The organism is Lactobacillus kimbladii, from assembly GCF_000970755.1.
In the GTDB taxonomy this organism is placed as follows: Bacteria; Bacillota; Bacilli; order Lactobacillales; family Lactobacillaceae; genus Lactobacillus; species Lactobacillus kimbladii.
In genome coordinates this window covers 567,911-625,581 of the sequence record NZ_KQ034007.1, presented here as the reverse complement: position 1 = coordinate 625,581, position 57,671 = coordinate 567,911, and the positions used below count along the sequence as shown (strand labels likewise).

Below are 57,671 nucleotides of genomic sequence, written 5' to 3'. Positions count from 1 at the left end.
TTTATAAAAAAGAAATAAACAAAAAAGGCTGAATTTTTAAAATTCAACCTTATACTTTATTTTGCAATTGTTACAGCACGCTTTTCACGAATAACTGTTATTTTAATATTACCCGGGTAATCAAGTTCTTTTTCAATTTGGTTACGAATGTCTCGTGCCAATACTGTAATCCGATCATCTGAAATCTTATCAGGCTCAACCATTACGCGGACTTCACGTCCAGCCTGAATAGCATATGCCTGCTTAACCCCCTCATACCTGTTAGCTATTTCTTCCAGGTCAGTAAGTCTTCTAATGTAGTTTTCCAAACTCTCGCTTCTAGCACCAGGTCTTGCAGAAGAAATTGTATCTGCTGCAACTACCAGTTCAGCAATAAATGATAGCTTCGGCACATCCCCATGGTGTGCTGCAATTGCATTAACAACCACATCCGGCTCATGATATTTCCTGGTCAATTCCACGCCTATTTCAACGTGTGAACCTTCAATATCATGGTCGACTGCTTTTCCAATATCGTGTAATAATCCCGCGCGAACCGCTAATTTCTCATTTAATCCAAGCTCCGCAGCCATTGTTCCAGCTAGTTTTGCAACTTCAATCGAATGACCCAAAACGTTTTGACCATATGATGTCCGGTACTTGAGTCTACCCAATATTTTGACCAACTCCGGATTCATTTTGTGAATCCCCAGTTCCATTAGAGCGCTTTCGCCAGCTTCGTAAATATCATCATTAACTTCTTTACGAGCTTTATCAACTGTCTCTTCAATTCTAGCTGGGTGAATTCTTCCGTCTTTAATTAAACGTTCCATTGCCCTTTTTGCAATTTCACGTCTAATGGCATCAAAACCACTTAGTGTCACAACTTTAGGAGTATCATCAATAATTAGATCCACTCCCGTTAGCGCTTCAAAAGATCTGATATTGCGCCCTTCACGACCGATAATTCGGCCTTTCATTTCCTCATTAGGCAAATCAACTACTGATACCGTAGTTTCAGCTACCGTATCAGCAGAACTGCTTTGGATAGCATCAATAATTATTTTACGTGCATAATGGTCAGCTTTAGCTTTCACTTCTTGATTGCTATTACTAATCATTTCTGCTCGTTCTTTAACTAATTGGTCTGACAATTGATTTAAAACAAGCTTTTGTGCCTGCTCCTTGTCCAAGTGAGCAACTTCATATAGCTTTTGTGTAGTCTGTTCGACTAATTCATCTGCCTTTTGCAACTTAGTGGTTAATTCAGTTTGCTTATTTTCTAGCTGTTGGTCTTTTTTAGCTAAATCATCCTCTTTTTCTTTTAGCAAAGAGTTTTTATGATCAAGAGTATCCTCTCGTTGCGTTAAGCGATTTTGATCACGTGCTATTGTATCACGTTTGTCGTTTAATTCATCTTCAACTTTTTGTCGATAATCTTGAATTTGTTCTTGAGCTTCAAGAATTTTTTCTTTTTTGGTGTTTTGCGCACTTTGTTTGATAGCGTCAGCTGCCTGCTTTTGTGCATTGACTTCTGCCTTAGCAGCATCGACTCGTGCTTTTGCTTCGGTTAAAATATGATCGGCATCGTTTTGAGCATTTTGGGCTTTCTTTTCCCAAATGTTTTTACGTATAGCGTATCCTACAACTATGCCTACTATAATTGAAATAATAGCAATCGCGACGGGAATCAAAAATTTACTCATCATGATTTCTATCGCCTTTTTTTATTTTTTTAGATTATTCACACAATATTAATGATAAAGAACCACAGGGATTATGTCAAACGACAAGAAAAAAACCTCAACCAGTTTTCACAGGTCAAGGTCTATTTCCTCATAATTAGCTACTTTTGCTGTCAGCTTCTTTTTTAGCAGAAGCTTCCTTTTCTTTGCTTGCAACTTCTTTAGCTTTTTTCTCTTTTATTTTTTCTGGATCTTCTCTTTCAGCTACGGATTCTTCATCAATGCCGAAAGCCTGACGAACTTGTTTTTGAACATCATCATAAACATCAGGATGATCTTCAAGATACTTTTTGGCATTTTCTCGTCCTTGCCCAATTCGTTCATCATGATATGAATACCAAGAACCAGCTTTAGCAATAATGTCCTTGTCAGCAGCCATGTCTAGAAGTTCACCACTTTGCGAGATACCTTTGCCGTACATCATATCAACTTCGGCAACTTTAAAAGGTGGAGCAACTTTATTCTTAACAACTTTGATTTTTACGCGGTTACCAGTGATTTCACCACCAGTTTGTTTAATTTTTTCTGCTCTCCTAATTTCTAGCCGAATAGTAGCATAAAACTTAAGTGCACGACCACCTGGTGTAGTTTCAGGATTACCAAACATGATCCCAACTTTTTCACGGATTTGATTAATAAAAATTGCTATGGTTTTGGTCTTATTAATATTACCTGAAAGTTTACGCAATGCTTGACTCATTAAACGGGCTTGCAGTCCGACATGACTGTCACCCATCTCGCCATCAATTTCAGCTTGTGGCACAAGTGCAGCAACTGAATCAACTACTAAAATGTCAATCGCACCACTCGTAATCAATGTATCCGCAATCTGTAATCCTTCTTCACCAGTGTTAGGCTGGGATAAAATTAACGAATCAACATCAACACCTAGTGCTTCTGCATAAGCAGGATCCATGGCATTTTCAGCGTCAATATAAGCAGCGGTGCCACCTCTTTTTTGCACTTCAGCGACCGCATGTAAAGCAACTGTCGTTTTACCAGAAGACTCTGGTCCATAAATCTCTACAATCCTACCACGGGGATAGCCGCCAACTCCCAAGGCCGCATCAAGAGCAAGCGAACCTGAAGGAACAGTCGAAATTTTGGTGTCGGCCTTATCGCCCATTCGCATGACGGCGCCTTTACCAAAATTCTTTTCAATTTTCTTAAGTGCATTTTCCAATGCAGCTTGTTTTTCATCTTTGGCCAAGACTCTTGTCCTCCTATAAATAGTTTTATCATTTTAATACGTAATAATTATACTTTGCTTTAGTGTATATTTGCAAGAAAAAAGGCGAACAAATGTTTATTAATTTTATTCACAATAATAATTACGTAAAAATTGCCAAAAACTTTTTTAGTTTGCCTTTTTTAATCCCTTTGGTTGTAATATTTTCTGCAAAAAATTCAAAATGACATCTGCCAAAATCGCCATTAATGCTGTAGGAAGGGCACCAGCCAGTATAATTGCACTGCCGTTAGTAGCATTAGTGCCGCGAATAATAATGTCCCCTAAGCCACCTGCTCCAACGAACGAACCAATTGAAGTGATACCAATAGCTATGACCAAAGCATTTTTTAAACCAGCTATAATAACTGACATTGATAAGGGCAAACGGACCATGTAAAGCAGCTGCAACTTTGTCATACCCATTCCTTTTCCGGAATCAATAACGTTTTTATTAACATTACTCATACCAGTATATGTGTTTTTAATAATAGGCAAAAGTGAATAAAGCGTAACAGTTACGATAACAGTCATAACGCCCAAGCCTAAGCCAATCATTACGATGGATAAAAGAGCCAAAGATGGGATTGTTTGGATAAAGTTAGCAATTTCAACAACAAAATCACCTAAATGGCCATTGCGAGAAATAAAAATTCCCACTGGAATACCTATAATTGCAGCAAATAGGACCCCATAGATTGAAATGAGGAAAGTACGATTAAATTGTTCTAATACATAACTGCCATTATGGACATAATAATAAATAAATTGCTGCCACAATGATAAATGAGACATTATTTCTCCCCCCTAAAGTAATTATGTTTTACTAAAAATTGATGTGCAACAATAGACGGCTCAAGCAACTTGTCATCAACTTGAAAATTCATTTTACGAATATCATGCACACTCACATTGCCAACTAGTCTAGTCAGTATTGGTTTTAATTCAGGATGCTCACGCAATAAATAATTATTGATTAACATCCCACAATTATATGGTGGAAAGAAATGCTTATCATCTTTTAGGAGATGTAAATTATAGCTGTCAATTCGACCATCTGTTGAATAGCCCAAAATAACATCCATTTTCCCACTATTCAAAGCAGAATAAACTAAACCAATGTTCATAGGATGGGCTTTAGCAAAAGTCATTCCGTAAGCTGTTTGGAAAGCTGGATAACCCACTCCTGGAGCATTTACCCACTCGGATGCTACACCAAAAGAAAATTTGTCTTTAACTTTCTTTAAATCTGAAATTTTATAAAGATGATATTTCTTTTGATCTTTTGCTCTAACCATAAAGGCATAATTATTAGCAAAACCATAGGTATGCAAATAGGTTTGGTCCCATCTCTTTTTTACTTCTTTGCGAACTGTATCATTTGCCTTTTTGGAATCTTTAATCGCAGGTAACAGCAAATTAGCTGTTAACTCGCCACCATCATACGCAGCTGCTTGAATATCAGCATCATGACGATACAAAGCCTGGTGCTGCATCGGTGCAGACCCCAAATTATTAACAATAGAAGTCTTATATGAAGTCTCGTGCTCAATTAATTGGGCAACAATATTAGCCATAATTTGCGACTCAGTGGTTGTCAGGGCCGTAATTCTAATATTTTTTTCACTGCCCTGACTATCAGAAAGTCCGGGTAAACCACAAGCACTAGCAGTAAGCATTATGAGCAAGGCGGTTATCATCAACAATATTTTTTGCAAATACTTTTTCACGATGAACACCTCCTTATATTCCTTTTGGAGTCAGCTTACGTTCCAGCTTACCCAATAGGTAATCCGTAAGAAGTGCCAAAATAATTACTGGAATCGTTCCTCCAAAAATCAAATCCGTTTGATAGAGGCTGAGTCCATTAAAAATAAAGTCTCCTAATCCGCCAGCACCAATATATGAAGCAAGCGTTGCCCAGGCAATTACATAAATTGCAGAAAGTCTGATTCCTGCCATAATTACGGGCATTGCTAAAGGAATATCAACTTTTAAAATAAGCTGCATATTAGTCATGCCTAAACCTCTAGCAGAGTCAATTGTATCTTGATTAACATCAGTTAGTCCTACGTAAGTGTTACGTAAAATGGGCATTAAACTATAAAGAAAAAGAGCAATGATTGCTGGTACTTTGCCAACACCAAAAAACGGTATCATTATCGCCAGCAAAGCCAAAGCGGGTATAGTTTGCAGCATACTGGCTATTGCTATCACCACTTTAGCAACTCGCTTAAATTTCATTAATACAACGCTTAATGGAATTGCAACTATTATTCCTAACCCTAAAGAAATAGCAGAAATATATATTTGTTGCCAGGTTTTTACTAATAATTCTGAACCATGTTGTGCAAAAAAGGCTGACATTATTATTTCGCCTCTTTTTCTGAAGAATTTTGCAGGTGACTTTTATCGCCCCATATTTTTTCATAAACAACATTTACCAAACTAGCACGAGTGACTATACCTACTAATTTTTTATCTGAATCTGTAACTGGTATGTAACTCTTATTCCGGCTCATAATTCGACTAAAATTATCACGCAGATATTCCTCAGGACCGACAGTACCCAGTTTAGTAATCAAAATATCACTGACACTACTTACTTTAGGGTAATTGCGTTGCAAATCATCAATTGAAATGTAGCCTTTTAGATGGTCTCCATTATCAACGACTAAAAGAGTGTCGACGCGATGCTCTTTCATCATGGTTAAAGCGTCAGTGAGCGAAGCTCCTAAATCTATTTTAGTTGGGTTAGTCAACATCACATTTTTAACTTTTACAGTTTCATATTTTGCTTCTGACAAGCGCTCTTCACCGATCAAGCTTTTAACGTAGTCATTTGCAGGATGATGTAGAATCTGGTCGGGTGTTCCTACTTGGATCAACTGCCCATCATGCAAAACAACTACTTTAGTTGCAAGCTTTAATGCCTCATCCATGTCATGAGTGACAAAAACAATTGTTTTGCCTAATCGCACTTGTAAATTTTGAATTAAATTCTGCAAACTTTCACGAGTTATTGGATCCAGTGCACCAAAGGGCTCATCCATTAATATCAAATTTTGATTTGCCGCTAATGCACGCACAACTCCAATTCTTTGTTGCTGACCGCCCGATAACTCTGAAGGATACCTGTCTAAATACGACTCAGGTAATTCGGCCATTTTAATAAGCTTTTGCGCCTCACCAGAAAGCTTGTCCTTAGGCCACTTTAGTAATTTGGGTACTAAAATAATATTTTCCCTGATGGTCATATGAGGCATTAAACCATTATTCTGAATAACATAACCTATATGTCGCCGTAAATTAACTGGGTTAAAACTTTTAACGTTCTTGCCGTCAACAAGCACCTCACCCTTAGTTACACTATTCATGCGATTTATCATACGCATTAAAGTAGTTTTTCCTGAACCGGAGGTACCAATCAGGCAGCAAAAATCACCTTTTTCTATTTTGAAACTGATATTTTTTACAGCTGCATTTTTCATCTTAGGATATATTTTTGATACATCCCTAAATTCAACTGCTGGTACTTTTTCTACCATAAAATTTCCTCCTTTTCCAATATTCCCTTAATCTAATCCTAACAAGTAAATGTAACTTAATCAACAATCAGCATTTTTTACAGACTTTTATATTAAAATTCATGCACAAAAAAGCACCACTTATAGTAGTGCTTTTTCCTAATTTAACCTGTCATTAAATTTACATTGAACCTTCAAAAACATCCCATGAGTTGTGGAAATAGTCCCAACCTGAGTAAATAGTAAAGATTAGTGCAATGTATAGTAAAATAGTTCCTATATGATAGAAATCTCCAACTAATAAAAAGATAATTGATAGCATTTGACAAGTAGTTTTAATCTTACCGGGCATGGCTGCAGCCATAACCTGGCCCTTATTTTCTGCCAGTATTAAACGCAAACCTGTTACTGCCAATTCACGACAAACTATAATAGCGATAACCCAAGCCGGAGCCAGATTTAACGAAATTAACATTATGAAAGCAGTCATAGTCAGCATTTTATCTGCGAGCGGGTCTGCAAATTTACCAAAATTGGTAACTAAATTACGTGATCTCGCTATATGCCCATCAAACCAATCGGTTGCAGATGCAACTGCGAAAACAACAGCAGCAATGACTAATTTCCAATAAACAGTTGTTCCTGCTACTTTAACGCTGGCATCGCCACCAAAAATGACAATTAACATAAAAACTGGTATTAATAATATTCTAAAAACAGTTAACTTATTAGGTAAATTCATTCTTAACTTTTCCTCCAAAATAGTTATCTTTCATTATTTTCATTCCCACTGGAAGAATTACTTCCAGAATGACCAGATTCACTACTGTGATCATTATTATTTGACTGACTGCCGTCATGACTTGACTGACCATTCTGATTACTCTGGTTATTATTTTGATTATTTTCTTGGCTATTGGTCGAACTAGAATGATTATTGTCATTAGTATTATTGTTATTGCTATTGCTATGACCGCCAGTTTGATTATGACTCTGATTTTGATGATTTGAGTTACTATGTTCGGAATTATAATTAGTGGTTCCAGAATTATTCTGGCCGTTTTGAGTTTGATTACTCTGACTGCTATGACGCTTACCGATATAGAAGGTCAAAGTGAGATTCGAATTCTGAGAATTATAAGGAACTTTCTTACCACCAATTGTAACTGAAGTTCCAATAGCATTACTGAATGTAACAACAACTGTTTGAGCGGTTTCAGGAATCCTTAGTGTATGCTTTTGACCCGCAGTTAATGTCTGACCACTTTGGTTTACCCCATTCATTGCAATAGAAACGGTAGTAGCTTGATCACCAGCCCGCACGACTAAGTTACGATTATTTTTTAGACCAGTAATCTGAAATTGATTTATGGCCAATTCTTTAATTTTAACGCTTTTCTTTTTAGGTTTCTTTACCTTTTGCTTACGTTTACCATTATCTGAAGAAACAGAAACATCCCCAGCTGTATTGTTATTTTGATTGCGACTAGAAGAAAAATGGGCATAAACAACATAACATACCAAAATAACGACTATTATTCCTAAGCCAACAATAATTCGTGGCAGGTAATCCTGCCATATTTTTTTCTTGTTACTAGTAGTTTTACGGACTTCTTCACTTTTGTTGTCAATCGAATCTTCGACAAATTCATCAGGCTCAGCCTTAGGAATATCTTCATGATATTCACTCAAAAGCTTTTTACCATCCAAACCGACTATTTGGGCATACTGTCTGATAAATGCTCTTACATAAAAATCTCCAGGAAGTTTATCAAAATCGTTTTGCTCGATCGCCGTCAGATATCTGCCTTGAATTTTGGTTGCTTTTTCAATATCTTCAATTGAAAGTCCCTTAGCCTCTCTGGCACTGCGTAATTTATCTCCGATATCTGCCATAGTTACCTCTTTAAATTCTAAATTTACTCTTTGAGTATAACATATACTACATATTATTTTTACATTTATATGAGCCAGCCACCACTAACGTAAATGGTTTGTCCAGTTAAATATCCTGAATGAACATCAAGTAGTGTCCTAACCCAATAGGAAATATCATTGCCTTCTGCTAAACGTCCAACAGGTATTTCGCCTCTAACTTCTTCCATTGCTTCAGGTGCTAATACTGAATTCATTGCTGTATTAACAGCACCAGGTGCTACAACATTTACCGTAAGATTGGCCGAAGCAACCTCACGAGAATATGCTTGTGCGAAACGTTCAAGACCTGATTTAGAAGAACTGTAGACAGCTTCCATAGCACTGCCTGAACCACCGTAAACTGAACCTAAATAAACGATACGACTATAATCATTTTTTATCAAATGGGGTTCTAATAATCCTGTTAGTTTAATTGGTGTAAGCAAATTGATGTGCAAAATATCATCAATTTTTGCCATATTTTGACTACTAACAAAATTATAATCTGTAATTCCCTGAGCAAACACAACAGCATTTACTGGCAAAAGATTATTCACAAATTTTTTTAACTCATCATTTTTAGCCAAAAAATCCAATTTTATCGGAATAAAGTCCTGATCAGGATATTTCTGACTCATTCCTTCAGCCATAGTATAAGCTTTCTGCCAATTTTGACTGCAATGAACATAAAGAGACCAACCAGCTTGGGCTAAGTCAGCACAAATAGCTTGACCAATGCCACCTGTTGCACCAAATACAAGCGCTCGCTGCAATTAAAACATTCCTTTTATTTTAAAATTGTATGAAGATGACCATATAGCTAAACTATTTTTTAAAAATAAATTCAGTTATGCATTCATATTCGATTATATTTTAACATTATTTTTTGGCAAGTTTGAACTAATAAAGCGACATGATAAACTTTCTTAAAAATTAGCTTTTGTCTTCATCTTTTTTGGGTGGTAATAATACCTGACGAGGTTTTGAACCTTCAGACGGTCCTACAATGCCTTTTTCTTCCATCGCATCAACAATTCGGGCAGCACGATTATAACCTATGCGAAACCTTCTTTGTAAGAGTGACACACTAGCTGTTTGTTGCTGTCTGACCAGTTCAACAGCCTGATCATAATATTCATCCTCTGGTTCCTCATCTTGTTTCTCAGAATTTTCTTGACCTTTTTGCGGAATCATACCTTGGTCATATTCAGGTTTTTGTTGTTTCTTTACCCAAGAAATTATTTTCTCAACTTCACTAGAAGAAACATAAGCTCCCTGAATACGCTCAGGCTTAGACGCTCCAACCGGCATATATAACATGTCCCCTCTGCCGAGCAGTTTCTCAGCTCCAGTTTGGTCTAAAATTGTTCTTGAATCAATGCCACTTGAGACAGCAAAGGAAATTCTAGATGGCACGTTTGCCTTAATTAAACCGGTAATAACATCAACACTTGGTCTTTGAGTAGCAAGGATCATGTGAATTCCTGCAGCACGAGCCATTTGCCCTAAACGGACAATAGCACCTTCAACATCGCGCCCGCCAACCATCATCAGATCACTAAGCTCATCAACTACGACCAAAATATATGGTAATGGTTTCATTGCTGGCTTGGATTTATCCTGGTTATTAAGTCGAACCTTATCATTAAATTCACCAATGTTACGGGCACCACTTGCGGCAAATAATTTATAGCGACGTTCCATTTCCTTAACAGCTTTACTTAAAGCATTTGCGGCCAGCTTGGCATCTGTTACTACCGGTATCAACAAATGTGGCACGCCATTATAAACTGAAAGTTCAACCATTTTAGGATCAATTAAAATCAACTTAACTTGATCCGGCAGTGCTTTCATTAAGATACTCGTTAAAATCGTATTGATGGCAACAGACTTCCCAGAACCTGTTGAACCAGCAATGAGAAGGTGCGGCATCTTCGTTAAGTTTGCTGAGATAGTTTGACCACTAACGTCTTTTCCCAAAGGTACTTGCATAGGGTCTTTCTTAGCCTTATTATCTTGGCTTTGCATTACATCTTTAAAAGCAACAACTGAAGTATTTTTGTTAGGCACCTCTATACCAATATATGGCTTACCTGGAATAGGTGCTTCTATTCTGATATCTTTTGCAGCCAAGGCCAGAGCCAAGTCATCTGCTAGATTTACAATCCTGCTAACTTTAACCCCAACAGCAGGCTGAACTTCATACCGTGTAATTGTAGGTCCTAAAATTGCTTTTTTAATGATAACTTTGACGCCAAAGCTTTTAAAAGTAGACTGTAAAGTTTGCGTATTTTTGCGAATGAGAGCCTTATCAGTACTTTGATCAGTGTTCTTAATGCTATCAAGTAAGGCTAAAGGTGGCTTTTGGTAATTGGGACTAACTTTTTGGTCCTGTTTAAGTTCGCCATGATCAACAGAACCTAATTCTTGTTTAATTTTTCTATCTTCTGCAGCAAAAGAATGTGATTTGGATAAACTACTACTAGAACTAGTTACCCTCCTCTCTTTTTGACTATCATTTTGACTGGCCACCTGAATTTGCGGCTCAACCGGAGCATGCTCTGGCATATCGCCAAATTCAGATTCATTAGCAACTGCATCGTCTATATCCTGAGTATCTGCAAATTCTTCAGAAGATTGGTCATTAACAGTAAAATCATCAACATCAGGAAAAACCATATTTTTAGATACCGCTGTCTCCTGTGAATTCTGAGATTGTTCCTCCGAGATTTTCTGTTGCTTTTTCTCTTTGAAAGAACCGTATTTATTTTTTATTTTCGTTCCGGCTGCCTTATTTTTATTAATAAAAAGCTGACTAACCTGCTGGAATTTTTGGATTATCGTGGCAAACTTTACATCAAAGAACATCAAAATACCGCATGGAATCAGTAAGATTGCAACTACACGCAAACCTATATGACCTAAAAGAGGATAAAATATTTGGTAGCATAATGCACCAATGACTCCTCCCCCAACATGTTTAGTAACGGCCATGCGACCAAATTCAGCAGAAATTTCATGCCAAAAAGCATTCATAAATGCATTATTTACAAATTGCCTTTCAAAATAAATGCTGCTTTGGATCAATAAAAATCCCAGTATTGCAAAAAACAGGCCACAGCTGCGTTTAAATTTAAAGTGCATGGGCTTGTTGTAAATTAGCATGACCAGACCAAAAATAATGCAAATTCCAGCTGCTAACAAATAGGAATCTCCGAAGAAGAAACGAAACATATTAGCAACTTGTTTACCTAAAATTCCATATTTAACAAATGCCAAAACTGAAATAATAATTTGTATCAGTCCAATAATTGCCCAGGTAATCCCAGTATTTTGATTTTTCTGATGAACCTTGGTGGTTTTTCTCCTTTTCTTTTTAGGCATAATGCTACCTAATCAACAATTAAAAATTTGCTTGGAAGTTCAAATTAACTGGCTCATCCAAAGTAATTTGAGTAACTTCATAAGTAAGGGTTTCAATATATTCGACTAATGGCCGACTAAGCAATTTATAATCTGTTTTTTCCAGGTCACTGCCATCACCAAAATAATCTTTAATTTTAACGATTTGACTAATCATTCCGCTTACTGAAAAATCTCCTGGCGCAGGTGCCACGTCAAAAACAACGGTTACATCAAAATAATTGCCGTCAGTACCAGCATCAGTTGTGCCATCATCATTTTGTTTTTCAACCTTTTTCAAGCCAAAATTAACCTGATCTTTAGTTTCCGGCTCTTCATTAATATCATAATGAAAGTTTTTGACTATAACAGGAGTTTCTTTTTCAAAATCCATCTTAGTTTCCTCCTAAATTTCTTTCATACCGCTCAGGGCGATTGTAGCTATCTTTTAATTTATCATTTTCATAATGATGTGCAGTTTCTAAGTTAGGAAAACCCTGCTGCCGCAATGCTTCAAGTAAAACTATTGCTACCGAATTGGCTAAATTATAGCAACGAATATTATTAGACATTGGTATTCTTAAATTGCGTTCGTAATATTCCCGCATAAATGTTTCAGGTAAACCAGTTGTTTCTTTACCAAATACAAAGTAGTAATTTTTTGCAAAATCTGTGTAATCTACTTCCGCATAATTTTTGGAAGAAAACTTAGAAATAAGATACATTTCATCTTGTGGCCCAAGTTGTCTCAAGAATGCATTAAGATCTTCATGTACATGAACATCAACTTTATCCCAATAATCTAAACCCGCTCGTTTCATTTTTTTATTATCAATTTGAAAACCTAATGGCTCAATTAAATCAAGAACTGTATTAGTTCCAGCACAAGTCCGAGCAATGTTACCAGTATTGGCCGGCATCAGTGGTTCATATAACACTACGTGATTTGTCAATCTGTTTCTCCTTCACTAAATTTTTAACAAATAAGAATTATTTTTTTGGCGGTTTTTCTTCTGATTCCGTGCTCAAAATTTTTTGGCTTTCAGCGGCATTTTGGAAGTTTTCATCTTCTTCATCTTCCCTGAATACCTGGGAAACCTTTCGGTAATAATTATAAACACGTAAAATGATGATTTTTAAAATAGCATAAATTGGAATACCAAAAATGACGCCCCAAAGTCCCCAAACAGAACTTGAGCCAATCAATAATAAAATAGTAGTAACAGGATGCATTTCCATCTTGTTTCCCATTACCAAAGGACTAATAACTCGAGATTCAATGGTCTGTTCGATTGCAAAAACAACCAAAACTTTAATTACCATTGGCACGGAAAGCATAATAGCAATCACGATTACAGGTATAAAGGAAATAAAAGTACCAAAATATGGAATAAGGTTAAGAATACCGCTTAAAACGGCCAGGGCAATGCCATACGGAAGGCCAATGATACTGTAACCAATGGCAAACATAATTCCGACCCAAAAGGCAACAGTAAGTTGTCCCCTAATATAAGATGCTAGTGCAGTATTAATATCGTAAAGAAGCTCACCAAAACTTTTTTGCCAGCGCTTCGGTGCAAATTGTGTTAAATATGGTCTCAGATTATGAGCATCTTTTAACATAAAGAAAAGAATAAAGGGTGCAGTAAGCAGAGTCATAACAATAATGGTTACAACACTTATTGCCGAAGAAATATTGCTCAAAGTCGCATTGATAGCTTCATGCCCTGATTTAAAGAGCATATCTTGAGCACGATTGATAGCATCATTAATATTGCCCTTTACACTGTGAAGTTGTGGATTACTGAGCCAATTCTGTACGGCATTGGTAGCGTCTTTCCAGATGTGAGGCCAATGCGCAATTAACGAGTTAATTTGACTTTGAACAATCGGCAATAAAGTATTAACTATCCAAACGAGCAAAACTGCTACCAAAACAAATAACCCAAGAATAGTAATAATCCTTGGTACTTTAAACTTCCTCTCTAAAATATCTACCAGTGGATTCATAATATAAAACTGAATCAAAGCCAGCATCAATGGGGGAAGAATCGCACTTACAAAGACCTTAGCGGGATTTAAAACAAATGATATTTTGTTGAACAACCAAATCACAAGGAAGAACAACAAAATGTTTAGTAGTGCAATACTAAACCGATTATTCAAAAACCATTTTTGAAAGATGGTTCTTTTTTTATGTTTCTTCTCGTAGTCCATCAAATCATCCTAATCAAATATGCTCATATATTATGTCATCACCGATATTAAATTCGGGCATTGTCTGTTTATCTTCTAAAGTGAAATATACACCGTTAGCCAGTGGATTTTTTGACTTTTTCTGATTAAAAAATAAGGTAACATGACCTAAAGCTCTCATATCACTGGCAACCATGGAGCCAACAAAGTCAGCAACATAGGTCTGGCCATCGATTGTAACTGTATCGCCCTTTTTCATAATAAAACCAGTAAGCGGAGTTTGGGGATCAAATTTTTGAATAACCGAAACATCGACTAATTCTGGAGTGACATTTTCACCAAATAAAATTACCATATTGCCCTTAGGTTCAATAGCTTGTTTACCAATTTTTGTAATAGTTGCTGTCCATTTCATAATTTGTTCTCCTTAAGCTTTAATTTTAGCATAACAAAAACCGCTTAACTAATATATAGGCGGTTTTTTTGTTACTTCTTTATTTTTTATGGTAAAGCAGCCATTTCTTAATTTCATCAATAATAACTAACGGTATTGGCAAACAGAATAAGAATAACCAGTCAACCGGTAATAACCTAGTCGTATTGAATAACTGCTGCAAGCCAGGAGTAACCGTTAAAGCTAAAAACAGCAGTATTTCGAATATAATGCCATACCAAATGTTCCGGTTACTAAATATGCCTTTCTTAAATAGTGAAACTTTATTTGTTCTGCAATTTAAGACATTTGCAATCTGTGTAAAAATAATTGCTCCCAAAACCATTGTCGTTGCGCGCATATAAACTGGACCATCAGCAGCTAATGGCACATGCGGCCAGCCATTTTGGAGATTCACAAAGAAATATGCACCAATCGAGATAGCACTGGAAATCAAACCATACCACAAAAATGCTTTAATAATGACGCTTCTGTTAAGCAGGTGCTCATTATGCTTCCTCGGTGCTTGTTTCATAACATCCGGATCAACAGCTTCCCCACCAAGTCCTAATGCTGGCAACATATCCGTTCCCAAATCGACTGTCAGGATTTGCATTACTGTCATCGGTAAAGGAATTAAGCCTCCAGAAAACAAGAATAAAATTGATGGAAAGGCCTCTGGCACATTAGAAGTCAAAATATAGGTTAAAAACTTACGGATATTGCTGTAAACGGCACGGCCTTCTTCAATTGCGGCCACAATAGACGCAAAATTATCATCAGTTAAAATAATATTAGCAGCATCTTTAGCTACATCTGTACCAGTCAAGCCCATTGCTATACCAATATCTGCCTGCTTCAAAGCAGGTGCATCGTTAACTCCGTCACCAGTAGAAGCTACAATTTCACCATTTTCCTGTAAAGTTTTAACGACCTTATATTTTTGTTCAGGAGCTACTCTAGCAAAAATCACTTCTCCTTTCAATGCTTCTCGTAAATCTTCATTGCTCATGGTTTCTAGTTCATCACCAGATATGACTCGTGCCTTGTCAGAGGTCAAACCAATTTGAACTGCAACAGATTTTGCTGTCAACTTGGAATCCCCAGTAACCATGATAATTTTAATTTTTGCCTGGTGACAACGTCTAACAGCGTTATATATTTCTGGCCGAGGTGGATCACTCATTGTGGTCAAGCCTACAAATACTAAATGCTGCTCAGCTGTTTCAATAGTTAGCTTGGTAACATCAGCATTTTCTTTTTCTACAATGCGATAAGCCATAGCCATACTGCGAAGACCCTTAGCAGCATAGTCGGCGTTGTGTTTTTCAGCGCGTTTCTTATCATCATCAGTCAGAGCGCGAACTTTACCATCGACCTGAATTTGGTCACACTGCTTAATCACATCACTGAATGAACCTTTAGTAAAAATGATATATTGGTGATCATTCCAGCGGTGAATCGTTGACATACGCTTTCTATTAGAGTCAAAAGGCAGTTCTCTTAATCGAGGATATTTGACCAAAACTTTTTGCCGATCAAAGCCTGCTTTTTCAGCCATAATAATTAAACAGGCTTCAGTTGGGGTGCCCAAAATTTTGGGCTTACCTCCTTTGACCTTGCTGGGTTGAACAGCAGTATCGTTGTCCAAAGATGCTATTTGAACCAACTTATGCAAGTCGGGATTTTCTTCATACCACAACTGCTTATTGTTTAATTCAATCTGGCCATTATTGACATAGCCATTGCCAGTAACTTTATATTCATTTTGAGGAGTCCAAATGTAATGAATAGTCATTTGATTCTGGGTTAAAGTACCCGTTTTGTCTGAACAAATAACTGTAGTTTCTCCTAGTGTTTCAACAGAATTTAATTCCTTAACCAGTGCATGTTTTTTGGCCATGCGTTTAACACCCTGAGCTAAGCTAAGAGTTACAGTAGGCAATAATCCCTCTGGGATAAAAGCTACAATCATCCCTAAAGCAAAAATAAATGCTTTAGCAAACGGATATTTAACAAAGAAAATTGCTGCAATCAAGAATAAAACGCCTATCGAAACAGCAATAATTGATAATTGCTTTGTCAGACGGTTTAATTCCTGGGTTAGTGGACTATCGACTTTATTTTGCTTTTGGGTTAACTGCGCTATTTTACCAAATTCAGTATTCATTCCCGTCGCAAATGCTATTGCACGAGCTGTGCCTGAGCCAACGGTTGTTCCTGAATAAACCAAGTTAGCTTCAGCGTAACTGCCTTCGCCCGGTGCGTAATCCGTTGTTTTTGATTCAGGTACGGATTCACCGTTTAAGGCACTTTGGTCAACCTGCATCGAGCTGGCAGTAATTAGTCTGGCGTCTGCTGGAATAGCATTACCTGCTTGAAGAATAAAAACATCTCCAGGAACCAGTTCTTTAGCATCAATCTGTGCTTTTTTACCGTCACGAATTGCCTGAACGTAGGTTGGCAACATATTATTCAAAGCATCTGTGGCTCTTTTAGCAGCTCTTTCTTGCCAAAAACTAAACAAACCGTTAATAATATTAACCATCCAAATGGCAATTCCCAATTCAATGGTACCGCTGAACATCGCTACAGCTCCGGAAATCCACAACAAGATTGCCATCATACTAATAAAGTTCTTAAAAAAAGTCTTCCATTCAGACTCTTCTTGAGACTTTTTTATTTCATTACGACCATATTTAGCCAATCTTGCGGTTGCTTCTGCAGAAGTTAAGCCTGCAGAAGATGAGTGAAGATTAGTATAAACTTCAGAAATATCATTCTTAGCATAAAGCTCTCGAATTTTATTTTCTTCCATTCCCAACATACCTCTTATTTCAAAACTTTCAATTTTAAACTAATAAATAAAGCCGACACCATACTTTAACACTTTTTAAAATGTTAAAGTCACTCAATATTTTTACAATTGCGTGTCATGCTATACTAATTATTGAGACAATTATAAATGAAATTGGAGGCTTTTCAAGCATGAAATTATTAATCGGCGGATACACTAAAAAAAAGTCAACGGGAATTTATGAATTACCACTCACACTTGCTGAAAACGGACTAGAAATGCAGATGGGACCAGCTAAAGAAGTAATAAAAGTTGGAGGTCCAACATACTTTGTCCAAGATGGTAAGCTTATTTTTACTATTAATAACGCTGGCGCTAAGGGTGGCATCAGTTCATTTGAACTAGTTAATGGTAAGTATCAGGAAAAAGATTCTTACTTAACTCCCGGTTCGTCACCAGCTTATATTGGCATTAACCAGAAAAAGAAATTGCTCTATACTGCCAATTACCATACAGCAGTATTAGCCGTATTCTCATTTGATGATGAGGGCAAGTTAACTTTTTTGGATTCAGTGACTCACACTGCAGATAGCTTAGGACCTTGTCCTGAGCAAGCTGATGGCCCCCACCCGCATTTTTTTGATCAAACACCACAAGGAAATCTTGTAAGTTGTGATTTAGGTAATGACTGTGTTGATTTTTACAGTTTTAAAAATAATAAGCTGCATCATTTAGCAAAATATCAAAACGAACCCGGTTTCGGCAGTCGCCACATTGTTTACAGCCCTGACGGTAATTATTTTTATGTTGTCGGTGAGCTTTCAAGCAAAATTAATTTAGTCAAGTTTGATGAGACAAATTGGCAATTTAAGAGTATTGCCACTTATTCAACCATCCCTGATGATTATTCCGATCACAATGGCGCAGCGGCCATAAAAATTAGCCATGATGGTAAATTTATTTACACTTCTAATCGTGGCCATGATACTATCACTGTTTTTGCAGTTAATGATGATCATACCCTGCAGTTACGTCAGAGAATTTCAACTTTTGGTGAATTTCCGCGAGATTTTAACTGGGACAGAGATGAAAAATATGTGGTGGCAACCAACCAAAATTCAGATAATGCTACTTTATATACCAGGGACGCGGAAAATGGCTGTTTGACTCCTGTGCAAAAAAATATTTTTGTTCCCGAAGGTACTCGCGTACTTTTTAGTGAATAATTTTCCTATAACAAATAAAGAGTTGTCTAATATAATGACAACTCTTTTTTATTACATTTACTAAAACTATTTTGGAATATTATGCCATAATTCCTGCATATCATGTGGATCGGGCACTTCAATACTAACTTGCCTCTCTTTCTTGAAGGGATCAGGAAATTCTAAGTGAAAGCAATTTAATGCTTGCCTTTTGAAATTATCTTTTTGCCCATATAATGGATCTCCATATAAGAGGTGACCAAGATATTGCATATGCAAACGAATCTGGTGAGTTCGACCGGTATATAGGCGCAGTTCTACTAAACTGGCTCCGCTTTTTTGAGCAATCACTTTATAAGCAGTTTTAGCATTCTTGCCAGTGGAATCAATGCTGCGCACAATTGAGGTTCCTTTGCGACCAATAGGCTGATCTATCACTCCTGTCAATTCTTCCGGCGCAAAATTGCCATGAACTATTGCATGATATTTTTTAATAAATTGAGTTTTATCGATCTGACTAAAACGAGCATGAGCAATAGCATTTTTCCCAACTAAAACCAAACCAGAAGTATCGCGATCGAGTCGCGTTACAATATGTGGCTTGATATTCACACTTTTTTTGCGCTCAAAATAACCTAAAATTTGGTTAACGAGTGCGTTATCATCGTAGCGAGAAGGAATCGATAAAATCCCTGCAGGCTTATTAACAACCAGATAGTTTTCAGTTTCTTTAACAACTTCAATAGGTTTTTGCGAAGGTATGAGCCATGGATTATGCTTTTCCTGACCCGGAATGAAAATCACTTCATCGCCAACATGTAAAATGAAGTTTGTATAGCGCCTTTTATGATTAACAAGAATCATTCCACCCGCATTTTTAGCATTATTCACTGCTCTTTTTGAAAAACCGTTTTTCAGTAAAAAAGCTCCTAATTTCTTGGGAACTTTGTCTTGTACAATAACTTTAAATGGTGTCATCTTTATCTCCAATAAAGGCGCTCTGAACACGGGACCAAAAATGAGTATGCCCAAAACGATCAAAATGAATTTCCTTACTAGAAATACGATATTCAATTTGTTTAGCGTTGCGGACATTAATGCGACGGCCATCAACAGTCATAACGCAGTGGTCAGCATCAGGTATGACAGTAATCCACTGCTCTGGTGCCAACACTATTGGCGAAGATAATGATCTGAAAATTCGGTTATTAATTGAAGCTATTTCTGCCATTTGCAAGGCTTTAAGTCTTGGGTGAATCACAGCACCACCAAGTGACTTATTATAACCAGTTGAACCGGTAGGAGTTGATATACATAAGCCATCTCCCCGGAAATTTTCAAATAACTGATCATCAATGTAAACTTTAGCTTCAAGCGTATGTGAAATGCGCTTTACTGCTGACTCATTTAAAGCTAAAAAGTGTTTCTTTTCATTAGCTTCAGTTAGAAGTTCCACCTCTAACAGCGGATAGCTGGCAGACTCAGGTTCCCTTAAAAACAATGCATCTACCATTTTATCGACTTCAGGACCACGCCAATCAGTATAAAAGCCCAAATGTCCAGTGTGGATGCCAATAAAGCGAATTGAACTAATTTGATTTTCATATCGGTGAAAGGCATTTATCAAAGTTCCATCACCGCCGACAGTAATAACTACATCTGGATATTTGGCATCAAAGACAACGCCCTCTTTAGTTTCTAACAATTTTCGCAAGTGCGCTACCACCCTTAAAGTTTCTTGATTGGTGTTATGGGCAATTGTAATTCTCATTATTTTTCCTTACCCTTGTTTTTAGTAAAAACCTTCTGCGCTTCTTGTACTTCATCTTTTATCAAAGACATTTCTTCATCAAGTTTATATGCCGTTTCTGCAGTAGATTTTAGTCTTTCAGAAATATCTTTTGGATAAGAACCCTGATATTTATAATTAAGAGTATGCTCAACAGTAGCCCAAAAATTCATTGCTAGAGTCCTAATTTGAATTTCGGCTAATAATTTTTTGGATCCGGTTGGCAGGTAAACCGTATAAGAAATAACCATATGATAAGAGCGATAGCCTGAAGGCTTAGCATTTTTAACATAATCACGTTCTTCAATGACTTCCATATCATCACGTGCATGTATTAAGTCTACCACCTTGTAAATATCATCGACAAATTGACAGACTATCCTAATTCCTGCTATGTCTTGCATATCAGTCTCAATCACATCCGGACTGATAACACGCCTTTGCATTTTTTCCTTAATTGAATCAACAGTTTTAACTCTGCCGACTACAAATTCTATTGGTGAATGTTCTCCTTTGGTTAAGAAACTTTGTCTTAAAGAACGAAACTTCACCTTTAATTCTCGCACGGCCTCTTCATATGGCCATAAAAAATTATCCCAATCATAATTCATAGAAATAACCCTTTCTCAAACAGCATATTCATTTTAACATAAATTATATGATAGCAATTTCATATGATGATTTGCCTTAATAAAATGGCAATTTCCTATACAAAACCAGGAGGTTATTATAAAGTCTTATTTCTTGCACATTAAACCTTTTAATAATATTATAAATTTATTAATTTCAATTAGGCTATACTATCATAGCTTTAGCCCTTTTTTCACTAATTTAGGGAATTTTAAAAATTAAATGCAGTCGCTTTTCACTTTTAGAAGCTAAATTTTAAAATAAATATAGACTTTGACACAAAATGTTAAAGGGAATTCTTTGATAGCCACAATATTAAATGGAGTATTATAAAATGTCACAAAACAATGAAATTGAAGCTAAAATCATTTTACCTAAGGCAATATATCTAAAACTTTGTCATGATTTTCCATTTAAGCACAGCTTTAACCAGGAAAATTATTATTTTGACACTAGCGACGGTTTGCTAAAGCAGTCTAATATAAGCTGCCGCATTAGACTTTTTGCTGACCACGCAGAGCAAACTCTCAAGGTTCCAAATAAGAATCCCATACAAAAAGATTTTCATGAAGCAATAGAAATTAACGATTCCTTAAAATTAAATGAAGCAAAAGCATTTATTAAGCGGGGGGCCGCTGGATCGCCTATAATTTTTAAGTATAGTGCAGGAAAATATTTGAATCAGAAATTTTCACAGAAATTAAACCTTCATTTGCAAACTTATTGCAAAACTCATCGCATATTAGCGAATGGACCAAAAAATTGTGAATTAACTTTTGATGATAACACTTATCCAGACAACTACGAAGATTTTGAACTTGAGATTGAAAATTGTAACCCAGACTTGATAGCAGAAACTCTGGCAAAATTAAAGAAAGAATATCAGTTTACACAAAATTATGCTAACACTAACCAAGCGAAAATTGCACGCGCTTACATACATCGTGTTAAAATATAATTGAAGGATAGTTTTCAAAGGATAGATATTTAATAATTTTATACTTGATAATCAGTATTGGAGGAGCCTGATCATGTTCGAGATTTTTCTTTTTGTTAATCCCGTTGGTATATATTGCTATAATACGGAAGTTTTAATCAAAGACGCAATTGATGAACTTAATATCAACTCTTCATTTCATTTTGTTCCAATTATAAATGCAAAAGTAATCAAAGAGGACATTATTAGAAGAAAAAATGATGGACAGAAAATAAAAGATATACCACAATACACAATTGTCTCTTTTCAGGTCTTACGACATTACAATGCTATTAAGATAGAATATGGCAACAAAAAGGCACGTGCTTATTTAGTCGCTTTGCAACGAGTTATTAGCAACGATTTTAATAAATATACAGAAAGTTTGCCTAAACAAATTGCAGAAAGTTTAGACTTGGATTTTAATCGGATCAATGATCGCAAAATTGCCCACTATGTTGATGAATCTATCCAACAAGACAAGGATCTTGCACGTAAATTCAATGTTCGTAATTTCCCTACTACAGTTATTTTTAATGAAAGTGGCAATTATAATGGGGTAATGCTAGAAGGCATTCTTGCACATGACAAACTAATAAAGCTTCTTAAGGATAATGGTTGTATCGCAAGTGACCCAAAGGGCTACTACCCAGTGAGACACTTACGACTGATTTAAATATTTACTTACATTATCTGGTGAATTTATTTTTCGAAAATTGGTAAAAACCCAGGGCGGCAAATCTTCTATGGTTTGGCGCTTTTTATATAGCAAGTTTGCAATTTGCATGCCTTTCAAACTCATATGTTTTAGTTGCATTTGCAGATATTGCTTTTGCTGTGTGGAATTAACATGATATTTTTGCAATAAAGGGTGAAAATGCCACAACTGTTTTAAGCCTATTGCATTGATATCAAATTTTTTCTCTTGGAAATGAAGCTTATTTGTTAATGGCTCAAGCAAAACGTTATATTTTAGTCGAATAATTTTTTTAAACGGATCAATCTCTAAATAATAATCTTGCCAAAAATAGTTTCTGCGAAAGAAAATAAGCTGCGATTTTTTTATGTTTTGTCCTAAAAAATGTCTCTGGCCAACTATCCATATATCTTTAACGCCTATTTGCTTATACAAAAAATGGCGGTGGCGAAATTCTGACTTATTTAAAGGAGCGCACTGAATTTCGAAAGCTAAATTTGAAGCTGCTAATATATCAGCTCGCAGTTGTCCATTAGCAAGATTAACTTCTGTTTCTGCATTAAAATGTACTTCTCTGAGTGCTTTTGTCAGTATACTTTTACTCTGTGCATGTTCTTTATTTTCCCCAGATAAGTTTACTTTGGAAGGTATATGTTTAAAATAGGACTGCTTATCTTTACATACTAATTGCATTTCTCGTTCACAATGTGGGCAAAAATAATGTTTCTTAACTTTTTTGTTACTTTTGGTCGATTTAGCTTCCTCAACAGCTAAAACCAAAGTATTATTTAACAGTGCTGCGTACATATTTATCACCTAAAAATAAGTACGCAAAAAGGCAGGATTTAACCTGCCCTTTTTATTCAGCTATATTTGTTAATTTATTTAATACCGCTAAAATAATGCCGCAGTTGATCTAATGCATCATTAGTTAACAAACATTTACCATTAGTACGAACACGAGCCATTTCACTTGTTTTTACTTTAATACCATATTCATTTGCAATTGCCCATGCATCAGCGGGCTTTATTTCCGAATAGTCTTGACTAGTAAAAATCAGCTCTAAGTAAAATTTTCCCCGTTCAAAATAAAGACTGGAAGACAAATCATTTGCTTTAAGACTTTCCGCCAATTCAGTCACCTGATCAAGGTCAGTAAAACTATATGCCTGCTTTTTCTGCAATTTCCAAAACTGCTTCTTAACTTTAGGTTGAGAAGAATCTGCTGGTTCATTTGACTCGTCCTTATCTGTTTCTTCATCCTCAGGTTCAAGGTCAAGAAAAGATTTACGAGCATCATTATTCTTTTTATTGTTGTCAGTAAAATCATTATCAAATAACTGGGCAAGATTATTACGATCTTTCTCTGTCACTTTTGTGATTAATAAATCAAGTCCACCATTATTAGGCATTACTTGAAAAGTTACCGGTGCATCCTGACTAAATGAATGATCAGTATCAATTTCATCCAAAATTGAATAAAAGAAATGCTGGATTTTATTTTTATCACCTAGTAAATCTAAAACTTTGAGACCACGATTAGCTAATTCTTGTTTACCTATTCTCACGCGAATCGTATTATTGTTTATATGATCTACTTGCATGAGTTCTCACCTCCATCAGATTCTTTGTTCTATTGTAGCGTACTTTGCTCATAAAATAAAAGCGTTAGTTTAAAAACTAACGCTTTTATTTTAAACTTACCTGAATTTTATAAATCAGCTATCTTTTGCATTTCTTCAAGCTCAAGACGACGCACTTTTCTTGGCAAAAAGCGCCGAATTTCATCTTCATTATACCCAACTTGCAAACGCCGATCATCCATAATAATTGGACGTCTTAATAAACTAGGATTTTTTTCAACTAAGTCAAGTAGTTGGTCTATTGACAGATCATCAAGATTAACTTTAAGTTGTTGAAAGGCTCTTGAACGCGTAGAAATAATTTCTTCCGTACCGTTTTCAGTCATTCGCAAAATTTGCATAAGCTCGTCTTTTGTCAAGGGCTCTGAAAAAATATTCCTTTCCTTAAAGGGAATGTCATGTTTCTTTAACCAAGCCTTTGCCTTGCGACATGATGTACAGCTCGGAGATATATATAAGTTGACCATATATTTCACGCTCCTTTAAATTGTATTCTAAATTATTATAACATACTACTTCTTTTTTGTAAGTAATGTTTTTCATAACTGACTATATTATTATGTTAAGTTCAAAAAATGAATATTCTGTGAACTTTTTACCAAGAAAGATTAAAGAAACTAAAAAAGGATACACAAATTTATGAAATTGTACCCTTTTTAAAAATATATTTAATTGCTTACTTTTTTCATTAAATCACTAACCAATTTTTCGTTTTCTTCAGCAGTTTCTGAAACATAACAAGCTTTATTAGCTAATTCCTTGATGTCATTAGTATTAAGCTTCTTCATCAAACTTCTGATGCGTAAAATTGAAGTAGCGCTCATTGAATACTCATCTAAGCCCATTGATAAGAGAATTGGGAACATGGTACTGTCTCCAGCAGCTTCACCACACATGCCACACCAAATACCATTTTCATGAGCTGCATCAATTGTATGCTTTATTAAACGTAAAACTGATGGGTTCGCTGGTTGATACAGGTAAGAAACATTGTCATTACCACGGTCAGCAGCCATTGTATATTGGATCAAATCATTAGTACCAATTGAGAAGAAGTCAACTTCTTTTGCTAATTGGTCAGCTAAAACGGCAGCAGCTGGAACTTCAATCATCATTCCTACTTCTAAGTCTGAACCGATTTTAACGCCCTTTGCCACTAGCTTATCTTTTTCTTCACCTAAAATTGCTTTAGCCTTGCGTAATTCGTTTAAGGTACCAATCATTGGGAACATTATGCCCAACTTACCATAAGAAGACGCACGTAATAAAGCACGAAGCTGAGTACGGAAAATATCCTCATTTTGCAGTGAAAGTCTAATTGCACGTACACCTAAAAATGGGTTCATTTCTTCCGGTAAGTCCCAGTAATCAAGATGCTTATCGCCACCAATGTCCATGGTTCTGATAATAACCTGCTTGCCATGCATGCCTTCGATAACTTTCTTATAGGCTTCAAATTGTTCATCCTCTGTTGGGAAATCCTTTGAGTCCATATACAAGAATTCAGTTCTATAAAGACCTACAGCCTCGGCGCCATTATCATTTACCCCTGGCATATCATTTGGCGTACCAATATTAGCTGCAATTGTGAATTTCTTACCATCTGCAGTTACTGATGGTTCATTCTTTAATTTTTCCCATTCAGCTTTCTGCTTCAAGAAGTCAGCACTTTTTTGCTTATATTCCTCAATCTCGCTATCAGTTGGCTTAACGATAACATCACCATTCAGGCCATCAACAGCAACTGTATCACCATTTTGGACATCCTTTGTGATTGATTCAGTACCTACAACAGCAGGTAATTCCAAAGAACGTGCCATAATTGCTGAGTGCGCAGTCCGTCCACCAATGTCAGTAACAAAGCCCTTAACAAACTTCTTATTTAATTGAGCAGTGTCACTTGGTGTCAAGTCATGAGCTACCACAATTACTTCGTGATCAATTGATGCCGGGTTGGGCAATTCTTTGCCCAGCAAATGAGCCATAATTCTCTTAGAAACATCTCGTACATCAGCTGCACGTTGCTGCATGTAAGTATTATCAGTCATCCCTTCAAAAATGCTGATAAATTTTTGTGCAGTTTCATCTAGCGCAGCTTCACTATTAACTTTTTGTTCCTTAATTTCATTTTCAATGGCACCAGTAAATTCAGGATCATTTAAGATCATCAGGTGAGCTTCAAAAACTTGAGCTTCATCTTCACCTAAACTCTTTTTTGCGCTATCACGGATTTTTTCAACTTCAGCAGTTGATACTGAAATTGCCTTCTTATAGCGTGCTAACTCACTTTCAACATCGCTAACCGTAGTTTTTGAAAATGAAAGATCAGGTTCAACCAAGAGATAGGCTGGTGCTACAGCAATACCATCACTTGCAGCAATTCCTTTTAAAGTCTTGGTCATTATTCAGCTAAACCCTCTTTTTTCATTGTTTCAGAAATAGCGTTGATGGCGTCTTTTTCATCATCACCATCAGCACTGATTGTGACATCAGCATTTTTACCAACTCCGAGTGACATAACACCCATGATTGATTTCAAGTTAACTGATTTACCATTGTATTCCAAGTTGATATCTGAACCAAACTTAGAAGCTGCTTGTACTAGCAAAGTAGCTGGACGAGCATGAATACCTGTTTCTGCAACAACATGAAAATCGCGTTTTTCCATTATATATATCTCCTTTTAATTCAAAAAATCAAAACGGTAGTAAATACCTATTCGCTTACTTAGACTATCATTTTTTTGTGAATTAGACAACATAAATGTAACAGTTTACATCATTAAACTCCAGTTTTGGACTGCGAATAAATTATCTTACCACCCCGCAAGGCCTTTCCCGTTATGTTTTGCCTTTTACCAAAAGACCTTAATGCAGATTGAAATTCAAAAGCATCTTTAGGATCAACCTCATAATGATCTAGTTCACCATCTGCCAACTGCTCAAGAATTTTCTGATAATCCAAATTTACCACCGCTTTTAATCTATATTATTTCAGCAACATTTTTGATTTTGCCTACATGTATTTTAGCATATTTAGCATACTTACAAATAATAAGATCCAAGTTTTAGCACTTGATTATTCCGAGTGCTAATTATATAATTTAGTAAACTGATATGAAAGGCGGTAATACAATGCTTTGTCAAAACTGTCAAAAACGACCAGCTTCCATTCACTTATTTGCAAAGGTTAATGGACAAAGTCGCGAAATTAATTTGTGCGGACAATGTTATCAACAACTTAAACAACAAGGAAATATTAATATGAATAATGACAATAATGGCTTTTTTGGCGATTTCAGCGACCTGTTTAATTACAATGGCAACGTTGGAAATCCAGGAGATCCCAGAATGAGTAATGGCGGACCCGGCAATACCAATGGAAATAATGGTGCAGGCGGTGGTCGTTCACTTTTAGATCAATATGGAACAGATCTAACTGCACTGGCAAGAAAGGGCAAGATTGACCCAGTCATCGGGCGCGATAAAGAAATCGCACGTGTGATCGAAATTTTAAATCGCAGAACAAAAAACAACCCAGTTTTAATTGGTGAAGCCGGTGTCGGTAAAACTGCTGTAGTTGAAGGCTTAGCTCAACAAATTGTCGATGGCTCAGTTCCTGCCAAACTGCAAGACAAAAGAATAATATCATTAAATGTAGTTTCTTTAGTACAAGGTACAGGCATTCGCGGTCAATTTGAACAGCGTATGCAACAACTGCTCAAAGAAGTAGAAAATCATGACGATATCATTCTCTTTATTGATGAGATTCACGAAATAGTTGGTGCAGGCAATGCTGAAGGCGGAATGGATGCAGGCAATATTATTAAACCTGCTCTTGCCCGCGGTGATTTACAACTAGTTGGTGCGACAACCTTAAAGGAATATCGTGAAATTGAAAAAGATTCTGCTCTGGCAAGACGTTTCCAGCCCGTTGACGTTAAAGAGCCTTCGGTTCAAGAAACTATCCGTATTTTAAAGGGTATTCAAAAGCGCTATGAAGATTATCATCACGTTCACTACACTGATGATGCCATTAAAGCTGCTGCTGAACTATCTGAGCGTTATATTCAAGATCGTTTCTTACCGGATAAAGCCATCGATTTGCTTGATGAAGCAGGTTCACGCATGAATCTGACGATTCCATATGTTGATAAAGATAAAATGAAAGAGCGAATTGATGCAGCCCAAAAACTAAAGCAGGAATCCTTAAAGAACGAAGATTACGAAAAAGCTGCCTACTACCGCGATCAAATTGAGAAATATAATAAGATGAAAGATCAAAAGGTTGATCCAGATAAATCGCCAGTGATCACTAGTAAAATTATGAATAAGATCGTGGAAGAAAAAACTGGCATTCCCGTTGGGGACTTGCAAAAGCAAGAAGAAAACCAGTTGCAAAATTTAGCGCCAAATTTGAAAGCACATGTTATTGGGCAAGATAAGGCAGTCGATAAGCTGGCACGAGCAATACGGCGTAATCGGATAGGCTTTAATAAATCAGGTCGTCCAATTGGCTCCTTCCTCTTTGTTGGACCAACCGGTGTCGGTAAAACGGAACTGGCTAAGCAGTTGGCCAAGCAAATGTTTGGTTCAGAAAATGCTCTAATTCGTTTTGACATGTCAGAATATATGGAATCATATTCAGTTTCCAAATTGATTGGTTCGGCACCTGGTTATGTCGGCTATGAAGAAGCTGGTCAATTAACTGAACGTGTACGTCGTCATCCATATAGTTTGATCTTGCTGGACGAAATTGAAAAAGCTGATCCAGCAGTTATGAATCTTTTCCTGCAGATATTAGATGATGGTCGTTTGACCGATTCTCAAGGCAGAACTGTATCATTCAAAGATACAATTATTATCATGACTTCTAATGCTGGTCAGGGTATTAAAAATGCCAGTGTAGGTTTCGCTGCTGAAAATGCTAAAGATAAACCTGATACTGCCAGAAATTCAATGAGTCAGTTCTTTAAGCCTGAATTCTTAAACCGTTTAGACGACGTGATCGAATTCAACGAATTAACCAAGGACGACTTAGTGAAAATTGTCAACTTAATGCTCACCGATGTTAACAACATGGTTAAGAACCAAGGCTTACAAATCACTGTTAGTGATGATGCTAAGAAGAAATTGGTTGATGAAGGCTACAATCCTGCTATGGGTGCAAGACCATTACGTAGAACTATTCAGGAGGAAATTGAAGACAAGGTTGCCGACTACAAACTTGATCATTCCACTGCCAAGAATTTAATTGCCAGTGTTTCTGATAATCAAATTATCATTAGTGAAGATAATAATGAAAACAGTGCTACTGAGTCCGTTGATCAAACTACAAATAATTAGTTAAAGTAACTCTTCATTAAGCATGATTATTACAGATAATAATAATCATGCTTTTTACTAAAGAAAAAAGTTTTAATAAGTTGTATACTAAAATAAAAAGAACTACTAGAAGAAACGGGTGAAATCCATGCATTTAATAGATGTAACCAATAGCTACAGGGACCTAGTTCACAGTCAATTAAATTCGACCAATGTAAATTATGTTAAGGTTTACTCTTTGGGTAATACCTCTGTTATCTACACCGAAAGTGATAAGGCGATCGGAATTGTTTTGGAAAATCACAATCGACGAGTGCGTAAAGAGGAAACAGATTTTGTGATTGAACGCTTAATTAAAGAAAAAGACCCTTCATATATATTGACCTTTGATAAAAGTCAACATGTCATTGAAATCCATATTGATAAATAAAAAAGCTGGCTTAAAAGCCAGTTTTTTTATTACAACTTTTCAGTTAATTTAACATCAGGATATTTATCTTTAAAAAAGCGCTCCGCAAATTGATTTTCAAACAAAAATAGTGGTTGACCATAACGATCTTTAACTAGCAGATTTCGGCTATTTGCCATAGCTGGATCAAGTTGTTCAGGATCAATCCAGCGCGCTACGCGATGACCAATATTAGTCATCTCAACGTCTGAATTATACTCATTTTTCATTCTGAATTTAAAGACTTCAAATTGCAATTGACCAACAGCACCCAAGATATATTCATCAGTTTGATAATTTTGGTACAACTGAATTGCACCCTCTTGAACCAGTTGGACCATTCCCTTATGAAATGATTTCTGCTTCATCACATTTTTTGCAGTGACTCTTACAAATAATTCTGGAGTAAATTCTGGCAGCGGTGGATAAACCACTTTGTTTTTGCCAGCATAAATACTGTCGCCAATTTGAAAATTACCGGTATCATATAAACCAACTATATCCCCAGCAACTGCATCTGAAACCTGCATCCTTTCACTCGACATAAACTCGGTAGCATTATTAAGTCTAATCGCTTTACCAGTCCGAGCCAAAGTTACATCCAAGCCTTTTTTAAATTCGCCACTGCCAATTCGGACAAAAGCAATGCGATCACGGTGATGAGGATTCATATTAGCCTGAATTTTAAATACAAAGCCAGTAAATTCTTGATTATCAGGAGCCAGGACTTCAGTTTCATTAACTATATGACTTGCAGGTGCAGGAGCCATTTTGACAAAGCTTTGCAGGAAAGTTTCAACACCAAAGTTTGTCAAGGCAGAACCAAAGAAGACTGGAGTCTGATCACCTTTAGCAATCTTTTGCAAATCAAACTGATTGCCGGCCTCTTTAATTAATTCAATTTCTCCTAGGGTATCTTGAAATTGTGGATTTTGACTAAAAGGTTCACTGTCGGGCAATTTACCATCTTTATCTAGTGATAAAAAGCGGTCAGGTCCATCTTTATGATACATTTCAATTTTGTTATTAGCGATATCATATAGTCCTTGTAAGGTTTGACCCGACCCAATTGGCCAATTCATAGCCACTCCTTCAATGCCCAGCAAGTCTTCAAGTTCAGCAATCAAATCCAAAGGAGGTCTGCCGTCACGATCCAACTTGTTCATGAAAGTAAAAATCGGAATTCCCCTTTGTTTCACGACCTTAAATAATTTTTTGGTTTGCGGTTCAATACCTTTAGCTGAATCAATCACCATGACTGCTGAGTCAACTGCCATTAAAGTGCGATAAGTATCTTCGGAAAAGTCTTCGTGCCCTGGAGTATCAAGAATATTGATTCTCTTTCCCTGATACTCAAATTGCATGACGGAGCTGGTAACTGAAATGCCACGTTGCTTTTCAATTTCCATCCAATCACTGGTAGCATAATGGCCGCTTTTACGCGCCTTGACCGTCCCGGCACTGCGAATCACACCACCAAAAAGAAGCATTTGCTCCGTGATCGTAGTCTTCCCTGCATCTGGGTGCGATATGATAGCAAATGTTCTTCTTTTATTTACCTTATCTAACAGTTCATTACTCATTAAGTATTTTGTTCTTCTTTCTTCTTAGGTTTTGCTTCAGGTATAGTTAATAAAACAGTCATCAATCTTGAACGCATCATTCTTCTGGTAGTTAACACCATGCCGTTATCTAATTTAACCGACAATTTTTCGCCTTTGGCAGGAATTATGCCTAATTTAGTGATCATGTAGCCGGCAATGGTATCAACGTCTTCCATTTCCAAATCCGTACCGAATTGTTCGTTAAAATCATCAAGAGGCATTTTACCATAAATGACATACTTATTAGGGGCAAGCTGGTGCACTAAAACCTCAGTTTGATCAACTTCATCATCAATATTACCAACTATCTCTTCGATAATATCCTCAATGGTTGCTATTCCGACTACTCCACCATATTCATCGGTTAAAATAGCTAATTGCTGCTGTGTCTGCTGCATCTCAACGAGTAACTCTCTAAGTTCGGTTGTTTCTGGCGCAAAAAGTGGCGGATTCATGACATCATCGTAGGTAATATTATCAAAACCCTTCTCCCAAGCTTTACGCAAAACGGTGCGAATATGAATAATACCAACTATTTTATCCTTATCATGTTGATAAACCGGTATTCTGGAATATGGTTCACGCAGTATTTCTTTGAGATGATCCTGCAAACTTTCCTGGCAATCAACCATGAAAGCATCAATTCTGGGTACCATCACTTCACGTACCATTCGTCCCTGAAAATCCAAAACTGCATTTAACATTGAAAATTCATTGTCACTAATCTTCTTATTTTTGTGTAAATCTTCAATTTCTGTAATTAAGCGCTCTCTTGTTTCTTCATCGTTTGTAGGGGAAAATTTATTTTTGAAACGCTCAAATAAATTCCCCTTGTCGGGGTCGCTAGCCATTTTATTGCTCTCTTTCTTAAAATAACGTATTAAATACCAACATTATATCATGTACGCACACAATATGTTAGAATAGCACGTAAGAAATGAGGTCAAACTATGAAAAAAAGTCATGTCATACTTGTTTTCACATTCTTACTGTTAATTCCCTATCTATGCAGTCTTACCATTATTGGTATTGGTTATGACGCTCTGGTTTTACATTCCGCTGATCTTTTTCGCACTAGTATTGGTGCAACAGTCGGTGCCTTAATTATGTTTGCAATTAAGGCAACGATTCAAAGACCGGTCGATTTGCTGGCAGTCGAAATAAACGATGGCTTTTTAAAGCAATTGTTACGTTTTTTCAGTATCAGAAGACGCTATCTTTTGCAAATTGCTAACGTAATTTTGGATTTCATTCTCTGCTTTGCTGCCACTTTTGTGGTTAGAGAATTTTTAACACTTGATCAGATTGTGGGTAAATCTGCCGGCATCGTGATGCTGATCATGCTTTTGTCAACTTGTCTTGGTGCATATGTGGAGTATGACAACCTGTCAATTGATCCCAAACAACACTAATTCTTAAGACTGTCTTCAAGATATAATTCTTGGGTCAGTTTTTTTGTGTCTAAATTCAAGTTTTGCAAAATATAGGGAGTCAAACTATCTCCCGGATTTTGGTAAATTTTAATGCCTTCATCTGCAACAGCAGCTAAAAACTGTGAAATTACCATATTTAAAGGTTGACTAAAAAAGGAAATGTTTTGATCGGTTTTTTCTTCAATTGCAACTTGGGTTTCAGGTAAAACAAATTTCATTAAGCCTTGAGAAACTTTGATATTGCTTGGTGCAACAACACCATACCAATACATGAAATTTTCAGGACCAAAAACCACCATACTGCTCCTAGTATTTTTCAAATTGTTTTTGCTAATAAAATCTTGGAAATCTTGATTTTGTTCCATTTCCATGTTTGCCTGATTAAAAGTTTTTTGTTCATCCATCACCTGATCTGGAAAAGGACGACCAACAAATGTTACTTTTTTTTGCAGTTTTTTCATAAATTCTCCTAATATTCAGCTAGTTCATCTAAAGGAATAATTTCACCGGCCAGAAAGGCATCAATTTCATTGCTGGCAAAACCATGTGTAAACAGGTAATTGCGTATTTTATTCTGTCTTTGGCTTTCAGGTAAGCGGCGAAAACGTTTATAAGCTTTGATTCCTTGCTTTTTTAACGCTGCGATTTGATCTTCCTCATTTTGAGCAAAATCCATTTGCCCCATTATTGCACTGGCAAGAGCACCGGAAAAGCCGTGGTTTAACAACTTAGTTGTCATTTTTCGTTCCAATTCTCGCTGCGACAACTTACCTACCTTGCTTTTCATTGATTTGAGCACTCTTTTGCCAGCATCGAGCCACTTATCGTCAGCTATTTCGGCTAAAGTATTGTCGATTATTTCAGGATCAATCCCCTTTTGCTTTAGTTTATTGCTGATACTAAGTGGGCCATCGGTACCCATGCGTAAATTTTGCCTGACTAATAGTTGGGCGTACTTGGCATCGTCTAAAAAGCCCATTTCTGTCATCTGACTAACCGCAGCCTGGGCAGATTCATTATCAATACCATGTTTATTAAGATATTGCAAAACTTCAAAAACAGTCCGAGGCTCGTAACTCAAATAATTAGCCGCAATATTTGTTGCCTTGGCGTCAGCATCAAATTGCTTAATGGCCACAATTTGTTCTTCAGACAGTTCCTGCCCTTTTAAGAGCACGAATTCAGCTACAGTCTGTTCAGCAGCCGAAAAAGAATATTTACCGTCTAAAAAGATATTAAATCGGCCAGGTCTTTTTTGACTACTAACTTTAGTAATAATTGGCATTAAAGATCACCTTTCTATCGCTTAATTCCATGCTAGCAAATTTTGCTCTTTCTTGCTAAATACTTTTTACTGGGAGTACAATTAATTATTAACATTTAATATTTTATTGTAGAAAGAAAATTATGTACAAGAAATTTAATCAAAACAATCCCAAAGATAAAGACATTATTATTACAATTAAAAGACTAGGAATCAATGGTGAAGGCATCGGCTATTACCGCAAAAAAATAATTTTTATTCCCGGTGCCCTGCCTAATGAAGTAGTTGTTGCCAAAATTATTACAGAATACCCCCGTTATATTGATGCAGAACTGGTCCGTATTAAAGAAAAAAGTCCTGACAGAGTACCTTTCCCCACTAATGTCAATCCAGAAATTGGTGGACTCGAACTTGCTCATTTAGCTTATTCTAAGCAGCTAGAATTTAAACGGGACAATGTTCTTGAGGCCCTTAAAAAATATCATCCCCGTGGTTACAGCAAGTATAAAGTCAAAAAGACAATTCCGGCTCCAGAAGAATGGCATTATCGTAATAAGGCTCAATATCAAATTGAACTGTCTCATGGCCAAATTAACTTAGGACTTTTTGCACCTAATTCGCACGAACTTTTTGATCTTCCCGAAATGCCAACGCAAAGTCTGGCAACTCAAGACACTGAACGCAAAATTAAAATTTTGGTTGAAAAGCTGCACATTAGAATTGCGGATCCTTACCGTCATTTTGACGGGCTCAAAACTATAGTAGTTCGTCAGGCTTATGCCACTCACGAAATTCAAGTAACCTTAATTACAGTGGGCCACAGTCTTAAAAATCTGGAGCAACTTGCAAAAGAGATTATGAGGCTTCCTAATGTAGTCAGTGTTTTTCAAAATGAAACTGATTGGCGTAACCCCCAAGTCTGGGGCAATAAAACCACTAAATTAACAGGTAAAAACCAAATCACTGATGAAATTTTAGGTAAAAAGTTTGCACTTTCACCGCGAGCATTCTTCCAGTTAAATCCAGTGCAAACTATTACCCTTTATTCACGGGCACTAAAATTTTTGGATTTAAAAGCAGATGAAACCCTGATTGATGCATACAGTGGTGTGGGAACGCTGGGAATTTTAGCAGCAGATCAAGTCAAACAGGTTATTGGTATTGAAACTATTCCTGAAGCAATTGCTGACGCCAATCATAACGTTGAACTCAATCATATTAAAAATGCTAATTATATTCAGGGAAGTGTAGAAAAAGTTTTACCTGAACTAGCTCAAAATGGAATTCCAATTGATGCGCTGATTGTGGACCCACCACGAACTGGTCTGGCCAAAAGCTTGATCAAAACCCTGTTGAGGGTAAAACCCAAAACCTTTGTTTACATTTCCTGTAACCCATCTACCCTCGCTCAAGATTTAGTCCTTTTGAGTGAAGCGTACAATGTCAGACTGATTGAAAACGTCGACATGTTGCCACAGACTCCAAGGTGTGAATGTGTCGTTAAACTAACTTTAAGATAAATAAAAAGCAAAATAGTTGTCGCAATTAGCGACAACTATTTTTGTGGATCGGGTGTCAATTGAGAATATTTTCTTTTGAGATAAAATCATCATATACAAATATATAAAACTATAAAAATTTCGCGATAAAATTGTTATTTCAAAAGTAGATAACAAACATATTATGGAGATAGAAATCTTGTTAACCTTACCCACACTTTTATAATAGCAAATTAATGTAAGCGCTAGCAAACAAAATGCATGGCTTATTTTACATATTTGGCTAAAAATGTTGCAACTCGTCTTTTATATTCTTTTGGATGCTTTGAAAATGACTTGGCATGTTTGGCTCCAGGAGCCACCCATATTTCCTTTGGACCTCTGGTAGCCTTATAATTAGGATAGACCATTCTAGTAGGCACAAAATTATCACGGCTGCCATGAATAAACAGCATTGGTCGGTGATTTTTATGCAATTGATTAACACTAGAGGCATTACCCATGAAATAGCCAACTTTTAGCTTATTAATGCCACTTAGTATTTCAACTAAGGGAAAACGTGGAAAAGCAGGCATATTGTACAAGACTCCTGCTTCATGCTCAATTTCATCCTTGACGCTGGTATAACCACAGTCTTCTACAAACGCTTTAACTTGATGAGGAAGTTTAAGCCCACTTGTCATCATGGCAGTTGCCGCACCCATACTTAAGCCATAAATTACTACCTGTTGGTTCTGACCATATTTTTGCAATAAATACGAGACCCATTTTTTGACATCATCTTTTTCCGGCCAACCATACCCAATGTATTTTCCTTCGCTCTTTCCCTGAGCTCTCGGATCTGGAGTTAAAGTATTATAGCCTAATTGATGAAACAAGGCATCATATTCTCCCATATCTTCTTTCGTGTCCATATATCCAGGTAAAACAATAGCTGTCTTGTTGGAAGTTTTGTAAGGAATAAAATTTGCGTCTAATTTGAATTTTTCATCAGCTGATTCAATATACCACTTTTGTTTAGCAGTTTTTTTAAACCAAATTTTTTCACGATAAAGAGGATCTGACTTCTTGATCACATCACTGGAAGAACTTAAAAAACTTTTTTTACCTGGTACACATGCCACCCTAAAGAAATAGAAACCTGCTCCTGTAAATAATACACATACTAGTAAGATAATAATAATTGATGAAAGCCATAGCTTTTTATGTTTTAATTTTTTCAATTAGTTTTGCCACCCTCACTAAAATAATATCTTATAGTATAACATGTTAAATTTGTATAGGAATAATAAAAATGAGATTAACAGATTTATTACAATTAACCAATGATTTAAGCAACCAAACTAGCTTGTATTTATCTATTGGCCAAAAAAATATTCCTTTGGCAAAAGTGAAAATTTCAAGCAATGAATGCCTCCTTTTTCCCGGAAAAAAGCCACTAACAAAAGGCAAACTGGTTAATTTGGTTAAAAATATCCACGGTCGCAGTATTCCAATATTTATTTATAACCAAAAAGAGAGAATTGCTGTTTATGGTATTCAAATTTTACCTGATCAAAATGGAGTTAGACTAACCTAAAAAGCTGCCGTTTGGCAGCCTTTTTATCTATTTTTGGAAATATTGACGAATGCGGTTTTTGGTTCCGGCAAAATACCAGGTGCCGGTTTGTTCGTCACTTTGAAGCTCTAAATTATCTTGTGGAGATTCTAAAGCCTGATTAAAAATTTTTTCGTATTCAGGAATAGTTAATTTTTGACGGCGAGCAATCATTTTTTGATCTGCATTTGTATGTAGGTTCTTTTCATACCCTTTAACTATTTGTCCTGAATAAAACTCACCCATTGCCCCCGAACCATAAGAAAATAAACCGATTTTTGCATTTGCTGGCAATTTAGCATTTTCCAGTAAACTCAAAAGGCTTAAATATAAAGAAGCAGTGTAAATATTACCGACTTCCTTGCCATAACGAGCAGCAGCAGTAAAATTCTCTGTCAAATGTTTTTTAGTCTTTTCATCTTGAGCGGTAATAGCCCACTCATTTGCCTTAAATCCCATTTTTACAAAAGGCAAATGATAAAGTAATGCTGTGAAATCGCTAGTTTTTATTCCAGTTTGTTTTCGATAAGCCGTAAATGTTTGTTTAAAAAAGTCTAAATACACGTTTTTAGAATATTTACCATCAACTACGGCGACTGCTGAATCATTAGGGCGCCAGAAGTCATTAATATCCTCACTGTGTGAGCTGTGTCCATTATTGATAGCCAAAATTTGGGGATCAGCCTTAATTAGCATGCTAATACTGCCAGCCCCTTGCGTTACCTCACCGCCAGTATTAACACCATAGCGAGCAATATCAGAGCCAATTACAATTGCGCTATGGTGGGGATGAAGCCGGACATAATCCCGAGCAATCATGATGCCTGCAGTCATGCCAAAGCATGCTTCTTTTACTTCAAATGTTCTGACATTTGCCGGTAATGCCAAAGCTGATTTGATGAAAAGCGAGGCCGATTTAGATTGGTCAACGCTACTTTCTGTTCCAACGATTAATAAACCAACTCTTTCGCGTGCAATTTGATCTAAATATCTAAGCGTTGCATTAATTCCCATTGAAACTGCATCTTGCGTCTGATCAGCAACGCTCATTTTATTTTGACCTATACCAATCAAAAATTTATTAGGATCTTCATTTCGCGCGTGCGCCAAATCTACCATATCGACATATTTGTTTGGTGTATAAAAACCAATTTGATCAATTCCGACTTGCATTATTTTCCTCTCTAATTTCTCTTAAAAATTCCTGGCCTGCAGATTGACTGTATTTTTTGTTATTTATGATTTTTTGGAATACTACTTTTTTCTCGGCAGCAGTAGCATCTAAACTTGTCACAATATTTCTGGCCTGTAGTTTCATGTGTCCTGCCTGTATTCCCTTGGTAGAAATTGCCAGTAATGCTGCTAAATTATTAGCTAAACCAATGGCAGCAATAATATTAGCTAATTGTTCTGCAGCAATTTTTTCGCCTAAAATACGGTAGTTTTGCCTAACATCTTTTCTGGAATTGATTGAGCCACCAACAGTTCCAATTGGCAAGGGAATGCTAAGCTTGCCAACAAGCTTTTCATTTTCAAGCCGCCATTCACTGAGACTGGTGTAGGTGCCTGTTTTACTTGCAAAAACACCGCAAGCTGCCTCCACTGCGCGAGTATCATTTCCCGTTGCCAGTAAAACAGCATCAACTCCGTTCATAATCCCTTTGTTATTGGTAACGGCTCTCATTGGATCATCTTGACCAATTCGACTTAATAAAACAATTTTCCTTGCAGTTTCTATTCCACCAATTAAATCAATGGGAACAGCTGCTCTGACCGTTGTGACTTGGCTGGGATAATTTGACAAAATGGCAAATAATTTTTGTTTAATGCCAGAAAAATTCTCTAACTCATCAGCCATAAGTTCTAAAATAGAATTTACTTTGTTAGCGCCCATCGCCTCGGCCGGATCAACTAATACTTTCACATAAAGTAAATCATTTATTTGTTTAAGTTCTATTTTGCGGACGCCACCGCCATGGCTTACAAGACTAGCAAAATGGGAATTTGTTTTTTTAATCATTACAGGCAACATATCATGCAAATGAGAAACTTCAAAATTTTCAGCCACCTGCATGACAATCTGACCCCAAATACCATCTCTTTGACTGCTTGCGGTAAAGCCTCCAGCTTTTGCAACAATACCAGCGCCATTATTAGCTGCGGCAACTACCGAAGCTTCTTCAGTCACCATTGGTACTTGGTAATTTTGACCATTGACTAATAAGTCTTGTACTAAACCGACAGGTAACCGCAACTGACCTATTACATTTTCACTTAATAAATCCAAGTTATGCAAAACCTGGGAATCAATTTGATCCAGTTTGATCCCCTGTTTTTGCAAGAAATCTCGCCTTTTTTCAGGAGATAATTTATAGAATTTCATTTACAATTTCTCTATTTCACATGCAATTGCTTGTCCACCACCAATACAAAGAGTTACCAAAGCCTTGTGGCCATTGATATGATTCATAATATTGACGGCTGTTCCTACTAACCGGGTTCCAGTAGCAGCAAGAGGATGACCTAGTGCAATAGCTCCACCGAAAATGTTTAGTTTGGCAGGTGGAATCCGCAGTTTGCGGGCTAAGACCACGCTAGGTGCGGCAAAAGCTTCATTAACTTCGATTACGTCATAATCATTAATAGTGTTGCCAGTTTTTTGTAATAATTTTTCTACAGCAAAATATGGTGCTACACCCATGTATGCCGGATCAGTCCCAGATTCAGCAAACGCACCCAATCGGGCCAGAGGTTGCAATTTAAGTTCCTTGACTTTTTCTGCGCTTGCCAAAATAATCATACTAGCACCATCACTTAAGGGTGAAGAATTGCCAGCTGTAACTAAACCATTTTTCTTAAAAACAGGTTTTAACTTGCTCAGTGCTGCCATATTAGTGTCTGCCCGAATGGTTTCGTCCTGCTGGATCATTTTGTCGTTAACTTTTACGCCTATTATTTCGTCTTTGAAAAAATTTTGCTGAACAATTTCAACTGCTTTTTGATGTGAATTTACGCTATATTCATCCATTTCAGTACGCGTAACGCCATATTTTTCTGCCACATTCTCAGCCGTTAATCCCATATGCGCATGAGAAAAAGCGTCAATGAGGCCATTTTGCAGCATTTCACTTTGAAATTGTGGTTTTTTCTGCTCTTCTGTCAAATAAACAGCATTTGACATACTTTCTGCGCCGCCAACAGCTACCAAGCCAAAGTCGACCAGTTCCATCTGCCCTTGGGCCAGTCTAAGAGCTTTTAAACTTGAACCACAGACTTCATTAATGGTCACGCTGCTGCTTTTGGGACTCATACCCGTATTCAGAGCAATTTGCCGTGCCATATTTTGTCCTAAACCCGCACCCAAAACATTACCCATGAATAAGGCATCCAATTTTTCAGCGTCCAAATTAATGCTTTTTAACGTTTCTCTTAATGCTAATTCTCCTAAATCTATCGCGCTTTTTTCAGCCCATAACCCATGATAGCGGCCAAAAGGAGTTCTTTTAGCTGCAACAATGTATATATCTTTCATTTAACCTATCCCCTAGCTAAAAGTTTCAAGTCGCATAATACAAAAGTTTTCTACTCGAAGACAGTAATTAGTTCGACATTAAGAAAAATTTTACATAAAAAAAGAAACCATTAAATCCTGGTTTCTTTAATTGCAAAATTTATTTATTTGTTAATTGTTAATTTTGTTTTTCTAGCTTTTTTCCTAAATCAATGATGTACTTACGCAATGCATCCTTAGTTTCCGGATGTTTTAAGCCATATTCAATTGAAGTTTCCAAGTAACTTTCTTTATTGCCGACATCGTGACGAGTCCCCTTAAAGACATGCGCTAGAACGCGTTGCGTTTTATTCATGGTATCAATCGCATCAGTTAATTGAATTTCTCCACCTTTATCTGGTTTTTGCTCAGCCAAAATTGGAAAAATTTCAGGAGTTAAAAGATACCGACCAATAATGGCATAATCACTCGGAGCCTTGTCGACCTCTGGTTTTTCAACAAAAGATTTAACGTTTATTAAGCCAGGCGCAATTTCACTGTCTGGTTCAATTATGCCATATTTATAAACTTCTTTATGTGGCACTGGCATAACGGCAATTGTGGAAGCATTCGTTTCACTATAACGGTCAATCAATTGCTTTGTTAATGGTACTTTGTCCATCATCAAGTCGTCGCCAAGCATAACGACAAATGGTTCATCTCCAATAAAACTACGTCCACGGGCAATCGCATCCCCTAAACCTGCTGGATAGGGTTGACGAGTATAATAAATATTAATTCCCAAATGGGTAATTTCCTGCGACATTTTAAGCAGACCAGTCTTACCTTTTTCCTGCAGATTTTGTTCAAGTTCAGGATTGGAGTCAAAATGATCTTCAATCGAGCGCTTATTTTTTCCAGTGACAATCAAAATGTCTTCAATACCAGATTTTTTAGCTTCTTCAACGATAAATTGAATAGTCGGTTTGTCGACAATCGGCAACATTTCCTTGGGCATTGCTTTAGTTACCGGCATAAACCTAGTACCAAGACCAGCAGCAGGAATAATTGCTTTTCTTACTTTCATATTTTTTACGCTTTCTTTAAAATCATAAAACTAATATACCAAAATAAAATTGAATGCGCCAATTTTTAATGACTGCGCTTTCTTTGAATATATTCAGCTAAGCGACCCACTGAATAGTGCACTTCTCCGTAATTTAGTGTCACTATTGCAGCATTTACACATGTCCCCAGTAAAAAGAGGATTGAGGAAATATTCAACCACAACATGAAAATAATAAAAGTACCGATAATGCCATAGTTTTCCCAGCTAATACGAAAATGATGCAGATAGAAACTAAAAAGCCAGGAAAGAATAATCCAGCCGAATAATGTAGTAAAAACACCTGGCCAGATAACTTTTTTCTTTAATCTGATGTTGGGTAAAAAATAATTGACATAATACAGTGAACCTATCATTGTGATAATAATTACTGGGTAACGATAACTAAAAATTTTTTCAATTTCGCCAACAGAAAAAGAGAAAATTGGGCGTAAAAATTCGAGTACCTGCTGACCAAAAATCAAAGTTAAATTAAGCAAGGCAAATACTATGATCATGAGGTTGGTCAACATAATCGTAATAGATCTTGTCCAGACAGTGACCTGCCATTTTTGCTTTAATTCTTGAGCACGAACACCATAGATGCGATTCATACCAATTCTAATAGCATTGACTAACGAAGAAACTGACCATAATGCCAATACGATACCAAATGAAATATACCCACTTGATTTGCTTTTCAATAGTGAGTTAATTATCGGCATAATAAATTTAGCAATTTTATCTGGAAAAATTAATTTTAAATAACTGGCAATCGGTTCAGTATTAATATTAAATAACGGCAAAATATTTCCGATAATAATAATTAACGGAAATATCGAAAACAAAACGTAGTAGGCAATCGCAATTGCGCTGGTTAAAACTTCACCTTGAGTAAATTTCAGGGAAACAGTTTTATAAAATAAAAAAGAGCGTTTCCTGACTGCCTCAGCTTTTCTACCCATGCAATTTAGTCATCCATTTCGTCAAAATGTGGTAAGTACTTTTCATAGCCATCATATGGTTTTTGCAACGTTAAAATTTTAGGACCGTCCTTAGTAATTGCAAAGGTATGTTCAAATTGTGCGGATTTTGAGCCGTCCGGTGTAGCGTAAAAGACCCAATCATCATTAGGATCGGATACGCTTTTTTCTACAATGCGCCAGTCACCACCCGCTTCAACCATTGGTTCACAGGTAATAGTCATTCCTTCGCGCAATCTTAATCCGTGTCCTGCCTTACCCCAATGTGGTACTTCGGGATCCTCGTGAATGCTGGGTTGAATGCCGTGACCGACTAATTCTTTAACGTCACCATAGTGATGCTCATCTTCTACAAAATGCTGAATGGCCGCTCCGATATCTCCAATTCTGTTTCCTAAGACTGCTTGATCGATACCCAAATACATGGCTTTTTTGGTAGTTTCCATTAAATCCTGATCTGCTTGGGAAATTTCACCTACTGGGTAAGTAGTACAAGAATCTGTTTCAAAGCCATTAAGATTGCAAGTCACATCAACCTTGACCAAATCCCCTTCCTTTAAAATTGTATCCTTGCGCGGCGTAGCATGAGCAATCTGATCATTAACAGAAATACATGTCCCATATTTATAACCCTCAAAGCCTTGCTCTGACAATCGACCACCACGACTTTTGACAAAATCTTGACAAAATTCTTCAATTGACCAAGTGGTAATTCCGGGCTTAATTACTTCCCTTAGACCTTCAAACATTGATGCTAATAACCTGCCTGAAGCCTGCATACCCTTTAATTCTCTAATGGATTTAATTGTAATCAAATTTAAATTCTCCTCTATTAAATGATGTTTGATTACATTATAGCGTTTTTTAAAAGTTTACTAAAGAATTTCATTAATTACGCAAAATTAGGTATAATGTTTTGATGAATTAGTTTTTGTGAAAGGTATGAATTTAATGAAAGCTAGAATAGTCTATGCAAGTATGACTGGCAACGATGCAGATATGGCAGATATTCTGGAAGAAGATTTACAGGATTTAGGCTTTGACGTTGAAACGAGCGAAGCTGAATTTACTGACGCCAGTGATTACTTATCAAGTGATTTGTGCATCTTTATTACTTATACCTATGGCGAAGGCACCATGACCGACGACATTGCCGACTTTTATGATCAACTAAAAGACTTAGACTTAAGTGGGAAATATTTTGCTGTAATGGGCAGCGGCGACAAGATGTATGCCGATCATTTTTGTGAAAATGTCTTTGATTTTGAAAAAATGTTTAAGCAAGTTGGAGCAAAAGAAGTGACTAAACCAGTTACAATTGAAAATGCACCAAACGACAACGATATAGATGCGATTGATAATGCAGCTAAGGAAATGGCTGATCAGTTAAATGGTTAAGAAAAAGAAAATGGATTCACAAAAATTTGACTCAATGTCTGATCCTAAAATCCACCACTTAGCGCAAAAAGTAGTCAAAAGACATCGCAATTTATTTGTCTATATGATCTTTGGCTTTATAGCAGCCCTAATCAACACGGTGGTTTTTATGGTTTTACATAAATGGTGGCATAGCGTTGTTTTAGTATCGAATACTATTGCATTTATTGTTTCTAACCTCGCCTCCTTTGTATTTAACCAAAAGGCTGTTTTTATCAATAATGTTGATGAGGAACATTCAACTTGGCAAAAGCTGATTGTCTTTTTTACCTATAGGATTATTAGTCTTATCCCTGACAGTCTAATTATGCTGGTTGGGCTGTCTTGGCTTCATTTAGATGCCTTGTTAGTAAAAATTGTTGATCAAATTTTAGTTGGTATTTTTAATTACCTCACTACGAGATCAGTTTTTCAAGCTCAAGAAACTACCATGATTGCACGAGCAAAAGAAAAAATTAAGTCACGTAAAGAAAAAAAGCGATAAATAAAAGCCAAGAAAATTTTTCTTGGCTTTTTGTATGACAAAATTTAGACTATTCATTTAAAATCAGCTGGTTTTTCACCCTTATTTTGAGCAAAATAGTAAGCAATATCATCCATTATTCGTTCTGATGCATGACCATCACCATAAGGATTCTTGGCGTTAGCCATTTGTTCATATACCTTCTTATTATCAAGTAACTCCAACATTGCGTTTCTAACATTATCAACTTGTGTTCCCACTAATTTGAGTGTACCAGCTTTAACACCTTCTGGCCTCTCTGTAGTATCTCTTAAAACTAGGACTGGCTTGTTTAAAGCAGGAGCTTCTTCTTGAACTCCTCCAGAATCTGTCATGATGAAGTAGCTTAATTTGGCTAAGTTATGAAAATCAACCACATCTAAAGGGGCAATCAAATGAATTCGCGAGTCATTACCTAAAATTTCGTGAGCAACTTTTTGCACACTTGGTGATAAATGCACAGGATAAATAATTTCAACATCATCATGGTTGTCTACGACCTGCTTCATCACCTTAAAAACCCGTCTCATAGGTTCTCCCTGATTTTCCCGCCTGTGCATGGTCACAAGTATTATCTTGCTTCCGGGTTTAATCAGATCTAAAACCTCATGGTGGTAATCACTTTGAACAGTTTCTTCCAAGGCATCAATAGCTGTATTACCAGTGATAAAAATATTATCAGAATTGTGGTTTTCTTTAAGCAAGTTTTGCTTGCTAACCGCAGTTGGTGCAAAATAAAGATCAGTTAAATCATCAGTCATTTGCCTGTTCATTTCTTCAGGAAAAGGTGAATACTTATTCCAGGTTCTAAGGCCTGCTTCAACGTGACCGAGTGGGCATTGAAGATAAAAGCTGGCCAAACCAGCAGCAAAGCTGGTAGTTGTATCTCCATGCACCAAAACAATGTCTGGCTTAACTTCTCTTATAACTTTTGTCATGTTAACCAATACTTTGGCTGTGACACCCTCTAAAGTTTGGTTTTTCTTCATGATATTAAAGTCATACTCCGGCTTGATTTTAAAAATATTAAGAACTTGATCCAGCATTTCCCGATGTTGCGCTGTAACCACCGTAACTTCTTCAAATCGATTATCTTTTTTTAATCTCTGTACCAAAGGAGACATCTTTATCGCTTCCGGTCTGGTACCAAAAACAGTCATTACCCTAATTTTGCTCATAATTTCCTCCATTTTATTAATATATTAGTAAATTAGCTGCAAAAAAACAAGTAAATTATGGTTTAATAACTATTGAATAACAAAAGTTGGTGAAGAAATGTATCGTGGATTTAAAATATTACTAATTACAGGACTGTTAATAGTTCTAGCAGCTTTTTGTTTTGTCTTTAGTTTTGATAGAAGAAAGACAGTCAAATGCAGAAAAATTTTACTGGTAATAGCAGTAATTTTATTTATATTAATTATCTTCTTAGTTATTCGTATTTTAGAATCGCCTTTATATTAAAAATATAGTCAGCAAATGCACTAGATCAGTAACTGCACAAATAATTACTTTATAAAAGTGTTTATTCTTTCACTTTATATATTTATTCGCTGTATAATGATTTTGAAAAGAGGTGAATAAATTATGGGTAAAGCAGAAGTAACTAAAAACGTTTGGGTCACTACTCACGGCGATAAATGGGCTGTTAAAATTGCTGGTAGCGACAAAATCTCTAAAACTTTTGACCGTAAGCCTGATGCTTTGGAATACGCAAAGAGGTTGGCACAAAAGGAAAAGACCGAACTAATTAGTCAAAAAAGAAATGGTCGTATAAATCTTAAAAATTCGTATGGTCATGACAGTCCCAAAGCCGCAGGCTAATATATCGATACATTGTTATTACTACTATTTTCATATATTTTATCTATTCTAACATTTTAATTAATCTATATTTCTCAAACTAAAATACAAACTTTATTTTATTCATATTCACATAAATAACAAATCTTTCAAATTCTGGTCTGATTATCTTCTTGGTAATCAGACTTTTATTTGTCTGCAATTATTTTTACCCTTAATATATCTGAACTATCAATACTATCTTCTTTTTTGTTACCAACAAATGTGTAGTTTGGCTTTGCTGCATTTTTGATTAAAACATTCGTTACAATAAAAGTTTTAATTGCACCATCTTTAAGTTTAAATTCAGCTTTTTGACCTTTTAGGACAAATTTTAATTCAAAGTATGTCATTTGATGTATAGCCAAAGAAAAATTGGCACTGCCTGGAACTGCATCAACCACTTGAGAGATAAAAACATCATCTTTTGGATCATCAGCCATAAAAATCATTTCAGGCTGGTCATCATCTTCGTCCTCAATTTCATTAACAAAAATTGTTCTTTTAGTACCATCTTTTAATTCAAAAGTTACATTACGAGCCCGAAAATTAGCTAAAACTTCGGGTAAAGACATTTTGTGTGGATTCATTTTTAAAAAATCTAAATTTTCTAAGTAATCTACTAGCCAATTGTTATTGATAACCTAAAAAATCACTTTGATAGCTCAGTTAACAACTGAACTCAAAGTTACACTATAAAAATAATTACTGATGTATCATATGACTTCGATATCCGTTTTAAAGATCCTGTAAAACAGTTTAAAAGTCATAAGTCATAATTTTATAAACCTCTAGAAGCTTTAATAACGGTTAACATACAAAAAAGCACAAAAAATAAGAAAGTTTAATAATTTCAAACTGAATACTGACTTCCGGTATTCAATCAGGATTAGTCCTTTCAGCCTACTTATAATTCTTTTAATGAAGTTAAGTCATCGAGGTTCCATCTAAAATCAAGCATACGGTAAAAGTATAAAACCCTATTGAATATTAGAATACTGCTTTAGCAAAAATGAATTATTGTTAATGTTCAACTCTAAGGGCTAACTTCAATGTCTTTGTCAACCAGTTTTTTCTATTTAATTTAATTCTATCTGTATTACTTTCCACATCATATTGTGTGTAAGTTGCTGCAAAATACAATATATGGTATAATTAGTCAGGCCAGGGAAAAGTGAATTATATGGCTAAAAACACAATATAGTTTCCAACTACAAACGTGGCTAAAATGTTAGAGGCGGATATTATTCCAAAGCAACTGATCATAATCGTATAAAAGTTAAAATTGAAATCAATGCTCCTTTAACTTTAAACCTAAGTATAACAACATTAAAGCCCATGATTTGGTTTCTAGAAATAAATTTTTCAAAATGCATCTTCAAAGAGAAAAAAGGAAGAAAGCAGAAATTAGTAGATTAAAAAAGCACCTCAGTTCGCTATTCATGTTATCCCTTTAAAAAACTTTATTTGAGTTTGGTAAATCCATTAATGCTTATAAAATTTCATCATATCGCATTAGTGAAAAAGGACATAATGAAAATAATCTTCATATTTGACTCGTCCAAGAGTTGGTGCAGTTATTGCTAGTACAACTGGTGGAAAAATGAAGGAATACTTTGATCATCCTAGTTTATAAATTTATCTAACTGAGGTGTTTTTTAAAAATAAATTTATAACTTCTAAAAGTAAAACGGGCAATTTTATAATAACAGTTCTTATTCAATTTAAAAATTTATACTTTAAGTACTTAGTGACTTGAAACCTTAATCACCATAGACAAATAATCAATCTATAGAAATACGAAAACACAAGCAAATGACATATAATGGTACTATCACTCAAAGGCAAAAACAGAATTTTTAAACTAAAAATTTATTATTAGCCTGTCTAGAGAACTCACTTTTAATAGAGTGAAAAGTAATATTCGATAAATTTTCTCTTTAATTTTTTTAACACAATTTTAGGAGCAAAAATGAAATCATTAACATTATATAAAGTAAATAAGTTAGATATTAACGATTCAGTATCACTTATTAAAGACAAAGAGCCCGTTGGAACTATATCACCTAGTGAGAATACTTTAACTATTTCAAAAAATACATTCAAAGAATATTCTTGCACCTATAACTTTATTGTAAAAGAAGATATATTAGTTTCAGTCAATGATGAATTTATTCCAGTGAGTGAATATCAGCATACCAATAGCTTTAAAGCTTTTTATTGTAAAGAAAAAAATCTATTTTTTGTATTTGCACCAAGCTCAATTTGTAGAGGATTTATAAAGTCACTTAAAAGCACTTATTCAGAGGAAGTAGATATTTCTAATCCAATCAAGTTTCCATTTGATAAAATTAAAACATATGAAAAATCAGCTAGAGGTCTTTATTTTAATGTAGATGATGATACTGTAACTTCAAAACATTTTTTTGGAACTGGTGTTGAACAAAATGACGAAGCTGTAGAGGCTATAGATAAAAATAGAGCAACCTATCTTATGGCAAAAATAGATGTTTCGGGCATTAGTAGAACAATTGGATTTTCAAAAAAGGGAGCATTAGTTATGTATAGTAAACCTATGGATAAACTAGATAAAGATTATCCTTATTTAGAATTAGCTGTTGAGATTTTACAAGCTATCCAATTGTGGAAATAGAAATATAATCTTTCAAAATTGATTGTAGGTCACTAATATTATTTGTAGTAATTTTCATTTTATGGTTTGTTATTTTTATTTTTGTATTATCATTTTTTTCTATATCTAACTCCTTAAAATTAGTATCTTTTCTTAACCAAGTATATTTAACCACATATCTGTAAAAAGGATTGTATTTTTCCAGTTGTATTGTTGATGTATACAATGGATTACTTATATTTAAACCTTCTTTCTTTTTGATATCATAAAGCTTTGGGGTCAAATTATCTACAATATTTACTAGATCAAGAAATAGATTTGTAGCTTTTTTAGAATCTCTATATGAAGTAGAAGCTTTGACATTTAAAACTAATTCTAAATAATTTTCCGTATCATCCATACACTTAATATCTACATTAGAAATAATTCCTTTAGAATTTGTTTCAATTGTCAGCTGATCTGGCAGATTGTTTATAACTTTTTCTATGTCTAATTTCTCATTACATTTATCTTCAAATTCTTCTTTTATTTTCTCTAAAGAAAAATCAGATTTTAAAAAGATCTTATAAGCATTACTAACTGATACTGTATCGTTTAATACATATGCTAATGTCTTTCTACATGTAATAAAAATCAGATTAAAATTGTTATATGCATAAGCAAATGCAGTCCCCAGCAATGGTGCAATGTAGGCTATCTTTTCGTATATGCTATCGGAACTTTTACAAGAAACAAAAATAAGTATAGTATAAAATGCTATGACTAAAAATGACCAAATAATATGCTCTATGATTTTTCTATTCATAATGATTCCCTACTTAGTAAATTTTTCACTTAATTATACAGGTCATAAAACTATTTATTCAATAAAAATCCTTAAAGAACTTCTGTTATCAAACTTTATTCTTTAAGGATTAATCTAAAGTGTACTATATAGCGTATAGTACACTTTAACTTACTTCATTTTAGCATAATGGAAAAACTTTTAAAATGACTATATACTAGTATGGCAAAACTTGAACAGTAAAATTTTCCTGTACGTTACTAACAGTGATTTCAGCTACTGAAGAAAAAGCAAATTAAGGTAGAATCTACCTTAAGCCAAGACTAAAAAATAGGAAATAAAAAACCAAACTTAAAGAATTATAATAAACTTGTCAATTAAAATACCGTATTTGTTGATTTTTTCGAGAATGGCTACAACCAAGTAACAAATGCAAAGAAAAATGATATATAAAACAAACGAGACAAACGAGTTTTTTAAGAGAATATTTTGATCAAAGTATAATAATAATATTAATTTATGGTAATGATTGTCAAGAATTAATCAATTATTATTGCAATAATCATTCCAAAATAATAGTCAAGAAGCTGCAAGGTTACATCAAGGCATGTATTTCCGATATACACCATGAAGGGAATTGTGGCATAAAATTTTACTAAGTAAATCAATACAGTGTAGAACGATAAGAAAACACATCATGTTGAATACTTATCCCTTGCAGAAACACAAAAATTCATTGAAGTTACCAAAAGTTTGCTAAATCATTTTTACACAATATCATACATACATTTAACTACATTTTGTGCTGGTATGTTTTGATATTAATTTATGGCTTTTCATTGGTCTTATATTGACCGAAAAAGTAAAAAATAATGCAAAAAACATAAGAATATATTTCACAGAAGGTCAAAGCATTCGAAAAAATGTCGGTTCTAAATAAACAATCTGTATTCAAAATAATTGATTAAAATCATTAACAACTTAAAATAAAGCGCTTGCAAGTTTATATTTTTTGAAAGTAATAATTAAAGCTAACAAATAACAATGCTATTAAGCATGCTCTAAAAATCAGAATGAAAAAGCAGGTATTAACTACAAAGGAAATTTTCACTTCCATGACTTAAGACATTGTCTTGTAATATATTTAGCTACCTATTATCCCATTAGGTAGATTGGCATGAAATCAGTAAAAGACTTGCACATTCAAATATAAATATCACTATGAATACGTGCTCTTACATGATAGATAAAATACATACTATTCATCAAAAATATATTGGCTCAAATATTAGATATGAAGGATAAAACCACAAAAATTACATTTAGCATACTTTGACTCATATATTTAATATTAAGTATTGATAAATCAGGATTTACAGGTTTAAATTAATGACCCCGGTGAGATTCGAACTCACCTCTACGGTTTAGGAGACCATTGTTCTATCCAGATAAACTACAGGGTCGCAATAGATTAACTTTACCAAATTTGAGTGATAAAAGCCAATTTTTTTAGTAACTAATATTGACGAGTAAAATATGGTTGTGGCGCGTTAGAATCAGCAATTTTATCTGCTGCAAAAACAAAGGGTGTCCAGATGGCTAAAGCAATGAGCATGTTGACAATTGACAATACGATAGCACGCCAATCATAATTGCAAGCTAAAAATGGTCCGATGATTGGTGGCACAACGGCAGGAACTGCTACTTGGACAGGATTAACTAAATTCATCATGCTGACGCCGTATGAAAAGGCCACATTGACTAAAGGAGCAACAACAAATGGAATAAAATAAACCGGATTAAGAACTACAGGCAAGCCAAAAATAATCGGTTCATTGATATTAAAAATTCCGGGAGCTAGTGCAACTTTAGCAATTGTCCGATAGTCACTACGTTTTGAAAACAGCAGTATGGCTACAATCAACATCAATGTTCCCCCTGCTCCTCCGAACCAGGCAAATGCGTCAAACGATCCGCGAACCCAAATGAAAGGTGCCTCTTTTCCTGCACGAGCAGCTGTGACATTAACATTCTGGGCAGTTAACCAAATTGAATCTAAAATTGGAGCCCAGACACTTAAACCATTAAAACCAAAAAAGCTGAAAATTTGGACTAATAAGGTCACAAGCATTACCATGCCGAAGCCTTGACCTAATTTTACTAAAGGTGTTTGAATCGAATTGAGCAGCCAGTTGCCAAAAAAAGTGCCCGTGATTGTCTGAAAGACAAAATTAATCATACCAACGCAAAATATCGCAATAATTGCGGGAATGAGTGAATCAAAAGCCATTTGTTCAGCATAAGGCAAATTGGCAGAAAGATGAAGCTTGATTCTCGCCCTAAAACAAAGGGCAAAGATAGTAACACCGATTGAGCCGAATAAAATCGCAGTAAAAATGCCAGTGGTTGAAAATTGTGAAATATTAAAAGCTTTGTGAATAGAGATGATTTTGCCGTTAACTTTAAGCTTAGTTAAATTGGCGATGCTCATGGCTAAAGATGATAAAGAAACAATTGCTCCAGCAACAGGATCAACTTCCATGCTTTTAGCCAAATGATAGCCTAGAGACATTGACAAAAAGAGGGCAAATAAAGCAAAAGTACCACGCCAGACAACGTTGCAGACTAAAGAAAGAGGCTGCATTGCCCAAGCAAAAGTGTGCCAGCCCAATTCGGTCTTGGCTGCAGCAATCAGGCTTTTGACCAATACAGCAAGGGAACCGGCAATAGTAATCGGCATCACGGAAACAAATGCATCCCTTAGAGCCACAAGCCAGTGAGTTTGCCCTATCTTGTTAGCTAAAGGCAAAATATAGTCTTCAAGCCAAGTAACTAATCGACTCATTTTTGCTCCTTTCTCTTCAAGTAATGGGGATGATAGCCCTTGTTTTTATTCTTATGCTTTTTATGTTTTTTGCTTGATCCACTAACCTTTTTTTCTTCAGCTGCGTCCTGTTTCCTACTTTCCTTTTTGCGCGGCATTTTAGTAGTCAAATGAAATCCGGCAAAATATACCCGTTCAATTTTAACACTATGTTCAAGCAGCTTTTTAAGATCGCGCAGATCATGATCATCACCTAAAGTTACCACAAATCCCTTGGCACCCATTCTACCAGTTCTTCCAGCACGATGCATGTAGGTGTTAACTTCACTAGGGATGTCGTAGTTTACCACATATGTTACACCAGCAATGTCTAAACCACGCGCAGCCAAGTCTGTGGCGAGAAGCAATTTGATTTTACCAACTTTAAAATTATTGAGAGCTGCCTCTCTTTTCTGCTTGCCGAAGTCATTAGCTAAAATACCAAATTTAGTCTTAGTATGTGCCAAAATACCGGCAAAGCGCATCATTGTTTGATTTGAATCAAAAAACAGAATGCCTTTAAAACCATCAAGGCGCATCAAGCGCTGAATAAAATCAATTTTATGGGCATTATCTATTTGTAAAAAATAATTTTTAACAGTTGATTTCTGTTCTGGTCGGACATCAATCGTGATAAATTTGCGAGCAAAAATATCTTCTGCCTGTTTGGTTATCTCTGATTCAGTAGCACCAAAAAGCAAGATCTGCGCATCAGCTGTCATATTTTGTCCTAAAGAACTTAATAATTCCATTTTATTAAATTCTAAAACGTCATCCGCCTCATCTATTACCAGAGTTCTTATTTGATTAACTTTGATGCGATTAGCGGAAAAGAAATCAAAAAATCTTCCGGGAGTGGCAACGACAATTTCAGGATGTTTCTTTTTTAAATTATCTTCTTGACGTTTGCGATTACCAGCTCCAACAAGTGTAATTCCCGTTAAAGCAAGAGCATGAATAAAAGGGTTAATGGCATGGCGAATCTGCACCGCTAATTCTGTTGTTGGTGCAATAATCACTAAACTATTGGGTTTGCCTTTTTCTACTTTTTCCAATGCAGGTAGCGCATAAGCCAAGGTTTTCCCCGTTCCTGTTTTGGCAAGTGCAATACAACTTGCACCATTTAAAATTGGAGTGCGCGTTTCCTGCTGAATTAAAGTTGGTTCAGCCATTTTTAATTTTGTTAAAACTGCTTGAATTTCTTGTTTCATTATTGTGTTAATTGTCCGTATTTCTCCTTGTACTGGGTAACTGTACCATTGTATGTCAGCATAACTACCCCACTTTCTAGATTTCTCACGGACTTTACCCGTCCGTCATTGTTATAGCGCCAGAATGAATATTGCATTTTGTTCGGGGCTTTTTTGCCACCAGTAATGAACTGCACACCATGGGGAAAATATTTTTTATATTTAACAGCTAAATCTACCATGACACGCTTATTTAATCCTTGAAGCATACTAGCAAATTGAGCCATTTGTTTAATATATGCTAAATCATAGTTATCAATAGCTGGTTCTATCCAAATCGGCAAACTACCGGTGTCAGTGCCCACCTTTTTCAAAAAATACTGATAGTGCTGCAATGGTGTTGATTCATTGCTGTAGGCAACAATAGTACCAAAAGCCAATTTAGTTCCTAATATTTGATCACGATATGACAGATAATCATCGTCAAAGTATGAGCGTCCCTGTGTACTTCTCAAATAGACAAATGAAATGCCATTAGCCTGCAGTTCATGTAAATCAACATAACCATAATCCTGGTTTAATTCGACGCCAATTGCACTTGAATTACCGTTTGGTGGCAATGTCGTCTGGTTATGCATATTGGCGATACCAGTGATAAGAAGTCCAATTGCAACAACTAGTAAGATTAGAATTGCAGGTAGCGTATACTTATGATGAAACCTTTTCATCTTTTTCTCCGTTTATTTTTTCTACACCTGTACATTATAGCAATTTTTCCACTACAGTTGCTAACTACAATCTTAGCAATAAAAAAAGTGATCGACCATAAAGTCGATCACTTAATAAACAAAAATTATTCTTCAACTAAATATATTGGCTTTTGACCATTTAAAACGCGCTTAACATCAGTCATACTGTGTTCAATCATATTCTTGACAGAGGTCTTCGTGTAGTATGCGGAATGCGGCGTAAAGACAACGTTAGGCATTTTTGCTAATTCCTGGTACTCAACTGGCAATTCGGAAATATCCTTAAATTTCTTCATAACAATTGCCTCTTCACCAGTCATCACATCCAATGAAGCACCAGCAATTTCTTTGTTCTTCAATGCATCAATCAAGTCTTGAGTGTTAACCAGTGGACCTCTAGCTGCATTAATCAGATATGCGGTGTTCTTCATTTCTTTAAATTGCTTGGCACTAATCATGTTTTCCATTGAAGGCTCAAGAGGTGTATGCAACGTCAAGATGTCTGCGTTTTTAACTACGGTATCAAAATCGGTATATTCCAAAAATGCCTCGTTGGCAGGATTTTCAACCAAGTCATAACCGAGTACCTTGGCTCCTAACGCATGAAACATTTCTGCAACGCAAGAACCAATACGACCAACACCAATAATACCAACTGTTTGGTTATAGATTTCATCACTCATCAAATCTTCAGACCGAACAAAATTGAGGTGCTCTCTTTCATTATCTAAAATAGGACCCCACTTTCTCAACAAGTACATTGCAGAAGTCAAAGTGTTCTCCGCTACTGCACGTGGAGAATATGCCGGTGTGTTCGTTACGATCATATGATACTTGTGCACAAAATCAAAATTGACAATGTTATACCCAACAGACCTTAAAGCTATTTGCTTAATTCCATATGAGCTCAGTTTACGATAGACCTCTTCCTCATCTATGTCAAAGACCTGCAAAACGCTGACAACATCATAGCCTTTCGCCATCTCAACAGTCTTAGCATCAAGCTTGTCTTCAGTTGAAACTAAATCATCTTCAGGATGATCTTTATTCCACTTGTCAGCATAAACCTGTTGCTCCGGGGTCATATTGTAAAGTAAAGCTTTCATTATTAATCCTCCTTTTTGGATAAAAAATTTATATCTCTTATTGTATCTAAAATTAGAATAAAATTAAAGATAAATTTTAAAAAATAATAATTAATAATTTAAGCCTAATCATATGAAAGCTAATAAGACCATCAGATTTGCACATTATTTTAAAGTGCTAAATTAAATTTTTTGTTCAATTTGGTTGATATTAACCCGTAAAACCTCTCTTAACCAGGGAAAACGTGCCTGCATTTCAGAGAATTCTGGTCCTTCTGCCAAAAATTTTCCGGTTCCTTTAACATGAAATCCAGCTCCTGGGCCAGCTGTACCCTCTACTTTTTTTGAACCCATAGTTAATAGGACATGATTATCTTGGGCAAAATCATTCTCAATACTGTGCATTCCCGCTGCAGGGATATAAAGGCAATTATTTGCCTCGTCGACTTTTACATACGACATCCACGTATTTACCACACTGGCTGGGTTGGCATTAATAGTAACAATGGTGACTGGTCCTTCATCATTCATGACATCTAAAAACTTCTGATTCATTTTTTCTCCCCCATAATAAAAAAGCTACTTTTTCAGTAGCTTCTTTTATTATTGAACACTTGTTCGAAATTGCAAAATCATTTGCTTTTCTTTAGTAAGCTCTCTTACCCTTTTTGTAAACCGCTTTGTCTTTTTGGACAACCGCACTGATCTTCTCTAACGGATTTTCATCCAATACCAAAAAGTCAGCGTATTTGCCTTCTTCTAAAGAACCATATTCGTCAGCAATTTTAAGTAGTTTAGCGGAATTATAGCTGGTTTCTAAAGCTTCAAAATTAGTAAAGCCTTGTTCTACTAGTAAAGGCAATTCTTCAGGAGTCATCGTGAAGTCATTAAATGGTGTGCCGGCATCAGTGCCCAAAGTAATTTTGACACCAGCATTTTTAGCCTTAGTAATGTTGCCGCGCAAATCTTTCCAAGCAGCCGCAATTTTATTCATTTCCCAGTCAGGAATTTTCCCAGGAGCATATTCGATGAATGCCCAAGCTCCAACTATTGTTGGGGTTAAGTATGTTCCTTTTTCAATCATCAGTTTAATTTCTTCGTCATTAACGTAAAAGCCGTGTTCAATACTGTCAACGCCAGCCTTAATCGCATTCAAAATTCCTGGGTTGCCCTCCGCATGTGCCGCTACAGTTAAACCTTTGTGATGAGCTTCTTCTACTGCAACGTGCATTTCAGCTTCACTTAATTGAGGATCATCAAGAGAATCGTTTTCCGTCATTACGCCACCTGTGGCCATGACTTTAATTGCTTTGGCACCAGCTTTAATTCCCTGGCGAACAGCCTTACGCATCTCATCAGGTGAATCAACCAATACACCAAAGTTAGGCAAATCACCATGTCCACCAGTCATAGAAAATGGGTGTCCTGCGGGCACAATTTCTGGTACCTTAGTTAATTTGTTTTTCTTAATTAAATTATTAAGAGCAATATCTATATTGTACGTGCTGCCGCATTCACGAATATAGGTGACACCAGATTTCAATAAATCATGCAAATGTTTTACTGCACGAACCGTAGAAGATACCACATCAGATTCACTACCACCATCGGGGGTCAAAGGATCCATAATAATATGTGTATGGCAATTGATTAGACCAGGAATCACATATTTATTT

56 protein-coding genes and 1 tRNA gene (1 of these 57 cut by a window edge) are annotated in these 57,671 nt (G+C 35.8%); 12 read left to right on the top strand and 45 right to left on the bottom strand.

What is annotated here, in order from left to right; genetic code table 11:
- Nucleotides 1-56: 56 nt before the first annotated feature.
- From rny to JF75_RS03460, 15 genes are all read right to left on the bottom strand, one after another.
- A complete protein-coding gene (gene rny / locus JF75_RS03530; protein WP_379859265.1) occupies nucleotides 57-1,685 on the bottom strand; it encodes a ribonuclease Y in 1,629 nt (542 codons plus the stop codon).
- A gap of 136 nt (nucleotides 1,686-1,821) precedes the next feature.
- Nucleotides 1,822-2,934, bottom strand: a complete 1,113-nt coding sequence (recA, locus tag JF75_RS03525) for a recombinase RecA (RefSeq protein WP_046331859.1) — start codon at nucleotides 2,932-2,934, stop codon at nucleotides 1,822-1,824.
- A 147-nt stretch (nucleotides 2,935-3,081) separates the two neighbouring features.
- Nucleotides 3,082-3,747: an ABC transporter permease gene (locus JF75_RS03520; RefSeq protein WP_045927786.1), complete on the bottom strand. Its 666-nt coding sequence runs from the start codon at nucleotides 3,745-3,747 to the stop codon at nucleotides 3,082-3,084.
- The gene (locus JF75_RS03515; RefSeq protein ID WP_046332926.1) at nucleotides 3,747-4,652 is read right to left on the bottom strand and encodes an osmoprotectant ABC transporter substrate-binding protein; all 906 of its coding nucleotides are present in this window, start codon (nucleotides 4,650-4,652) and stop codon (nucleotides 3,747-3,749) included. Before JF75_RS03515 ends, JF75_RS03520 begins: the two co-directional genes overlap by 1 nt.
- A gap of 43 nt (nucleotides 4,653-4,695) precedes the next feature.
- On the bottom strand, nucleotides 4,696-5,319 hold the full coding sequence (locus JF75_RS03510; RefSeq protein ID WP_045927785.1) for an ABC transporter permease: 624 nt from the start codon (nucleotides 5,317-5,319) through the stop codon (nucleotides 4,696-4,698).
- A 2-nt stretch (nucleotides 5,320-5,321) separates the two neighbouring features.
- Complete coding sequence (locus JF75_RS03505) at nucleotides 5,322-6,500, bottom strand: ABC transporter ATP-binding protein (RefSeq protein ID WP_046331858.1); 1,179 nt, start codon at nucleotides 6,498-6,500, stop codon at nucleotides 5,322-5,324.
- A 160-nt stretch (nucleotides 6,501-6,660) separates the two neighbouring features.
- Nucleotides 6,661-7,221, bottom strand: a complete 561-nt coding sequence (pgsA, locus tag JF75_RS03500; RefSeq protein WP_046331857.1) for a CDP-diacylglycerol--glycerol-3-phosphate 3-phosphatidyltransferase — start codon at nucleotides 7,219-7,221, stop codon at nucleotides 6,661-6,663.
- Between the two features lie 23 nt (nucleotides 7,222-7,244).
- Complete coding sequence (locus JF75_RS03495; RefSeq protein ID WP_046331856.1) at nucleotides 7,245-8,375, bottom strand: helix-turn-helix domain-containing protein; 1,131 nt, start codon at nucleotides 8,373-8,375, stop codon at nucleotides 7,245-7,247.
- Between the two features lie 65 nt (nucleotides 8,376-8,440).
- Complete coding sequence (ymfI, locus tag JF75_RS03490; protein ID WP_046331855.1) at nucleotides 8,441-9,169, bottom strand: elongation factor P 5-aminopentanone reductase; 729 nt, start codon at nucleotides 9,167-9,169, stop codon at nucleotides 8,441-8,443.
- A gap of 160 nt (nucleotides 9,170-9,329) precedes the next feature.
- Nucleotides 9,330-11,780 carry an FtsK/SpoIIIE family DNA translocase gene (locus JF75_RS03485; protein ID WP_046331854.1) on the bottom strand — a complete coding sequence of 817 codons (2,451 nt, stop codon included), beginning with the start codon at nucleotides 11,778-11,780 and terminating at the stop codon, nucleotides 9,330-9,332.
- Nucleotides 11,781-11,799: 19 nt separating this feature from the next.
- Nucleotides 11,800-12,192, bottom strand: a complete 393-nt coding sequence (locus JF75_RS03480; protein WP_045927779.1) for a DUF1149 family protein — start codon at nucleotides 12,190-12,192, stop codon at nucleotides 11,800-11,802.
- A 1-nt stretch (nucleotide 12,193) separates the two neighbouring features.
- Complete coding sequence (locus JF75_RS03475; RefSeq protein ID WP_046331853.1) at nucleotides 12,194-12,751, bottom strand: tRNA (cytidine(34)-2'-O)-methyltransferase; 558 nt, start codon at nucleotides 12,749-12,751, stop codon at nucleotides 12,194-12,196.
- Between the two features lie 37 nt (nucleotides 12,752-12,788).
- On the bottom strand, nucleotides 12,789-14,015 hold the full coding sequence (locus tag JF75_RS03470; protein ID WP_046331852.1) for an AI-2E family transporter: 1,227 nt from the start codon (nucleotides 14,013-14,015) through the stop codon (nucleotides 12,789-12,791).
- Between the two features lie 13 nt (nucleotides 14,016-14,028).
- Nucleotides 14,029-14,409 (bottom strand): PTS glucitol/sorbitol transporter subunit IIA, encoded by a 381-nt coding sequence (locus tag JF75_RS03465; RefSeq protein WP_046331851.1) that lies wholly within the window; start codon nucleotides 14,407-14,409, stop codon nucleotides 14,029-14,031.
- 79 nt (nucleotides 14,410-14,488) lie between these two features.
- The gene (locus JF75_RS03460) at nucleotides 14,489-17,245 is read right to left on the bottom strand and encodes a cation-translocating P-type ATPase (protein ID WP_046331850.1); all 2,757 of its coding nucleotides are present in this window, start codon (nucleotides 17,243-17,245) and stop codon (nucleotides 14,489-14,491) included.
- A 170-nt stretch (nucleotides 17,246-17,415) separates the two neighbouring features.
- Here JF75_RS03460 and JF75_RS03455 point away from each other — a divergent pair, with 170 nt between their 5' ends.
- Nucleotides 17,416-18,450, top strand: coding sequence for a lactonase family protein (locus JF75_RS03455; RefSeq protein ID WP_046331849.1), 1,035 nt, complete (start codon nucleotides 17,416-17,418; stop codon nucleotides 18,448-18,450).
- 66 nt (nucleotides 18,451-18,516) lie between these two features.
- Here JF75_RS03455 and JF75_RS03450 read toward each other — a convergent pair whose 3' ends face one another.
- From JF75_RS03450 to yjbM, 3 genes are read right to left on the bottom strand one after another with little or no spacing between them, the layout of a single operon-like run.
- Nucleotides 18,517-19,407, bottom strand: coding sequence for an RluA family pseudouridine synthase (locus JF75_RS03450; RefSeq protein ID WP_046331848.1), 891 nt, complete (start codon nucleotides 19,405-19,407; stop codon nucleotides 18,517-18,519).
- A complete protein-coding gene (locus JF75_RS03445; RefSeq protein WP_046331847.1) occupies nucleotides 19,394-20,200 on the bottom strand; it encodes an NAD kinase in 807 nt (268 codons plus the stop codon). Before JF75_RS03445 ends, JF75_RS03450 begins: the two co-directional genes overlap by 14 nt.
- Nucleotides 20,200-20,829 (bottom strand): GTP diphosphokinase, encoded by a 630-nt coding sequence (gene yjbM / locus JF75_RS03440; RefSeq protein WP_046331846.1) that lies wholly within the window; start codon nucleotides 20,827-20,829, stop codon nucleotides 20,200-20,202. Before yjbM ends, JF75_RS03445 begins: the two co-directional genes overlap by 1 nt.
- Nucleotides 20,830-21,182: 353 nt before the next feature.
- On the opposite strand from yjbM, the gene JF75_RS03435 reads away from it, so the two are divergent.
- Together JF75_RS03435 and JF75_RS03430 are read left to right on the top strand one after the other, a co-directional pair.
- Complete coding sequence (locus JF75_RS03435; protein ID WP_046331845.1) at nucleotides 21,183-21,806, top strand: CYTH domain-containing protein; 624 nt, start codon at nucleotides 21,183-21,185, stop codon at nucleotides 21,804-21,806.
- 73 nt (nucleotides 21,807-21,879) lie between these two features.
- Complete coding sequence (locus tag JF75_RS03430; RefSeq protein WP_045927771.1) at nucleotides 21,880-22,500, top strand: DsbA family protein; 621 nt, start codon at nucleotides 21,880-21,882, stop codon at nucleotides 22,498-22,500.
- Here JF75_RS03430 and JF75_RS03425 read toward each other — a convergent pair.
- The 6 genes from JF75_RS03425 to JF75_RS03400 all read right to left on the bottom strand — a co-directional run bounded on the left by JF75_RS03425 (nucleotide 22,486) and on the right by JF75_RS03400 (nucleotide 27,128).
- On the bottom strand, nucleotides 22,486-23,328 hold the full coding sequence (locus JF75_RS03425) for a competence protein CoiA family protein (RefSeq protein ID WP_046331844.1): 843 nt from the start codon (nucleotides 23,326-23,328) through the stop codon (nucleotides 22,486-22,488). The genes JF75_RS03430 and JF75_RS03425 overlap by 15 nt on opposite strands.
- 74 nt (nucleotides 23,329-23,402) lie before the next feature.
- The gene (locus JF75_RS03420; protein ID WP_046331843.1) at nucleotides 23,403-24,125 is read right to left on the bottom strand and encodes an adaptor protein MecA; all 723 of its coding nucleotides are present in this window, start codon (nucleotides 24,123-24,125) and stop codon (nucleotides 23,403-23,405) included.
- 107 nt (nucleotides 24,126-24,232) lie between these two features.
- Complete coding sequence (gene spxA / locus JF75_RS03415) at nucleotides 24,233-24,631, bottom strand: transcriptional regulator SpxA (protein ID WP_034977372.1); 399 nt, start codon at nucleotides 24,629-24,631, stop codon at nucleotides 24,233-24,235.
- A 201-nt stretch (nucleotides 24,632-24,832) separates the two neighbouring features.
- A complete protein-coding gene (ptsP, locus tag JF75_RS03410) occupies nucleotides 24,833-26,566 on the bottom strand; it encodes a phosphoenolpyruvate--protein phosphotransferase (RefSeq protein WP_046331842.1) in 1,734 nt (577 codons plus the stop codon).
- Entirely contained in the window at nucleotides 26,566-26,832 is a 267-nt protein-coding gene (locus JF75_RS03405) for a phosphocarrier protein HPr (RefSeq protein ID WP_034977366.1), read from the bottom strand. The genes ptsP and JF75_RS03405 overlap by 1 nt, the downstream gene beginning before the upstream one ends.
- A gap of 113 nt (nucleotides 26,833-26,945) precedes the next feature.
- Nucleotides 26,946-27,128: a hypothetical protein gene (locus JF75_RS03400; protein ID WP_046331841.1), complete on the bottom strand. Its 183-nt coding sequence runs from the start codon at nucleotides 27,126-27,128 to the stop codon at nucleotides 26,946-26,948.
- A 170-nt stretch (nucleotides 27,129-27,298) separates the two neighbouring features.
- Between JF75_RS03400 and JF75_RS03395 the strand changes: the two genes are divergently transcribed.
- Complete coding sequence (locus tag JF75_RS03395; RefSeq protein WP_046331840.1) at nucleotides 27,299-29,509, top strand: ATP-dependent Clp protease ATP-binding subunit; 2,211 nt, start codon at nucleotides 27,299-27,301, stop codon at nucleotides 29,507-29,509.
- Nucleotides 29,510-29,636: 127 nt separating this feature from the next.
- Complete coding sequence (locus JF75_RS03390) at nucleotides 29,637-29,918, top strand: DUF1827 family protein (protein WP_046331839.1); 282 nt, start codon at nucleotides 29,637-29,639, stop codon at nucleotides 29,916-29,918.
- Between the two features lie 29 nt (nucleotides 29,919-29,947).
- Here the strand turns inward: JF75_RS03390 and JF75_RS03385 are convergent, their stop codons facing one another.
- Together JF75_RS03385 and JF75_RS03380 are read right to left on the bottom strand one after the other, a co-directional pair.
- On the bottom strand, nucleotides 29,948-31,519 hold the full coding sequence (locus JF75_RS03385) for a peptide chain release factor 3 (RefSeq protein ID WP_046331838.1): 1,572 nt from the start codon (nucleotides 31,517-31,519) through the stop codon (nucleotides 29,948-29,950).
- Nucleotides 31,519-32,391, bottom strand: coding sequence for a hemolysin family protein (locus tag JF75_RS03380; RefSeq protein WP_046331837.1), 873 nt, complete (start codon nucleotides 32,389-32,391; stop codon nucleotides 31,519-31,521). The genes JF75_RS03385 and JF75_RS03380 overlap by 1 nt, the downstream gene beginning before the upstream one ends.
- A 99-nt stretch (nucleotides 32,392-32,490) precedes the next feature.
- Between JF75_RS03380 and JF75_RS03375 the strand changes: the two genes are divergently transcribed.
- On the top strand, nucleotides 32,491-32,952 hold the full coding sequence (locus tag JF75_RS03375) for a hypothetical protein (protein WP_046331836.1): 462 nt from the start codon (nucleotides 32,491-32,493) through the stop codon (nucleotides 32,950-32,952).
- Here JF75_RS03375 and JF75_RS03370 read toward each other — a convergent pair.
- Together JF75_RS03370 and recX are read right to left on the bottom strand one after the other, a co-directional pair.
- Nucleotides 32,949-33,434 carry a hypothetical protein gene (locus tag JF75_RS03370; RefSeq protein WP_046331835.1) on the bottom strand — a complete coding sequence of 162 codons (486 nt, stop codon included), beginning with the start codon at nucleotides 33,432-33,434 and terminating at the stop codon, nucleotides 32,949-32,951. The genes JF75_RS03375 and JF75_RS03370 overlap by 4 nt on opposite strands.
- A gap of 8 nt (nucleotides 33,435-33,442) precedes the next feature.
- Entirely contained in the window at nucleotides 33,443-34,258 is an 816-nt protein-coding gene (recX, locus tag JF75_RS03365) for a recombination regulator RecX (RefSeq protein ID WP_046331834.1), read from the bottom strand.
- 122 nt (nucleotides 34,259-34,380) lie between these two features.
- On the opposite strand from recX, the gene rlmD reads away from it, so the two are divergent.
- Nucleotides 34,381-35,757, top strand: a complete 1,377-nt coding sequence (rlmD, locus tag JF75_RS03360; RefSeq protein ID WP_046331833.1) for a 23S rRNA (uracil(1939)-C(5))-methyltransferase RlmD — start codon at nucleotides 34,381-34,383, stop codon at nucleotides 35,755-35,757.
- Nucleotides 35,758-36,002: 245 nt separating this feature from the next.
- Here the strand turns inward: rlmD and JF75_RS03355 are convergent, their stop codons facing one another.
- Nucleotides 36,003-36,959, bottom strand: a complete 957-nt coding sequence (locus JF75_RS03355; RefSeq protein WP_046331832.1) for an alpha/beta hydrolase — start codon at nucleotides 36,957-36,959, stop codon at nucleotides 36,003-36,005.
- Nucleotides 36,960-37,030: 71 nt separating this feature from the next.
- Between JF75_RS03355 and JF75_RS03350 the strand changes: the two genes are divergently transcribed.
- Nucleotides 37,031-37,315 carry a hypothetical protein gene (locus JF75_RS03350; protein ID WP_046331831.1) on the top strand — a complete coding sequence of 95 codons (285 nt, stop codon included), beginning with the start codon at nucleotides 37,031-37,033 and terminating at the stop codon, nucleotides 37,313-37,315.
- 27 nt (nucleotides 37,316-37,342) lie between these two features.
- Here JF75_RS03350 and JF75_RS03345 read toward each other — a convergent pair whose 3' ends face one another.
- From JF75_RS03345 to map, 6 genes are all read right to left on the bottom strand, one after another.
- Nucleotides 37,343-38,506 carry a hydroxymethylglutaryl-CoA synthase gene (locus tag JF75_RS03345; protein WP_046331830.1) on the bottom strand — a complete coding sequence of 388 codons (1,164 nt, stop codon included), beginning with the start codon at nucleotides 38,504-38,506 and terminating at the stop codon, nucleotides 37,343-37,345.
- The gene (locus JF75_RS03340; protein WP_046331829.1) at nucleotides 38,490-39,716 is read right to left on the bottom strand and encodes a hydroxymethylglutaryl-CoA reductase, degradative; all 1,227 of its coding nucleotides are present in this window, start codon (nucleotides 39,714-39,716) and stop codon (nucleotides 38,490-38,492) included. The genes JF75_RS03345 and JF75_RS03340 overlap by 17 nt, the downstream gene beginning before the upstream one ends.
- A complete protein-coding gene (locus tag JF75_RS03335) occupies nucleotides 39,717-40,865 on the bottom strand; it encodes a thiolase family protein (protein ID WP_046331828.1) in 1,149 nt (382 codons plus the stop codon). It abuts the gene before it with no gap.
- 157 nt (nucleotides 40,866-41,022) lie between these two features.
- A complete protein-coding gene (gene galU, locus JF75_RS03330; RefSeq protein ID WP_046331827.1) occupies nucleotides 41,023-41,910 on the bottom strand; it encodes a UTP--glucose-1-phosphate uridylyltransferase GalU in 888 nt (295 codons plus the stop codon).
- Between the two features lie 65 nt (nucleotides 41,911-41,975).
- Nucleotides 41,976-42,893, bottom strand: a complete 918-nt coding sequence (locus JF75_RS03325) for a YihY/virulence factor BrkB family protein (protein ID WP_046331826.1) — start codon at nucleotides 42,891-42,893, stop codon at nucleotides 41,976-41,978.
- Between the two features lie 5 nt (nucleotides 42,894-42,898).
- Entirely contained in the window at nucleotides 42,899-43,726 is an 828-nt protein-coding gene (map, locus tag JF75_RS03320; protein ID WP_046331825.1) for a type I methionyl aminopeptidase, read from the bottom strand.
- Nucleotides 43,727-43,862: 136 nt separating this feature from the next.
- On the opposite strand from map, the gene JF75_RS03315 reads away from it, so the two are divergent.
- Entirely contained in the window at nucleotides 43,863-44,309 is a 447-nt protein-coding gene (locus tag JF75_RS03315) for a flavodoxin (RefSeq protein ID WP_046331824.1), read from the top strand.
- Entirely contained in the window at nucleotides 44,302-44,832 is a 531-nt protein-coding gene (locus JF75_RS03310) for a GtrA family protein (RefSeq protein WP_425339129.1), read from the top strand. The genes JF75_RS03315 and JF75_RS03310 overlap by 8 nt, the downstream gene beginning before the upstream one ends.
- A gap of 53 nt (nucleotides 44,833-44,885) precedes the next feature.
- Here JF75_RS03310 and wecB read toward each other — a convergent pair whose 3' ends face one another.
- Nucleotides 44,886-46,028 carry a non-hydrolyzing UDP-N-acetylglucosamine 2-epimerase gene (wecB, locus tag JF75_RS03305; protein WP_046331823.1) on the bottom strand — a complete coding sequence of 381 codons (1,143 nt, stop codon included), beginning with the start codon at nucleotides 46,026-46,028 and terminating at the stop codon, nucleotides 44,886-44,888.
- 409 nt (nucleotides 46,029-46,437) lie between these two features.
- Here wecB and JF75_RS03300 point away from each other — a divergent pair, with 409 nt between their 5' ends.
- Entirely contained in the window at nucleotides 46,438-46,674 is a 237-nt protein-coding gene (locus tag JF75_RS03300) for a DUF2188 domain-containing protein (RefSeq protein ID WP_046331822.1), read from the top strand.
- A gap of 167 nt (nucleotides 46,675-46,841) precedes the next feature.
- On the opposite strand, the gene JF75_RS03295 is transcribed toward JF75_RS03300, so the two are convergent.
- Nucleotides 46,842-47,282, bottom strand: coding sequence for a hypothetical protein (locus JF75_RS03295; protein WP_141639311.1), 441 nt, complete (start codon nucleotides 47,280-47,282; stop codon nucleotides 46,842-46,844).
- Nucleotides 47,283-48,664: 1,382 nt separating this feature from the next.
- Here JF75_RS03295 and JF75_RS03290 point away from each other — a divergent pair.
- Complete coding sequence (locus JF75_RS03290; protein ID WP_046331820.1) at nucleotides 48,665-49,345, top strand: hypothetical protein; 681 nt, start codon at nucleotides 48,665-48,667, stop codon at nucleotides 49,343-49,345.
- Here the strand turns inward: JF75_RS03290 and JF75_RS03285 are convergent.
- From JF75_RS03285 to JF75_RS03250, 8 genes are all read right to left on the bottom strand, one after another.
- Complete coding sequence (locus JF75_RS03285) at nucleotides 49,326-50,129, bottom strand: hypothetical protein (RefSeq protein ID WP_046331819.1); 804 nt, start codon at nucleotides 50,127-50,129, stop codon at nucleotides 49,326-49,328. The two genes, JF75_RS03290 and JF75_RS03285, sit on opposite strands and share 20 nt — an antisense overlap.
- Before the next feature lie 1,369 nt (nucleotides 50,130-51,498).
- Nucleotides 51,499-51,571: transfer RNA gene (locus tag JF75_RS03280), tRNA-Arg, on the bottom strand.
- 53 nt (nucleotides 51,572-51,624) lie between these two features.
- Nucleotides 51,625-52,953, bottom strand: coding sequence for a PTS sugar transporter subunit IIC (locus JF75_RS03275; RefSeq protein WP_046331818.1), 1,329 nt, complete (start codon nucleotides 52,951-52,953; stop codon nucleotides 51,625-51,627).
- Nucleotides 52,950-54,185: a DEAD/DEAH box helicase gene (locus JF75_RS03270; RefSeq protein ID WP_046331817.1), complete on the bottom strand. Its 1,236-nt coding sequence runs from the start codon at nucleotides 54,183-54,185 to the stop codon at nucleotides 52,950-52,952. Before JF75_RS03270 ends, JF75_RS03275 begins: the two co-directional genes overlap by 4 nt.
- On the bottom strand, nucleotides 54,182-54,889 hold the full coding sequence (locus JF75_RS03265; protein WP_046331816.1) for a GH25 family lysozyme: 708 nt from the start codon (nucleotides 54,887-54,889) through the stop codon (nucleotides 54,182-54,184). Before JF75_RS03265 ends, JF75_RS03270 begins: the two co-directional genes overlap by 4 nt.
- A gap of 125 nt (nucleotides 54,890-55,014) precedes the next feature.
- Entirely contained in the window at nucleotides 55,015-56,016 is a 1,002-nt protein-coding gene (locus JF75_RS03260) for a D-2-hydroxyacid dehydrogenase (protein ID WP_046331815.1), read from the bottom strand.
- Nucleotides 56,017-56,178: 162 nt separating this feature from the next.
- The gene (locus tag JF75_RS03255) at nucleotides 56,179-56,550 is read right to left on the bottom strand and encodes a hypothetical protein (protein ID WP_046331814.1); all 372 of its coding nucleotides are present in this window, start codon (nucleotides 56,548-56,550) and stop codon (nucleotides 56,179-56,181) included.
- Nucleotides 56,551-56,641: 91 nt separating this feature from the next.
- A protein-coding gene (locus JF75_RS03250; RefSeq protein WP_046331813.1) for a metal-dependent hydrolase family protein crosses the window boundary here: on the bottom strand, nucleotides 56,642-57,671 show its 3' portion. 155 nt of this gene lie beyond the right edge of the window; 1,030 of the gene's 1,185 nt are visible here — the last part of the coding sequence; its start codon lies off the right edge, out of view — the gene reads right to left on this strand; the stop codon is at nucleotides 56,642-56,644.

Coding starts and splice junctions, on each gene's coding strand:
- yjbM (WP_046331846.1), bottom strand. CDS start 20,829: ATGAATTATGATTGGGATAATTTTTTATGGCCATATGAAGAGGCCGTG.
- JF75_RS03255 (WP_046331814.1), bottom strand. CDS start 56,550: ATGAATCAGAAGTTTTTAGATGTCATGAATGATGAAGGACCAGTCACC.
- JF75_RS03310 (WP_425339129.1), top strand. CDS start 44,302: ATGGTTAAGAAAAAGAAAATGGATTCACAAAAATTTGACTCAATGTCT.
- JF75_RS03510 (WP_045927785.1), bottom strand. CDS start 5,319: ATGTCAGCCTTTTTTGCACAACATGGTTCAGAATTATTAGTAAAAACC.
- spxA (WP_034977372.1), bottom strand. CDS start 24,631: ATGGTCAACTTATATATATCTCCGAGCTGTACATCATGTCGCAAGGCA.
- JF75_RS03470 (WP_046331852.1), bottom strand. CDS start 14,015: ATGGACTACGAGAAGAAACATAAAAAAAGAACCATCTTTCAAAAATGG.
- JF75_RS03435 (WP_046331845.1), top strand. CDS start 21,183: ATGTCACAAAACAATGAAATTGAAGCTAAAATCATTTTACCTAAGGCA.
- JF75_RS03480 (WP_045927779.1), bottom strand. CDS start 12,192: ATGGATTTTGAAAAAGAAACTCCTGTTATAGTCAAAAACTTTCATTAT.
- JF75_RS03460 (WP_046331850.1), bottom strand. CDS start 17,245: ATGGAAGAAAATAAAATTCGAGAGCTTTATGCTAAGAATGATATTTCT.
- JF75_RS03290 (WP_046331820.1), top strand. CDS start 48,665: ATGAAATCATTAACATTATATAAAGTAAATAAGTTAGATATTAACGAT.
- ptsP (WP_046331842.1), bottom strand. CDS start 26,566: ATGACCAAGACTTTAAAAGGAATTGCTGCAAGTGATGGTATTGCTGTA.
- JF75_RS03295 (WP_141639311.1), bottom strand. CDS start 47,282: ATGAATCCACACAAAATGTCTTTACCCGAAGTTTTAGCTAATTTTCGG.
- JF75_RS03515 (WP_046332926.1), bottom strand. CDS start 4,652: ATGATAACCGCCTTGCTCATAATGCTTACTGCTAGTGCTTGTGGTTTA.
- JF75_RS03265 (WP_046331816.1), bottom strand. CDS start 54,889: ATGAAAAGGTTTCATCATAAGTATACGCTACCTGCAATTCTAATCTTA.
- JF75_RS03345 (WP_046331830.1), bottom strand. CDS start 38,506: ATGCAAGTCGGAATTGATCAAATTGGTTTTTATACACCAAACAAATAT.
- JF75_RS03520 (WP_045927786.1), bottom strand. CDS start 3,747: ATGTCTCATTTATCATTGTGGCAGCAATTTATTTATTATTATGTCCAT.
- JF75_RS03315 (WP_046331824.1), top strand. CDS start 43,863: ATGAAAGCTAGAATAGTCTATGCAAGTATGACTGGCAACGATGCAGAT.
- rny (WP_379859265.1), bottom strand. CDS start 1,685: ATGAGTAAATTTTTGATTCCCGTCGCGATTGCTATTATTTCAATTATA.
- JF75_RS03300 (WP_046331822.1), top strand. CDS start 46,438: ATGGGTAAAGCAGAAGTAACTAAAAACGTTTGGGTCACTACTCACGGC.
- rlmD (WP_046331833.1), top strand. CDS start 34,381: ATGTACAAGAAATTTAATCAAAACAATCCCAAAGATAAAGACATTATT.
- JF75_RS03350 (WP_046331831.1), top strand. CDS start 37,031: ATGAGATTAACAGATTTATTACAATTAACCAATGATTTAAGCAACCAA.
- JF75_RS03445 (WP_046331847.1), bottom strand. CDS start 20,200: ATGAGAATTACAATTGCCCATAACACCAATCAAGAAACTTTAAGGGTG.
- pgsA (WP_046331857.1), bottom strand. CDS start 7,221: ATGAATTTACCTAATAAGTTAACTGTTTTTAGAATATTATTAATACCA.
- galU (WP_046331827.1), bottom strand. CDS start 41,910: ATGAAAGTAAGAAAAGCAATTATTCCTGCTGCTGGTCTTGGTACTAGG.
- JF75_RS03425 (WP_046331844.1), bottom strand. CDS start 23,328: ATGTACGCAGCACTGTTAAATAATACTTTGGTTTTAGCTGTTGAGGAA.
- recX (WP_046331834.1), bottom strand. CDS start 34,258: ATGCCAATTATTACTAAAGTTAGTAGTCAAAAAAGACCTGGCCGATTT.
- JF75_RS03455 (WP_046331849.1), top strand. CDS start 17,416: ATGAAATTATTAATCGGCGGATACACTAAAAAAAAGTCAACGGGAATT.
- JF75_RS03370 (WP_046331835.1), bottom strand. CDS start 33,434: ATGAAAAAACTGCAAAAAAAAGTAACATTTGTTGGTCGTCCTTTTCCA.
- JF75_RS03495 (WP_046331856.1), bottom strand. CDS start 8,375: ATGGCAGATATCGGAGATAAATTACGCAGTGCCAGAGAGGCTAAGGGA.
- JF75_RS03285 (WP_046331819.1), bottom strand. CDS start 50,129: ATGAATAGAAAAATCATAGAGCATATTATTTGGTCATTTTTAGTCATA.
- JF75_RS03260 (WP_046331815.1), bottom strand. CDS start 56,016: ATGAAAGCTTTACTTTACAATATGACCCCGGAGCAACAGGTTTATGCT.
- JF75_RS03375 (WP_046331836.1), top strand. CDS start 32,491: ATGAAAAAAAGTCATGTCATACTTGTTTTCACATTCTTACTGTTAATT.
- JF75_RS03405 (WP_034977366.1), bottom strand. CDS start 26,832: ATGGAAAAACGCGATTTTCATGTTGTTGCAGAAACAGGTATTCATGCT.
- JF75_RS03465 (WP_046331851.1), bottom strand. CDS start 14,409: ATGAAATGGACAGCAACTATTACAAAAATTGGTAAACAAGCTATTGAA.
- JF75_RS03275 (WP_046331818.1), bottom strand. CDS start 52,953: ATGAGTCGATTAGTTACTTGGCTTGAAGACTATATTTTGCCTTTAGCT.
- JF75_RS03450 (WP_046331848.1), bottom strand. CDS start 19,407: ATGACACCATTTAAAGTTATTGTACAAGACAAAGTTCCCAAGAAATTA.
- JF75_RS03430 (WP_045927771.1), top strand. CDS start 21,880: ATGTTCGAGATTTTTCTTTTTGTTAATCCCGTTGGTATATATTGCTAT.
- wecB (WP_046331823.1), bottom strand. CDS start 46,028: ATGAGCAAAATTAGGGTAATGACTGTTTTTGGTACCAGACCGGAAGCG.
- JF75_RS03325 (WP_046331826.1), bottom strand. CDS start 42,893: ATGGGTAGAAAAGCTGAGGCAGTCAGGAAACGCTCTTTTTTATTTTAT.
- JF75_RS03505 (WP_046331858.1), bottom strand. CDS start 6,500: ATGGTAGAAAAAGTACCAGCAGTTGAATTTAGGGATGTATCAAAAATA.
- JF75_RS03420 (WP_046331843.1), bottom strand. CDS start 24,125: ATGCAAGTAGATCATATAAACAATAATACGATTCGCGTGAGAATAGGT.
- JF75_RS03380 (WP_046331837.1), bottom strand. CDS start 32,391: ATGGCTAGCGACCCCGACAAGGGGAATTTATTTGAGCGTTTCAAAAAT.
- JF75_RS03395 (WP_046331840.1), top strand. CDS start 27,299: ATGCTTTGTCAAAACTGTCAAAAACGACCAGCTTCCATTCACTTATTT.
- JF75_RS03385 (WP_046331838.1), bottom strand. CDS start 31,519: ATGAGTAATGAACTGTTAGATAAGGTAAATAAAAGAAGAACATTTGCT.
- JF75_RS03335 (WP_046331828.1), bottom strand. CDS start 40,865: ATGAAAGATATATACATTGTTGCAGCTAAAAGAACTCCTTTTGGCCGC.
- JF75_RS03485 (WP_046331854.1), bottom strand. CDS start 11,780: ATGCCTAAAAAGAAAAGGAGAAAAACCACCAAGGTTCATCAGAAAAAT.
- JF75_RS03390 (WP_046331839.1), top strand. CDS start 29,637: ATGCATTTAATAGATGTAACCAATAGCTACAGGGACCTAGTTCACAGT.
- JF75_RS03340 (WP_046331829.1), bottom strand. CDS start 39,716: ATGAAATTCTATAAATTATCTCCTGAAAAAAGGCGAGATTTCTTGCAA.